The following is a 56,893-nucleotide window of genomic DNA, read 5'->3' as shown; positions in this document are numbered from 1 at the left end:
GCTGTTGATTGCGTTCAATTGTTTGTTTTAACCAAGGCATATCATCCCAACAATTTTTGCATACGCCAAAGTATTGTTTGGCTCCTATTTCACATAAATCACATGCAGTGAAATGATCTAAGAATCGTTGGGTTTGACTGCCAAGTAACTTAAACATAAGCATATCTTGGTGCTTCAGGTAACCAACGTTTTAATAGACCTTCTGCATGTTGCGGATAGTCTTTCAGAATTTGTTCTGCAACATAATGTGCTTGTGTCAGTAAATGATCATCTCGTTCTAGACGTGCCACACGGAAACCCATGTCTCCCGTTTGTTTAGTTCCAAGCAACTCACCTGGTCCACGAATTTCTAGATCTTTTTCTGCAATCACGAAGCCATCATTACTTTCTCGTAAGATGGAGAGTCGTTCCTGACCATTTTGCGATAATGGTGTTTTATAAAGAAGGGCACAGAAACTCGCAGTCGCGCCTCGTCCCACACGTCCTCGAAGTTGATGTAATTGGGAAAGGCCTAAACGTTCTGCATTTTCAATCACCATAATCGAAGCATTAGGAACATCCACACCTACTTCAATGACTGTGGTGGCAATCAACAGTTGTGATTGATTATCTTTAAAGGCTTGCATAACAGCTTGTTTCTCATCGGCTTTCATTTTGCCATGTACAAGTCCGACATTTAGATCAGGGAAACGTTCTTTAATTTCTTGATAGGTGGCTTCCGCAGCTTGAGCATCAAGTGTTTCAGATTGTTCAACCAAGGTACAGACCCAATAGGCTTGTTTACCTTCACGACAATTTTGGGCAATTCGCTGTAGTACTTCTTCGCGACGATCTAGCGGAATAGTTACGGTTTGAATGGGTGTACGTCCTGGTGGGAGTTCATCAATCACTGAGGTATCTAAATCACCGTACGCACTCATAGCTAAGGTGCGGGGGATGGGGGTCGCCGTCATGACGAGTTGGTGTGGTGTAAATTGATCCGCACCTTTATTGCGTAAGGCAAGGCGTTGGTCAACACCAAAACGATGTTGTTCATCAATAATGACCAAACCAAGCTTAGAAAATGCAACATTGTCTTGGAATAAAGCATGTGTACCGACGATCAGTTGCGAATGGCCTTCTCTAATGTGCTGTTCTGCTTGGGTGCGAGCTTTACCTTTTTGTTTACCAGACAACCATGCGACGTCGATGCCTAAGGGTTCAAACCAGCGTTTAAAATTCAAATAATGTTGTTCTGCTAAAATTTCAGTCGGTGCCATGAGTGCGACTTGCCACTCAGCTTCAAGTGCATGACATGCTGCGATGGCTGCGACAAGTGTTTTACCTGCACCAACATCACCTTGAACCAACCGCAACATGGGTTGCTGTTGTTTTAGATCTTGCAAGATTTCTTTTGATACACGCTTTTGGGCATTGGTCATCTGAAACGGCAATGATTCTAAGAGCTGTTTGGCTAAAACTTTACTGCTGGTAAATTGGGGGGCCGCAATTTGACGAATATAGGCACGACGGGTTAACAGGCTAATCTGATGCGCAACCAATTCTTCAAAAATCAAACGTTGTTGTGCGGGATGAGAACCTTGATTGAGTTGTAACATATTGGCATCAATCGGTGGCTCATGGATATAATGCAGCGCTTGTTTTAATTCATAACCATTGCTGTATTTACTGGGTAATAGCTCTGCTAAATCATCACTATGATGTGCCAAAGCCTGCCGCACATATTCGCGTAATTTGGGCTGCGTGAGCCCTTCAGTGCTCGGATAGATCGCTGTCAGTTGTGTTTTAGGCAAAGGCGTGTGCTGTAGAATCACTTGTATCTCGGGATGATAAAGTTCAAGCCCTCGTGCACCTACTCTAACTTCACCAAATATGCGTAATCGATTTCCTACTTGAATACGATCAGTTAAGCCTTTGTAGATATGATAGAAACGCAAAGTGACTTTACCAAAATCATCTTGTAGCAATGCTGCAAGAGATTTCTTTTTTCCAGGTGGAAAGTCGATAGAACGAACTTCGCCTTCTAGCAGGTAACTACGTCCGACCATGAGCTGATTCATCGGAATAATAGTGCTACGATCCTCATAGTCACGCGGCAGATGAAACAACAAATCATCCGTGCTAAAAATATGAAGCTTTTCTAATAAGGTCGCTGCGGCAGCACCAACGCCTTGTAACTGCTGGACTGAAGTCATTCTTGATCAAGGATATATATGCATATTTTATTTATTGGTTATGGTAAAACATCTCAGCGTGTTGCTAAACACTTATTTGAGCGTGGTCACCACATTAGCACAATTAGTCGTACACCGAAAACAGATTGTTACGCGACGCATTATACTCAAGATGTTCATTGCTTGGATGTGACTGACCTAGCACCGATTGATGTGGTTTATGTGATCTTAGCCCCGTCTCAAAGTGGTCTAGATGCGTACCAACACACTTATGTGGATAGCATTAAACCGATTGTACAAGCGCTAGCCTCGCATCCTGTAAAACGTATCGTGATTGTATCTTCAACACGTGTCTATGGTCAGAATGCAGGGGAGCGAGTTGATGATGATTCTGAAATCCAACCAGTTGATGAGCAAGGACATTTATTACGGAAGATGGAATTACTTTGGCAGTCCTATTATCCACTGCAGAGTATTATTGTTAGACCGACGGGGATCTATGGCATCTCGATTGCACGATTGAAGCGTTTGGCTGAGCAGACTTTAAGCTATCCAAACCTGCATTTTAGCAATCGTATTCATATCGATGATTTAGCGAAATTTTTAGCATTGTTGGTCGATCTGCCCCATGTAGAAGCCAGTTATATTGTGTCTAATAATCAGCCATTGCCAATGCATGAAATTTTGCAGTGGTTTCAACAGCAGTTAGGTTTACCTCTTTTAAAACTTCTCACTGAGCAGCAAACAGGCAAACGAATTTATGCAACCAGATTAATGCAGACAGGTTTTAAATTTGACCATTTGATTTGCTTTAATGACTACGCAGCAGCTTTATCGGCACATAGTAATGCTGAAAAATTAGATTAAACTAAAAACAATATTAAGGTGTTTTTGATATTTAAGCGCCCATAATACTTGGTATGGATTTTGGATTTTAAATACCAATAGATTCCGTAAAGGAACTGCCTGAATTGTGCACAGGGTTTGCAGCGAGGCATTGAAGGTCAATGATGAAAAAAATAATGTGTTCGATGTTACTTGGTCTGATGGCAACAATCAGTTGGGCTGGAGAGCAGACATGGTGTGTATTTGATCCTTTAAGTACTCAAGGTGATATAAGCCGTCGTTTGCAAGATGTACGTGTGCATGCAATGCAAAGCCAAGTACAGTTGAAATTTAAAACGTTTAAAAATGAACAAGAGGCGATTAAAGCATTTGATCAAAAAGAATGTTCAGGTTTGGTTGCCTCAAATTTTAATACCTATCGTTATAATCGATTTATGGGTAGTACTGCCGCCATTGGTTTAATTCCCAATAATCGAACCGCACGTGTATTTTTACAGTTATTTACCAATCCGAATGTTGAAAAGCGTATGCGAGAAGCTGAGTATGAAGCGGTTGGAATGATTCCTGTGGGTACGGTTTATATGATTATGAATACCCAAAGGATTAATAAAGTTTCACAGCTTAGGAATAAGAGTATCGGCATTTTGGTAGATAACCCTCCGCAGTTGGCATTAGCGCAAAGTGTTGGGGCAAAACCTACGTATGTGGACTTCTCAAATGCGATTGATTTATTTAAACAAAAGAAAATGGATATTTTGGCTTCGCCAGCCTATGGTATTTTGCCGTATAACCTGAAACAAGAATTTGGAGAATCGACTCAAGTAGTCAATTTTCCTATTGCATATTTCGCAGTCAATATTGTAATCAGACCACAAGCTTACCCTACAGGATTTGGTCATACGATTCGCGCATGGTTTGCAAAAAATAGCCATGTATTGGCTGCACAAGCGATGCAGTGGGAAAACCATTTGCCTGCCTATTATTGGGCAGATATTTCGAGTTACGAAAAGCAGGGCTATGATGCATTAGTCACCAGAATTCGCAATCGCTATGTTGCATCGGGATATTATGATGCTTATTTGGTTGAACTGATTCGGCGATTACGATGTCTGGATGACCCCAAATATATAGAATGTAGAAAGTAGGGATGAATAAAAACGGCAACTCAAAGTTGCCGTTTTATTTTTACTGCACCTATGCTTTTTTACGTTTTAAACGTCGTTTTGCTTGTTGTGATGCCATCGCTTCTAAAGCAGCGGCAAGCTCTTCATCACTAAATGTGGTGATATGTTGCAGCATTTGCAAAGTAGTCTCATCCAGTACCAGTTGAGCACCTGCCGCCATTTCACTAAAGTTATCATCGTATTCAATGAAGCCTTGTTCATTGTTGCGAATATAGTTTTGCTGAGTCAGTACCTTGATAAAACTTTGGAACAATGATTTATCGAAGAATTCAGGTGAGTTGAACTCATAAAGTACAGAGAGTCGTTGACCCAATAAATGACTCAGTTCTTCAACTTGTTTGGTCGAGATATTGCCAGAGCCACGTTGTGTAATGAGCGCAAGGGTCATGTAATAACGCTCTAAACTTTGTTTTACTGGCATCGCCAAAGTGAGAAGTTTTTGATGCTCTTCGCTATTTGGTGTTGGGCTGAATAGATTGCCATCATGATCTTGGAAAATTAACCCGATTTCTGACAAGGCATCGATATAGGCACCGATTTGTTGTTGTAACTCAGATGACTGCCATTTCATAAACAATTCAGCTTTTAAGAATGGATATAAGGTACGAATGACATTGCTTAAATCTGTTTTGTGAATTTTACCATTATGTTCAACCAAAGATGCAACCAACGAAGGTAGGACAAAGGCATGTAAAATGTTATTGCGGAAATACGTTAGTAATACGGCTTGATTGTCTTCGATCGCAATAATATCGCCTAAGACATGTTGAACGCGTTTGATGAGTTTAAGTTTTAAGCCATATTCGATAATCTCTTTACCCGATAACGACGTCACTTGGGTACGTTGATCATAAGGTTGTTTAGCAGCAAGGTCACGATAGATATCTAGTTGCTTTGCACAAATTTCTTCATCTAAAGTATGTTTTGGTGTCGCCAATAAAATTAAAGACAATAGCGATACAGGGTTGATCACCACTGCGCGGTTAATGTTTTCTAAGATACGGTTGGCTGAATCAGAGACAACACGAGAAATTTCAATTGGTGCTGGCGCATCATTCTTTTCAATTTGAATCTTGTCAGCATTGTGCTGTTTTAATACATCATCTAAGAATACAGGCTCACCGAAGTTCACATGTACTTTACCAAAGATACGTTCAATTTTTCGCAATGATTTGAGAATGCCAAAAATGGATTCAGCTTCTTTAGGTTTACCTTGCATTTCACCAACATAGGTTGAACCTTCCATTAAACGTTCATAACCAATATAGGTCGGAACAAAGGCAATCGGTTTGGCGCGACCACGTAAATGTCCGTGTACGGTCATTGCCAACATGCCTGTTTTTGGTGGTAATAAGCGACCTGTACGTGAACGTCCACCTTCAATAAAGTACTCGATTGGGGTGTTGCGAGATAAGATGCTGTATAAATATTCTTTAAACACAGAGGTATAGAGTGCGTTTCCACGGAATGAACGGCGAATAAAGAAAGCACCACCACCACGTAATAGCTGACCAACAAAAGGTAAATTGAGGTTATCACCGGCTGCAATATAAGGAATCATCAGACCACGTTTAAAAATCACGTAGGACAGTAATAAATAGTCAATATGGCTGCGATGACATGGGGTATAAATAATTTCGTAATCTTTGGCAAGTTCACGGACAGTACTAAAGTTATGTACGTCTACACCATCGTAAAGCTGTGTCCATAATCGTGTTAAGGCCATATCAGCAAAGCGAACTGCCGAGGCTGAATAGTCTGATACAATTTCATTTACATAACCAATCGCACGTCGCTCTGCTTCGAGCATACTAATTTTATGTTGAATACTTTCGCGGCGAATCGCATCTTGTACGTCAGGTGCTTTCACTACAGACTGCATTACATTACGACGATCTGATAAATCTGGGCCGAGTACCACTTCACGCTGTTGGTCGAGGTAGCTATCTAGTGAGCTTGCAATATACGTAGCTGGCGAAACATTTGGATGATTGGTTTTGGCATACTCAACCAATTCTCGTAAGGATTGTGGTTCATGGAATTCTAAATACGATTGGCGACCATGTAAGCCTATATTTACCAATTGTTTTACAGTGCTTGGAGTTGCCCACGTGTCTGAAAATAAAAGCTTAAACCAAGAATCTTCTTTATCAGGGGAGCGTCCCCATAGCACAGTAACAGGGATGAGTTGTACTTCGATTTCTGGATTTTTTTCGAGTGCTTCAATGAGTTGTAAAAGACGAGGTGGGAAGGTTTGTGTATTAAAAAGAATATTGTCATTTTGATGTAAAAAAAGAACAGAATTTTTTTCTTGATAATCGCCAAAACTCAAAGGATCCAAAGCGGGTTTGAGTTGTAGACGACGGGTTTCACCATCGACCACCAGTGCATTACTATGAGAGTAGTTTTGTAATACATAACACACGACTTTTTTTGCATCGTTTGTGCTTTGTTCTGTGGTGGACTCTACAGGAACTTCACCAAGAATATGTGGTGTAACCACAAGGTCAAGTAACTTACTCGAAAGTTGGCGATACATTTGACCAAATCCAGTCTTGGACATTACAAACTCCTAAATGATAACCCTAAGCAAATGCATAGCGCTGCAATCTAAACAGCACAAGGCCATGTCCAATACACAAACATGAACACGACATTCTGCGGTATTCTTACATAAAACGGTATGTTGTTTTCTGACAAAATATAGCGTATTTGGTAGATTTTATCGTTAAAAAACGTATTTTTAGCGGTTATAAATATAAAGTTATACTGAGAAAAACATTTATATTGAGTGCTAACTGTATTAATCGATAAATCTCGATTAATATAATTGTTCTTGTTTCGTGCTAGTCCTTATTCTCACTAGGACCTTGCTTTTGCTTGAATTATCTCTCCCTAATTGTTGTTAAAAAGGTGATTAAATGAATGCGTTAACGCAAGAACTCGTCGAGCTTTTGACGCTAGAAAGGCTGGAAGCCAATATCTTTCGGGGTAATAGTCGTAATTTGGTTGGCAAACGTGTGTTTGGTGGACAGGTTTTGGGGCAAGCATTAAGAGCAGCATCCTATACGACCAATCGTCCAGCGCATTCGCTTCATGCATATTTTCTCTATGGTGGAGATGTAGACGCACCGATTATTTATGAAGTTGATTCTCTTCGAGATGGAAAAAGTTTTGCCAGTCGTCAAGTGCGTGCTATTCAGCATGGACGTGTTATCTTTTCGGCGATGGTATCTTTTGCCAATCCAGAAGAAGGATTGAATTACCAACATAAAGAGCCTGAATATCCTGCACCAGAAAATTTAAAATCTGAAAATGAATTAAAAGAAAGTATGCTCAACTTCGTGCCAGAGAATGTTCGAGCAAGTTTCATGCGTGAACGTCATGTTGAGATTCGTCCAGTTCAGCCTGTCAATCCTTTTCAGCCACAGCCTGAAGCGCCATTTTATGCGCATTACATTCGTACACATGGTGATATTGCAAAAAATCTTGATGAGATATCTTTACATCAGGCGATTGTCGCATTTTATTCTGATTTTACGTTAATGACCACAGCATTACGTCCACATGGTTTATCTTGGATTTCTCCAAATCTTCAGTGTGCAAGTATTGACCATACGATTTATTTTCATCGTCCTTTGCGTGCAGATGAGTGGATGCTCTACGAAATGGAAGCAACCGTGAGTGCAAGTTCACGTGGACTGAATTTTGGTCGTATGTGGCAAAATGGTCAGCTGGTTTGTAGCACGGTTCAAGAAGGTTTGATTCGGCTCAGAGAAATTGAAACGCAGTAACGATTAAATTAGATTAAAGCCATCATTATGATGGCTTTTTTAAGATGCAAATGTGACAAAAAATTGCTCGATTGTTATGTTTGAGCATGCGATAGTACTGAAAAGTTAACATGCTTTCATACCGATAATGAATTTAAATACCCAGATCTTATTTGCAGCCATTTTAGGCGTAGTGTTTGGCTTCCTGTTAAACGCCTTCCCTGAAACAGCATTTGTAGAGCATAGCCTTTATGGCTTAGGAATTTTAAGCAGCATTTTCATTGGTCTTTTGAAAATGTTATTGATTCCTTTGATTTTTAGTTCAATTGTTGTGGGCGTATCTAATCTACAAGCAGGCGGACAATTTGGTCGTGTTTGGAAGATCACGGCATTATGTTCCATTACGACGACCACACTAGCGCTCATTTTAGGCATAGGATGTGCTCATCTCTTTGATGTGGGCAAAGGTGTTGATATTCAGCTTTTTCAAGCGGATATGCAGAGTCATCAAAGCCCTGATACTTTGACTCCTTCGAGTTTTCTAAGCAATTTTGTCCAAAACACCTTAATCAACCCATTCAAAGCATTTAGTGAAGGGAATGTATTGGCTGTTGTAGTATTTGCCTTATTTTTAGGTGTGGCCTTGGTACAAGGGGGAGAACGTTTCGCACTGGTACGGAATAGTTTTCAGCAGTTTTTTGAAATAATGATGATGCTGGTTGGGTGGGTGATGAAACTTGCTCCGATTGGTATTTTTGCTCTGTTGGCGAAGCTGATCGTGACAGAGGATCTTTCTGTCTTGAGCCGTTTAGCTGAGTTTGCTGCGGTGGTGACAGGGACGACGATTTTTCATGGTCTTGTGGTATTACCACTTTTGCTATGGGTTTTTGGGCGCATGGATCCGATCACGTTCTTTCGTGGGGCCAGAACGGCGTTAGTGACTGCTTTTGCCACCAGTTCTAGTTCGGCAACAATGCCATTAAGTTTAAAATGTGCGCAGGAAAATCTAGGTGTTCGGCCCCAAACCGCAGGCTTTGTAATCCCTTTGGGGACGCAGCTGAATATGGATGGAACTGCACTTTATGAGGCAGCAGCAGCCTTATTTATTGCGAACTTAATGGGGCTAGATTTATCTATTACGCAGCAAATTATTGTGTGCTTGGTGGCAATTATTGCATCTTTAGGTGCGCCAGGAATTCCGAGCGCGGGGATGGTCACCATGATTATGGTGCTTCAGTCTGTTGGCTTACCTGCGGAAGCGATTGCCATATTATTACCAATTGATCGTTTATTAGATACTGTACGTACTGTGGTCAATGTTCAGGGGGATATGATGATTAGTGTTGTTGTGGATCGACATGCATCGGAGTCCACAACAGATCAAGGGTAAGCTGATGCAAAATTTGCATTAGTTCTATTTCTTAACTAAAAAATTGGCACATCAATATAGTAGATACATTTATGTGAAATGGTTGAAAAGTAAATTAAAAAATAATGATTGAATTTTCTAATAGGCAGATTTAAAACAATAAAGTGTGTGAATATTAATTTAATAAAATAGGTTTAATTAAAATTAAATTAATGAAAATAAAGTGATTTATTTCTAAATTATTAATATTTTATGGATAATCGTTCTTATTTGCACTATCATTTGTCTGTTTTTGTTTGGTGTCTTTTTTAACCACTTACTAGTTTTTGGGTTGGAAAAGATGATCCATCTTTTTGCTGCTTCGGGGGAAGCTATGAAAAACCGTTCTTTTCTAAAAAATCCAATCGTGATGAGTGGCTTATTATTTGGTAGTTTCGCGCCTATGTTGCATGCTGCAACTGAGCAAGATCGAAAAACTGTAGTACTACCAACTATTCAGGTAATCGGCTCACAAGATGATGCAGTTTCAAAAATTCCTGGCGCGGCTGTGATTGTGGATCAAGAGCAGATTCAGCAGTTTGTTCCAACATCGACAGAGGACATCTTAAAGCGTGTTTCTGGCGTATATGTGAAACCTGAGGAAGAATCGGCTGTTGTCGCAAATATTGGTATGCGCGGTATTAGTTCACAGGATTATAAGACCTTAATTTTAGAAGATGGTGTACCTGTTGCACCGGGTTTGTTTGTTGGAAATGGCCGTTATTACAATCCACGTGTACAGCGCATGGATAGTATTGAAGTACTAAAAGGTTCTTCGGCATTACGTTATGGGCCATCGAATATCGGTGGTGTGATTAACTATCGTACTAAGCAACCTCAAGATGGTGCTTTAGTTGATGTATCGATTGGATCTTGGGAAACCTATAAAACAACGGTTGAACTCGGTGGTAGTTCTCCAAATAGAGACAGCAATTTTGGCGCAATTTTAAGTTGGGCGAAAAGCGATGGTTTCATGGACAAAGGCTATGAAATGAAAGACGCTGTGATCAAAGCAGGCACGGCGATTGGTGATAACCAATGGTTAGGTGTTAAATTTACCCATTATGAGAATGATGCCAATATTTCATATCGTGGACAGTTCTTGAATGAATATCACGCCAAGAAAAAGAATAATCCAGCACCAGATGATTGGTTTTTGACAGAGCGTAATTCCTTCGATATTAACCACCGTTGGAATATCAACGCCGATACAGAACTTCAGACTCTAGTGTATTGGAGTGAAATGAATCGTGATTACTGGCGTTATGGCATTAATGGAGCAGCTTCGCAAGCAGCTGGTCGTTGGATCTATACGGACAGTGTGAATGGTAATAACCGTACATTTGAACGTATTGGTGCTGAAACCCGTTTAGTTGCAAAGCATACTTTATTCAATATTCCAAGTGAGGCTGAAGTTGGTCTACGCTTGATGAATGAGAAGATGGATGATGTAACCATTAATGCAAAGCGTGCAACACCACGTACAGGCACGATTGCTAAAGACACTAAAGATTCAGCAAAAAGTGTTGCATTATATGCTCAGAATCGTTTGGATATAACGGATCAATTATCAGTCACACCAGGACTTCGTGTTGAACGCTATGAACAACAACGAGAAGATAAACAAAAGAGTGAATCGGTCAAAACTTCAAATACTGAAGTGATGCCTGGTCTGGGATTTACTTTCCAATTAGTTCCAGCAGTACAGCTCTATGGTAGTGTATACAAAGCATTTTCTCCTGCTTTGAATGGCGATTCCCTCAGTGGTATGAAAGATCAAAAACTGGACGCGGAAACTGCGGTTAGTTGGGAGTTCGGTTTAAGAGGACAGCAAGATATCTTTAAATATGAGTTGACTGCTTTCCGAATGGATTTTGACAATCAAATCATCCCTGCGAACAGTAATTCTGATTTCCAAACAACTAATGGTGGTAAGACTTTTAACCAAGGTCTTGAGGGTGCGATTAGTGTTGAGTTGGAAAACGGTTTTGATATGTTTGCTAACGTGACTTGGGTTGCCGATGCAGAATTTAAGGGTGATCGTTTTAATAAAAATGGCACGCTTAAATCAAAAGATGGTGATCGTGTACCATACACACCAGAATGGGTTGCAAATCTTGGTTTTGGTTATACTTATGCTGGTTTGCGTACTCAGCTGAGTGCAAATTACACGGGCTCTCAATTTACTGATGATTTGAATACTAAGCCAATTACAGAAAACACGTCAGGTTTCTTTACGGGTAAAATCAATGGTTATACGACTGTGGATTTAACCTCTCGCTATACACTCAATGATCAAATTGAGTTCTATGGTGCAGTAAAGAATTTAGAAGATAAGCGCTATATTGCGAGCTTACGCCAAGGTATCTACGTAGGTCCTGAACGTTCGTTTGAAGCTGGTGTTCGCTATCGTTTCTAATTATATTTGCTGATTGTGAAAAACCCCTCATCCTAGGATGAGGGGTTTTTGTATAAGTAAACAATAATTTGTTTTAAGCTGCTTGTTGTAAAGCGCGCTTCGCAGCAGGTGAGTTGTTTAAATAGTTGACCGCATCTTGGGTATTTCCTTCTTTGACAGGATCATACCACGGCATGAGGTAATCAATTTGTTGTGCAACGAGCCAAATTGGATTTGGGAGGATTTGGTCATCTTTGCGGCCTTGTTTATACCATTCAATCCAGATCCAAGGTTTAAATAAACTTGGTTTTTTATCCGCAAAGCGAGGATCTTGGCTCATGATATGCGCTGCGCCATCTACCCATAAACCCAGTACGCCGATAATCACCGCAACACTGAGATAATAACGAGCAATATAGCCACCGCCTAAATGGCGATAAAGATCAAATGCAACCGTGCGGTGTTCGATTTCTTCAGAGCCATGCCATTTGATGAGATCGATCATCTCAGGGTCTGCACCTAACTCTTCCCAACGCTTGTTGTAAAGTGCATATTTACCCAGTACACAGGTCATATGTTCAACAGTTGCAATGACACCTAAACGGAATAAATCCCATTGATGCTCTAGAAACTGTGGCACTTCTTTATCAAAAGGCTTGTCTGCAAGCGCTTTGGTGAAAAGGAAGTCCATAATATCTAAGTTACGTTGAATATCTATATTGCGCTGGCTTAGATATTCCTTGTTTGCAGAAGTGTGTGCCACAGCGTGCATTGCTTCTTGACGAATAAAAGCTTGGACATCTTGCTTTAATTTTTCATCAGTAATTTGCGGGAGTACTTTATTGTACAATCGGCAAAACCAAAATTCACCAGCAGGTAATATGTTATTAATTTCATTAATAAAATAACTTGCGAAAGGTTGGTTTGGAATCCAGTCTACTGGTGTTTTTTCCCAGTCAAATTTTACTTTGCGTGGGAGAATTTTATAGTCAATCGAAGAACCAAGAACTTTGTTCTTCACAAATGATAGTAATTTCATCGTTTAGTCCTAATCGATAGTGCAATGAACCAACACTAAGCAGTATATGAAAACTCCCTAGTGTTTGTGTTTAGCAATACAGGACAATTAAAAATTATTTTATGCATCAAGTTGCATGAAAAGCGCAATTTACTCTTCAGCGTCTGTTTCTGAGGCTTCAGGAATCTGATCAAGGTCAAATTCAGTGGGTTGATCGAGGGTGTAATTTAAGCGTCCTGCCATAACACTGGCGAGCTCTTCTAAACCAATACGATTCAGAGATGAAAACAGTTGAATCGAGAAATCTAATTTCATTTTCTTCAATTGCTGTTTTACATCAAGTAGGGTTTTATTGGCTGGACCACGATTCAGTTTGTCCGCTTTGGTTAAAAGAATATGCACAAATAAATGGCGAGAGTGAGCCCATTCCAGCATCATCAAATCAAAGTGCTGTAGAGGATGGCGAATATCCATCAATAAGACTAGACCTTGTAGGCTTTTGCGATGGATTAAATAGTTTTCGAGTTCTTTTTGCCACACAATTTTCATCGATTCAGGCACGGCCGCATAACCATAACCCGGTAAATCCACAAGGCGTTGATCTGGGTTGCCTAAACTAAAAAAGTTGATCATTTGTGTACGACCTGGTTTTTTAGAGGCGCGTGCTAATTGCTTTTTATTGGTCAGTGCGTTGATCGCGCTAGATTTACCTGCATTTGAGCGTCCTGCGAATGCAATTTCATATCCCGTATCTTCTACGCACAAAGCCAGTTTTGGCGCACTCATTAAAAACTCAGCTTGACGTAGCCAATTCAAAGACTGTACCGCATATTCAGTCAATGCAGGATCAGTCTTTTTTTCATAACTGATTTTTTGTTTGGGTGCGAGTTTGGCTTTGGTGTCTTTGGATTGTTGACGCTGACGCATAGAAGCTTACTTTTGAATTGAAATAGCAAAGCTATTATAAAGGATGTCAGTCAATCGTGCGAATGTGATGGTTATGCTTTTTGAATGAGTTCTAGAAATTCAATATTTGAATGCTTCGAAGAAGGGAGAATGCCGTGCTGTATCACCTCTCCAAGCGTATATTGATTTAGGCTTTGATAAAAACTTTCTAAAGCTTGGTCTAAAATTCCTTTGAGCCCGCAATGTGAGCGTAAAACACACGGTGGGGTATTGCATTCAACAATGTGTTGATGACCTTGCAGAGTGCGTACGATCTCACCTAGCTTGAGACTTTTTGCTTCAGGATTGAGGCGAAGACCGCCTCCTTTACCACGAATCGTGACAATCCACTGTTGCTTTCCCATAAAATGAACCACTTTAACCAAATGGTTTTGGGAGACATGTAAGTCTTTTGCAATATCTGCGATTGTATAAGGTACATCACTCGGACGAGCGACATACATTAAAATTCTAAGCGCATAATCAGTAAACTTATTGAGTTGCATTGGATTTCACTCAATCTATTGCTTTAAATACAAAGGGCTAGTCTATCATAGACTAGCCCCGTGCAAAATGCAGTGTCGATTAGCTGAGTTTGACCCCACCTGTACCAAAAGCTTCACTGTGAATGTTCTGGGCAGGAACACCGCGTGCGATTAAAGCTTTATGTTGTTCCGCCATAAATGGCATAGGGCCGCATAAGTAATAATCTGCATTAATAGGTAATAAAGCCACATCTACATTGCTGAGGTCTAAACGTCCAGCAATATCATAATCAATACCTAATACATCGCCGTCATGTGGAAATTCATAAGCTGTAAACGTACTAAGACGGGGATACTTATCTTTAAGATCATGAATATGTTTTTTCATTGCATGTACTTGGCTACTACGACATGCGTGAATAAAGCTCACAGGCTGTGGCATATCTAAGGTAACAAGTTGATTTAACATCGCAATCATTGGAGTTAAGCCGACACCCCCACTAATAAATACATTACGTTTTGTATGATCAATCAGATAGAAGTTGCCTGTAGGTGCTGACACCTCAATTTGTGAGCCTTCGGCTAAGCTGTGTAGTGTATTGGAAACCCAACCCGCAGCTAAATTTTCTTTTTCATCTTCACGTTTGACTGAAATTCTTAAATAGTCAGCTTGAGGTGAGGTTGATAGCGTATATTGACGTGGTTGTCTTAACCCTAGCTCAGGTACAAATACCCGCACAGAGATGTATTGACCTGCTTCATATTTGGGTAAATCACCTCCATCGACAGGAGCTAAATAGAACGAAGTAATTTCATCGCTTTCAATTACTTTTTTAGCGATTTTAAAATTACGCCAACCTAGCCAGCTCCCCTTTGTTTGCTGGTGTTGATCATAAATCGCTTTTTCTGTGCTGATAAATAAATCAGCCAATTGCCCGTATGCCGCAGCCCATGCATCAATGAGTGGATCATCCATAGAGATACTCAAGACCTCACTGATCGAGTGCAGCAGGTTTTCGCCCACAATGCTGTAATCAGGTGCTTGGATATTGAGGCTGACATGTTTATGCGCAATCAATTCAACTACTGGCAGCAATACTGATGGATCTTCAATATTTTCTGCATAAGCGAGAACGGCACCTGCAAGTGCTTGAGCTTGAGCACCACTACGTTGATGACCCATATTGAAGGTTTCTTTTAAGTCAGGATTGTTCCCTAACATGCGGTTATAAAAATAACCAGTGAGTGCCACGCCATTTTCACGAAGAACAGGGACGGTTGCTTTTACGAGTTCAATTTGCTGCGGAGTCATGTTTGATCTCTCTTGGCTATCATTTTATAAGATATATTTAAAATACATCTTATAAAATGTATTTGCAATACATCTTATGATAAAAGCCATAAAAAAATTAAGGGATAATTTATTATCCCTTAATTTATAAGCAGATGTGGTTGTTATTTACCAAATAAAGATCCAAGTAAACCTCTGACAATCTTTTGTCCTGAGCTTCCCCCTAGACTACGTGCAGCACTTTTCGCAAAAGTCCCTACAATGTCTTGTGTGAGTTTTTCTCGATCGCGTTGTGCTTTTTCAGCGGCTCGTTGTTGCTCACGTGCAAAACGTTCTTGTTCTCTGGCTTGTTGTTTGGCTAAAGCGTCTTGTTCTTTTTCCTGTTGTTTTGCCAAGGCATCGGCTTCTTTTTGTTGAGATAGTTGCAAGACTTTCTTTTGTAGCATTTCATACGCGCTGTCTCGGTCAACGGCTTGATCGTAAATACCTGCAACAATACTCTGTGCAATGATAACTTGACTTTCTTCCGGTGTAATTGGGCTAAAGGATGAGTAAGGTGGCATCACCCAGCCGCGCTCAACAATTTGTGGTGTTCCTTGCTCGTCGAGGCAACTCACGAGTGCTTCACCTACAGCAAGCTCGGTAATCGCTTGATCAACTTTAAACTCTGGATTGGCACGGAATGTATCTGCTGCTGTTTTGACCGCTTTTTGATCTTTTGGCGTGAATGCACGTAAAGCATGTTGAACGCGATTACCTAATTGCCCAAGTACACTCTCTGGTAGATCCAGTGGATTCTGAGTAATGAAATAAATTCCGACACCTTTAGAGCGGATCAAACGAACTACTTGTTCAATCTTTTGTTGCAAAGCTGGACTGGCATTATCAAAGAGTAAATGTGCTTCATCAAAGAAGAATACCAATTTGGGTTTGTCCATGTCACCCACTTCTGGGAGCTGTTCAAACAGTTCTGACATCATCCAAAGCAGGAATGTGGCATATAGCTTCGGGGTGTTCATTAACTTATCCGCAGCTAAAATGTTGATATAGCCGTGACCGTTGGTATCGGTCTGAATAAAGTCTAAAATGTTGAGACTCGGTTCGCCAAAGAATTGTTCGCCACCTTGATCACCTAGTGCTAGTAAATTGCGTTGAATGGCACCAAGACTTGCGGGAGAGAGGTTGCCATATTCAGCTTTGAGTGCCGACGCATTTTCACTGACATAGCTCAACATCGATTTTAAATCTTTAAAATCAATTAATAATAAACCTTGATCATCTGCGATTCGGAAAACTGCTGAAAGCACACCTTCTTGTGTGTCATTGAGATTGAGCATTCTGGCTAATAATAAGGGTCCAATCTCAGAAATGGTGGTACGAATAGGATGACCTTGCTCACCAAATAAATCCCAAAAAATGACAGGTGATGCTGCAAAAGGGATATCGCTGATTTTGAGTAGACTAAGGCGTTCTTCAAATTTGGGATTGCTCGAACCTGCCTTGGCGAGACTCGAGACATCACCTTTAGCATCAGCAAGAAATACAGGCACACCAAGGCGAGAAAAACTTTCTGCCAATACTTTTAAGGTAACGGTTTTACCTGTTCCTGTTGCACCTGCAATCAATCCGTGTCTGTTGGCAAATTTAGAATGTAGAACAATATCTTGTGTGGTATCTGTGGTTTTTTTAGCAATAACGATGGGTGTATTCATTCTTCACCTATTCTTGATTTCATTCCAGTTGTTTTAATGCATTTTGAATATCTTGAATTAAATCCTCAGCATGTTCTAGTCCAATACAGAATCGAACCAATAATCCTTGTTGTAAATGTGTATTCTTGAGTGAACGCATTGTTTTTAAGTCATATAGCATTACTAGACTCACAGGGCCTCCCCAACTAAATCCAAGTTTGAATAGTTGTAAGTGATCGCAAAATTTTCGAACTGCAGTGAGATCATGTTCAGGTTTAAAGATGACGCTGACGAGACCAGCACTTTTGCCTGTAGTGCAAATTTGTTTCCAAAACTCATGGCCAGCAGAGTCTGGAAGGCTTGGATGGAGTACTTGGGCGAATTGAGGTTGTTGCTTTAACCAGTTCATTAAAGTAAGCGCATTTTGTGCTTGTTGGTCATATCTAAAGGACATGTGTGCCAAACTACGTTGAATTTGAGCAGTGTCATCACCTGAAACAGAAATGCCTTGAATGGCATGCATACGGAACAATTTGTGATGTAAAGCTTGATCACGTGTCACCACTGAACCCATTAATATGTCGCCACCACCACTTGGATATTTGGTTAAAGCATGAATAGTGATATCAACTGAAAGGTGTTCATCTGAAAAATCAAAAGCATTAAATGCAAGGCCCGCACCCCAAGTATTATCCAGTGCAGTCAGCACATTGGCTTTTTGGGCTTTTTTAACTAATTTTTTTAGATCGGGAAATTCTAAGGTGACTGAACCTGCTGCTTCTAGCCAAATTAGCTTGGTTTTGTCTGTCGGTTGGAAACTGTCAGCATCAATTGGATTGTAAATGCTAACAATGATGCCGTAGCGGTCTTGCAGATTTCTTAAATGTTCTAAATTAGGGCCATAAATATTATCAGCGACCCAGACTTCATCTCCCTTGCTTAATATTGCACTATTCACGAGATTAATCGCGGATAGACCGCTTGGTGCAAGTAAGCAATATTGTCCCCCTTCAATCTGAGCAATATTATCGGCTAGAGTGAATGTTGTGGGGGTGCCATGTGTGCCATAACTATAGTCATAGGCATCGGTCCAGTGGCGATCAAAAAGGTGCGTTGTTGACTGGAAAATGATGGTGGATGCACGAAATAGGGGAGGTTGTATGGTTTCAATGTATTGAGGGGCTTGGCGTGGTGCATGAATAAGAAGCGTTTGTCTATTTTTATGTGTAGTCATGGGGCAAAATCAAAACGATATGATGATCTAGGTTAAGATAAAAGTGATCTATCTGCCAGTAATTTGCAGCTTTTGTACAGAATCGGTACGGGCATCATGCTTTGGAATAAAACTGGCGTTATTTTTGCTAAGAATTATTATCATTCTAACGATAATAGGTTTTAGCGCATGAAGTCGCATTTAAGAGTGCATTATTTTCAGCACATCGCCGGTGAGGGTTTTGGAAGTTGTTATGAATTTCTAAAGGCACATAAAGCAAAAATCACAGCCACTGAGTTTTTTGCTTTGCCTGTAGATTTACCGCTTGAGCTAGAGGCGTTGCCGCGTGTGGATGAGGTGGACTTGCTCATTATCATGGGGGGAACCATGAGTGTAAATGATGAAGCGAACTATCCATGGTTGAGGCTGGAAAAACGCTGGTTACGCCGCTATTTGGCAGCAGGAAAACCCGCCATTGGTTTATGCTTAGGTGGGCAGTTGATTGCAAATGCTTTAGGTGCTGCAGTAAGCCGTAATCCTCATCAGGAATTAGGTTGGATGGATGTTGGGCGTGCTTCACATATTCCAGAAACATGCTTCCAATTTCCTGAGCGGATCAATATCTTACAGTGGCATAGTGAAACTTTTGAAATCCCGAAGGGGGCAGTACATTTGGCAGAAAATAAAGTTTGTCGAAACCAAATGTATCAAATTGGACGCAATGTGCTTGGTTTTCAATTTCATCCAGAAATGACACCACATGCATTGGAGTTGTTGATTGAAAATGAAGAAGAAATGGCAATTTTTGATGGCGAGTACGTTCAACCCATATCGGAGCTAAAAAGGACACTAAAAAGTAGATTCGAACAAGGTAATCAGTTGTTGAATCGAGCGATAGAATATGTTGTAGGTGTTTAAAGAGGATAAAATTATAAAAAATAAAAAACAGGAATTGCATAAGACTTAAACAATCGCTATAATGGGCGACCCTCAAAAGGAGGGCGTTTTCTACGAAGAAAGTAGTTAACGCATTACAGTCGTGGCATCGATCACGACCATAGTGATTTTCACTGCCCTTGACACTTACCAAAAGGTGAGGTGCGTCATGGGTGATTCTTTATATATTTGGCTTGGAGTTTACTGGTATGTCTAACCAGAGAATTCGTATCCGTTTGAAGTCTTTTGATCATCGTCTGATTGATCAATCTGCTCAAGAGATCGTAGAAACCGCTAAGCGTACTGGCGCACAAGTGTGTGGTCCAATCCCGATGCCTACTCGCATCGAACGCTTCAACGTTCTTACTTCACCACACGTCAACAAAGACGCTCGTGATCAGTATGAAATCCGCACTTATAAACGTTTGATCGATATCGTTCAACCAACAGATAAAACTGTTGATGCATTGATGAAGTTAGATCTTGCTGCTGGTGTTGATGTTCAGATCGCTTTGGGTTAAGGCTTTCGGTTAATTAACTCTAAGTTAATTAGGCCGCTTTTTTAGAGGTTTATGCACATGGCTATTGGTTTAGTCGGTCGCAAATGTGGTATGACTCGCGTCTTTACAGATGCTGGTGTATCTGTACCTGTTACAGTTATCGAAGTCGATCCAAACCGCATTACGCAAATCAAAACACTTGAAACTGATGGTTATCAAGCAATTCAAGTAACTACTGGTGAACGTCGCGAATCGCGCGTAACGAACGCTCAGAAAGGTCACTTCGCTAAAGCGGGTGTTGCTGCTGGTCGTTTAGTTAAAGAGTTCCGTGTTACTGAAGCTGAGCTTGAAGGTCGTGAAGTTGGTGGTTCTATCGGTGTTGATTTGTTCACAGTTGGTCAAATTGTTGACGTAACTGGACAATCAAAAGGTAAGGGCTTCCAAGGTGGTGTTAAGCGTTGGAATTTCCGTACGCAAGATGCTACTCATGGTAACTCTGTATCTCACCGTGTATTAGGTTCTACAGGTCAAAACCAAACACCTGGTCGCGTGTTCAAAGGCAAGAAAATGGCTGGTCACTTAGGTGATGAACGCGTAACAGTTCAAGGTCTTGAAATTGTATCTATTGACGCTGAACGTTCTGTTTTAGTTGTTAAAGGTGCTATTCCTGGTTCAACTGGCGGCGACGTTATCGTGCGTCCTACCATCAAGGCCTGAGGGGAAATACTGTGAATTTAAAAACTGTTTCCGGCTCTGCTGTTGAATTGTCTGAAGTTGCTTTCGGACGTGAATTTAACGAAGCTCTTGTACACCAAGTTGTTACAGCTTATTTAGCTGGTGGTCGTCAAGGTACTCGTGCTCACAAATCACGTGCAGATGTTTCTGGCGGTGGTAAAAAACCATTCCGTCAAAAAGGTACTGGTCGCGCTCGTGCGGGTTCTATTCGTAGCCCGATCTGGGTTGGTGGTGGTAAAACTTTTGCTGCTCGTCCACAAGATTGGTCTCAAAAAGTAAACCGTAAGATGTATCGCGGTGCAATGCAATGTATCTTAGCTGAACTTGTTCGCCAAGATCGCCTTGTATTAGTTGAAGAGTTTGCTGTTGCGGCTCCAAAAACTAAAGAATTGCTTGCAAAACTTACCGACTTGAATGCAACTCGCGCATTGATCATTACAGATGCTGTAGATGAGAACTTGTATCTCGCAGCTCGCAACCTTCCACACGTTGATGTGGTTGATGCTACTGCTATTGATCCTGTTAGCTTGATCGCATTTGATAAAGTTGTAATGTCTGTAGCTGCTGCTAAGAAAATTGAGGTAGAACTCGGATGAACAACGAACGTATCTATCAAGTCCTATTAGGACCAGTATTCTCAGAAAAAGCACAAGTTTTAGGTGATACTGCTGGTGTTCAAGTGTTCAAAGTTGCATTAAATGCAAACAAACTTGAAATCAAAAAAGCAGTTGAACAGCTCTTCGGTGTTGAAGTTGTAAAAATTAATACAACGATCACTAAAGGTAAAACAAAACGCTTTGGTAAAACATTAGGACGTCGTTCTGATGTGAAAAAAGCATACGTCACCCTGAAAGCTGGCCAAGATGTAGAAATGGCTGACTTGGGCGATACCGCTGAAAACGCAGCGGAATAAGGACGAAAATTATGCCAATTCAAAAATGTAAGCCAACGTCTCCAGGACGTCGCTTTGTAGAGAAAGTGGTTCATAGCCATCTTCACAAAGGCGCACCTTATGCACCGTTGGTAGAAGCTAAAAAACGTACTGGTGGTCGTAATAACAATGGTCACATCACTACACGTCATGTAGGTGGTGGTCATAAACAACACTATCGTATTGTTGACTTTAAACGTAATAAAGATGGTATTCCAGCGACTGTAGAGCGCATTGAGTACGATCCTAACCGTACAGCTCATATTGCTTTATTGAAATATGCTGACGGTGAACGTCGTTATATCATTGCTCCTAAAGGTTTACGTGCGGGTGATAAAGTTCAATCTGGTAACGATGCTCCAATTCGTCCAGGTAACTGCTTACCACTTCGTAACATGCCTATTGGTTCTACACTTCATAACCTTGAACTCAAAATCGGTAAAGGTGCTCAATTAGCGCGTTCTGCTGGTACTTCAGTTCAGTTGTTAGGTCGTGATGGTTCTTACGCTATCGTTCGTTTACGTTCTGGTGAAATGCGTAAAGTCCATGTTGAATGTCGTGCTGTAATTGGTGAAGTTTCTAACCAAGAAAGCAACCTTCGTTCATTGGGTAAAGCTGGTGCTTCGCGCTGGCGCGGTGTTCGTCCTACCGTTCGTGGTATGGCGATGAACCCAGTTGACCATCCACACGGTGGTGGTGAAGGACGTAGTAAAGGTATTCAACCTGTAAGTCCATGGGGTCAAAAAGCTAAAGGGTACAAGACACGTACCAATAAGCGTACGACTAAGATGATTATTCGCGACCGTCGCGTCAAGTAAAGGAATCTGACTAATGCCTCGTTCATTAAAAAAAGGTCCATTCGTCGACGCGCACTTGTTCGCTAAGGTTGAAGCGGCTATTGCAGCAAACAACCGTAAGCCGATCAAGACTTGGTCTCGTCGTTCAATGATCCTTCCAGACTTTGTTGGTTTAACAATTTCTGTTCACAATGGTCGTAACCACGTTCCAGTAATTGTTACTGAACACATGGTTGGTCATAAACTAGGTGAATTCGCGCCAACTCGTACCTATCGTGGTCACGGTGTTGATAAGAAGTCTAAACGTTAATAGGTGCTATGATGGAAGTAACTGCTAAATTACGCGGTGCCGCTATCTCGGCACAGAAGGCACGTTTAGTTGCTGATTTGATTCGTGGTAAATCGGTTGCACGCGCGCTAGACATTTTAAACTTCAGCAACAAGAAAGCAGCTGTGCTCGTTAAAAAAGCACTTGAATCTGCGATCGCGAATGCTGAACACAATAACAGCTTAGATGTTGACGATCTTAAAGTAACTACGATTTACGTTGATGAAGGCATGAGCCTTAAACGTATCATGCCACGTGCTAAAGGCCGTGCAGATCGTATTACTAAGCGTACTTGTCACATCACCGTTAAGGTAGGGGTTTGATATGGGTCAGAAGGTTCATCCAATCGGTATCCGCCTGGGTGTTGTGAAACGCCATAACGCTAACTGGTATGCGAGTCCGAAACAATACGCTGAATACTTGCTTAAAGATCTTCAAGTTCGTGAGTTTTTAACTAAAAAACTTAAGAATGCGATGATCAGCAATATTCTTATTGAACGTCCTACTGGTGCTGCTAAAGTAACAATTAGCACTGCTCGTCCAGGTATCGTAATCGGTAAGAAAGGCGAAGACATTGAAAAATTACAGCGCGAACTCACCAACATTATGGGTGTTCCAGCGCAAGTTAGCATCAACGAAATCGATCGCCCAGACCTAGATGCTCGTTTAGTTGCTGAAGCAATTGCTTCACAATTAGAAAAGCGTGTTATGTTCCGTCGTGCTATGAAGCGTGCGGTACAAAACACAATGCGTGCTGGCGCGAAAGGTATCAAAGTTGAAGTTTCTGGCCGTTTAGGTGGTGCAGAGATTGCTCGTACTGAATGGTATCGTGAAGGTCGTGTACCTTTGCATACACTTCGTGCTGACATCGACTATGCAACTATGCGTGCAGAAACAACTTACGGTACGATCGGTGTTAAAGTTTGGATTTTCCGTGGCGAGATTTTAGGTGGCATGAAACAAGTCATGAACCCTGCTCCTGCTGAAGAGCGTCCAGCTAAACGTGGTCGTGGACGTGGTGAAGGTCAAGAGCGTCGTGGTCGTCGCGGTGACCGTGCTGCTGACAAGGGAGAATAATCCATGTTGCAACCTAAACGTACCAAATTCCGTAAAGTGCACAAAGGCCGTAACACTGGTCTAGCGCATCGTGGTAGTACAGTATCATTTGGTTCGATTGCAATTAAAGCAACTGAACGTGGTCGTATGACTGCGCGTCAGATTGAAGCTTGCCGTCGTACCATCAGCCGTCGTATTAAGCGTGGTGGTAAAATCTTCATCCGCGTATTCCCGGACAAGCCAATTACCGAAAAACCATTAGAAGTTCGTATGGGTAAAGGTAAAGGTAGCGTGGAATATTGGGTTTGTCAGATCCAACCAGGTAAGATCCTGTACGAAATTGAAGGTGTTAACGATGAGTTAGCGCGTGAAGCTTTTGCTTTAGCTGCTGCTAAACTTCCGTTTAAAACCACTATCGTGACTCGGACGGTAATGTAATGAAAACTAAAGATCTACGTGAAAAATCGGTAGAAGAGTTGAAAGCTTTGCTTGATGAGCAACAGCTTAACCAATTCCGTCTTCGTATGGCGAAAGCAACTGGTCAATTAGGCAAATCGCATGAAGTGCAAATTGCTCGTAAGACAATTGCTCGTATCAAGACACTCCTTACCGAAAAACAGGGGAACGGACAATGAGTGAAAAAACAGTCCGCACGTTAACCGGCAAAGTCGTAAGTGACAAAATGGACAAGTCTATTGTTGTACTTATTGAACGCCGTGTTCAACACCCGTTGTATGGCAAATCAATCCGCCGTTCAACTAAACTACACGCTCATGATGAGAACAATGTTGCTAAAACTGGCGACTTGGTAACCATCAAAGAAAGCCGCCCAATTTCTAAAACTAAAGCTTGGACTTTAGTGGAAGTCGTTGAAGCAGCTGCTGAGTAATTAGACGTTCTTGTTGCATCATCGGACAATTTCGAGTACTCTTTGAGCCTTTCGAAATTGTGACCGGTGATGCTCGGTTTTGGAGTAGGGCAATGATTCAAACCGAAAGTATGCTCGACGTAGCAGACAACAGTGGTGCACGCCGCGTACAATGTATTAAAGTACTTGGTGGTTCACACCGTCGTTATGCTTCAGTTGGCGACATTATTAAAGTTACTGTAAAAGAAGCAATCCCACGCGCACGTGTTAAAAAAGGTGACGTGATGAATGCTGTAGTTGTTCGTACAAAATTCGGCATCCGTCGTCCAGATGGTTCAGTTATTCGTTTCGACGATAACGCAGCTGTTATTTTGAATAACAACAAAGCTCCGATTGCTACTCGTATCTTCGGACCAGTGACTCGTGAACTTCGTACTGAACAGTTCATGAAAATCATTTCATTGGCTCCTGAAGTTCTATAAGAGGCAATCATGGCTAAGATTAAAAAAGGCGATCAAGTAATTGTGATCGCAGGTAAAGAAAAAGGCAAACAAGGTGTTGTTTTGTCTGTTTCTGAAGATCGAGTTAAGGTCGAAGGTCTTAACTTAGTGAAGAAGCATCAAAAGCCAAACCGTGTAACTGGCGCTGAAGGCGGTATCGTTACTCAAGAGGCAACGCTTCATATTTCAAACGTGGCAATTTTTAATGCTACAACCCAAAAGGCTGACCGTATTGGTTACCAAGTGATTGATGGCGCGAAAACTCGCGTTTACAAATCAAATGGTGAATCAGTGGCGGTAGCGAAGTAATAGGTTGAAAAGGCAATGGCCAGACTTAAAGCACGTTACAACGACGAACTTAAAGCGAAGTTACAAGAAGAACTTGGCGTTAAGAACGTGATGGATATTCCTCGCATCACGAAAATCACTCTTAACATGGGTGTAGGCGCAGCTGCAACTGATAAGAAATTATTAGATGGTGCTGTTGCTGATATGCAACTCATTGCTGGTCAAAAACCAGTTGTGACTCTTGCGCGTAAATCAATCGCTGGTTTCAAAATCCGTGACGGTTGGCCGATCGGTTGTAAAGTTACTTTACGCGGCGACCAAATGTACGAATTCTTGGATCGTTTGATCTCTATCGCAATCCCTCGTATTCGTGACTTCCGTGGTTTCTCTGCGAAATCATTTGATGGTCGCGGCAACTACTCTATGGGTTTAAAAGAGCAAATCGTTTTCCCTGAAATCGATTTTGACAAAATTGATCGTATCCGTGGTTTAGATATCACGATTACGACCACTGCTCGTAGCGATGACGAAGGCCGTGCGCTTATGCGTGCATTCGGCTTCCCGTTCAAATAAGAGGTCGATATGGCTAAGAAAGGTATGATTAATCGCGAATTGAAACGCGAAAAGACAGTTGCTAAATACGCTGCAAAACGTGCTGAATTAAAAGCAACGATTGCAAATGTAAATGCGAGTGACGAAGAACGTTTCGAAGCGACATTAAAGTTACAGGCATTGCCACGTAACGCATCTCCAGTACGTCTTCGTAACCGTTGTGGTTTAACTGGTCGTCCTCATGGTTACTTCCGTAAGTTCGGTTTAAGCCGTAACAAATTACGCGATACAGTAATGCAAGGTGATGTGCCGGGCGTTGTTAAGGCAAGCTGGTAAGGAGCGACTAAATGAGTATGCAAGATACCGTTGCCGACATGTTAACACGTGTTCGTAACGCACAAATGGCGAAGAAACAAACTGTTTCTATGCCGTCTTCTAAGTTGAAAGTTGCAATTGCAAATGTACTTCAACAAGAAGGTTATATTTCAAATGTAGAAGTGGCTCAAGAAGAGATCAAATCTACTTTGACTATTACGTTAAAATATTTCGAAGGCAAACCAGTTATCGAAACCGTTAAGCGTGTAAGCCGTCCAGGTCTTCGCCAATACCGCGGTAAAGATAAAATTCCTAGCGTTAAGCAAGGTTTAGGTATTGCAATTGTTTCTACAAGCAAAGGCATCATGACTGATCGCGCTGCACGTGCTGCGGGCATCGGTGGTGAAGTTATTGCTTTTGTTTCTTAATAGGTGATTCCTCATGTCTCGTGTGGCTAAAGCCCCAGTAACTGTACCGAATGGTGTAACAGTTACTCAGAACGGCCGGCAGGTCGAAGTGAAAGGCAGCAAAGGTACATTGTCTTTCAACCTGCATGCGCTGGTCGAGCTAAAACAGGAAGAAGGTAAACTTCAACTTGCTCCGGCTAAAGAGTCGAAAGACGCTTGGATGCAGGCTGGTACTGCTCGCGCTGTATTGAACAACCTTGTAAAAGGTGTTAGCGAAGGCTTCGAACGTAAGTTACAGCTTGTTGGTGTTGGTTATAAAGCTGCGGTTAAGGGTACTGTTGTAAACCTTAACCTTGGTTACTCACACCCGATTGACTACGCTTTACCGGAAGGTGTAACAGCGGAAACTCCAACTGCAACTGAAATCATTTTGAAATCAGCAAACAAGCAGTTGTTAGGTCAAGTGGCAGCGGAAATCCGTGCATACCGTGCTCCTGAACCATATAAAGGTAAAGGTGTTCGTTATTCGGATGAAGTTATTCTTCGTAAAGAAGCTAAGAAGAAATAAGGCGCGAGGTTCTTATGAACGAAAAGAAACAAACCCGTTTGCGTCGTGCGAAAAGCACACGCTTGCACATTCGTGCATTGGGTGCGACTCGTTTGTGTGTAAACCGCACTCCGCGTCACATCTATGCGCAAGTTATTTCAGCGGATGGTGGCAAAGTTTTAGCGCAAGCTTCAACTTTAGATGCATCTTTACGTAGTGGTACTACTGGTAATGTTGAAGCGGCTACGAAAGTTGGTGCTTTGATCGCAGAACGTGCTAAAGCAGCTGGCGTTACTAAAGTTGCATTTGACCGTTCTGGTTTTAAATATCATGGTCGTATCAAAGCCTTGGCTGATGCTGCTCGTGAAGGCGGCTTGGAGTTCTAATCATGGCGAAAGTTGAACAAAACGAAGGTCTCGTTGAAAAGCTGGTTGCCGTTGATCGTGTAGCCAAGGTAGTAAAGGGTGGTCGTATCTTCTCTTTCACAGCACTAACTGTTGTGGGCGATGGTAATGGTCGTGTAGGTTTTGGTCGTGGTAAAGCACGTGAAGTTCCAGCTGCTATTTCTAAAGCACTTGAAGCTGCTCGTCGCAACATGATTACTGTAGACCTTGCGGGGACTACTTTACAACACCCTGTGAATGCTCGTCATGGCGCAAGCCGTGTATACATGCAACCTGCTTCAGAAGGTACTGGCGTAATTGCTGGTGGCGCGATGCGTGCTGTTCTTGAAGCTGCAGGTGTACATAACGTACTTGCTAAATGTTATGGTTCTACTAACGCTGCTAACGTAGTAAACGCGACTTTTAAAGGTTTGCGTGATATGACTTCTCCTGAGAAAGTCGCTGCGAAACGTGGTAAGTCAGTAGAAGAAATTCAAGGGTAATCAATCATGAAAACGATTAAAGTTACCCAGACTAAGTCTTCTTCACATCGCTTGAAAAATCACAAGCTTTGCTTACAAGGTTTAGGTCTGCGTCGTATTGGTCATACTGTAGAAGTGCAAGATACGCCTTCTAACCGCGGCATGATCAACAAAGTTTACTATATGGTTAGTGTAGAGGAATAATGCCATGACTCTGCGTTTAAATGAGCTTGCACCTGCTGAAGGTGCAAAGCGTGAAAACCGTCGTTTAGGCCGTGGTATCGGTTCTGGCGTTGGTAAGACTGGTGGCCGTGGTGTCAAAGGTCAAAATTCACGTAAAAGTGGTGGTACTCGTCCAGGCTTTGAAGGCGGTCAAACTGCGTTATATCGTCGTTTACCAAAATTCGGTTTCACTAGCCAAATCGCTTTGAAAACTGCTGAAGTACGTTTGTCTGAGCTAAACAAAGTTGAAGGTGATGTTGTTTCACTAGAAACTTTGAAGGCTGCGAATGTTGTTCGTCGTGACCAAGTTCGTGCTCGCATCGTGCTTTCAGGTGAAATCACTCGCGCGTTCACTGTACAAGGTGTAGCGTTGACTAAAGGTGCTAAAGCTGCTGTTGAAGCTGCTGGCGGTAAAGTCGAGGAGTAATCTCGAGTGTCTATGACTCCTAGTTCTTCTGGTCATGTAAACATGATGAAAGGCCAACCGTTTCATGTGAAATACCGTGAAATTATTCGTCGATTAATGTTTTTAATTGGCGCGTTATTGGTCTTTCGACTAGGAGCGCATATTCCGTTGCCGGGCATTGATAGTGTGGCACTAGCAAGCTTTTTTAAGGCCAATGAAGGTACCTTCTTGGGCTTATTTAATATGTTTTCTGGTGGTGCATTAGAACGCATGTCAATTCTAGCGTTAGGGATCATGCCATACATCTCTGCATCGATTATCGTGCAGTTGATGTCAACCGTGGTTCCTTCGTTAGAAGCTTTGAAAAAAGAAGGCGAGCAAGGCAAACGTAAACTGAATCAATATACGCGTTACGGCACTCTATTTCTTGCACTCGTGCAGGGTATAGGGATGTGTGCTGGTCTGATTAGTCAGGGTATTACTTTGACTTCAGGCTTGGCATTCTATGTTCCAGCAGTGACTTCGCTTGTTGCAGGAACAATGTTTTTGATGTGGTTGGGTGAACAGATTACCGAACGTGGTGTTGGTAATGGTATCTCAATGATTATTTTTGCTGGTATTGTAGCTGGCTTGCCAAATCTTGTAATTCAGTCGTTCACGTCTGTACAAAATGGTCAAGGTAGCTTAATTGGTTTAGCAGTATTCGGTTTATTATCGTTAGCTGTCTTAGCCGCGATTGTGTTTATTGAAAAAGCACAACGTCGTATTCCAGTAAATTATGCTCAAAAACAACAGGGCCGTCGTGTATTTACTGCACAGCAAACACATTTGCCATTAAAAATTAATATGGCAGGTGTTATTCCAGCGATTTTCGCTAGCTCACTGTTATTATTTCCAGCGAGCTTGGGGCAATGGTTAGGAAGTGCTGATCCAAATGCAGGATTTGTTAAGCGTAGCCTGCAAGATCTGGCATTGGTGTTATCACCTGGACAGCCGTTATATTTAATGCTCTTTGGTGCGTTAATTATCTTCTTCTGTTATTTTTATACGGCGCTTGTTTTTAGCCCGAAAGAAGTTTCAGAGAATTTGAAACGTAGCGGAGCATATGTGCCTGGTATCCGCCCAGGTGAGCAAACGGCTCGTTATTTAGATCATATTCTTAACCGTTTGACATTTATTGGTGCTATCTACATTACCGTAGTGTGTTTAATGCCTATGGTGCTACAAAGTTCGTTTGGTATTCCATTCCATTTGGGTGGGACATCTTTACTGATTGTAGTTGTAGTTGTGATGGACTTTATGGCGCAACTTCAGGCGCACTTGACCTCGCATCAATATGATAATCAAACGTTAATGAGAAAAACGACTGCTCATCCGCAGGGATAAGCGCACTTAGAGGTTTTCATCATGAAAGTACAAGCTTCTGTAAAGAAAATTTGTGGTAGCTGTAAAGTTATCCGTCGTAATGGGGTTATTCGCGTAATTTGTAGCGCAGAACCTCGTCATAAGCAGCGTCAAGGTTAATTTAATTAAGACCTGTTGATTTCAGTAGGCTAATTAGGTTATTATCCGCCCCTCAAGATTTTTGTGGGGCGGTTGATTATCTTGACTGCCTTTTTGGAGAAAATTGAATGGCTCGTATTGCCGGTGTAAACATTCCGGATAACAAGCACGCTGTTATCTCTCTCACGTATATTTTTGGTATCGGTCGCCACACTGCTAAGAATATCTTAGCTGCTGTAGGTATTGCTGGAACTACGAAAATTCGTGAATTAGATGATGCTCAGCTTGATGCGATTCGTGCAGAAGTTGCTAAGGTTCCGACCGAAGGTGATTTACGTCGCGAAATTTCCATGAACATTAAACGTTTAATGGATTTAGGCTGCTACCGCGGTCTTCGTCATCGTCGCAGCTTGCCTGTTCGCGGACAACGCACCAAAACTAACGCACGTACCCGTAAAGGTCCGCGCAAACCGATTAAAAAGTAAGATTTCTGGAAGCTAAAAGATGGCTAAAGATACTCGCACACGCAAGAAGGTCTCTCGTACCGTCTCTGAAGGTGTTGCACACATTCACGCGTCTTTTAATAACACCATTGTTACGATTACCGATCGTCAAGGTAATGCATTGGCTTGGGCCACCTCAGGTGGACAAGGCTTCCGTGGTTCACGTAAATCAACTCCGTTCGCTGCTCAGGTAGCTGCTGAAGTTGCTGGTAAAGCAGCTTTAGATTACGGTTTGAAAAACCTAGACGTCCTTGTAAAAGGTCCTGGTCCAGGTCGTGAGTCTGCGGTTCGTGCATTAGGCGCAGTGGGTTATAAGATTAACAGCATTACCGATGTGACTCCAATTCCTCACAACGGTTGCCGTCCACCTAAAAAACGTCGCGTGTAAGGAGAAACATTCATGGCTCGTTATATTGGTCCAAAATGCAAACTCTCTCGTCGCGAAGGGACAGACCTGCAACTTAAATCAGGCGTTAAACCGTTTGATGTAAAAACCAAAAAACACAATAAAGCACCTGGTCAACATGGTCAGGCTCGTGGTGGTAAGCAATCTGAGTATTCACTACAATTACGTGAAAAACAAAAAGTCCGTCGTATGTACGGTGTGTTAGAGCGTCAATTTAGTAACTACTATAAAGAAGCAGCTCGTGTGAAAGGCGCAACAGGTGAAAACTTGTTGAAATTGCTTGAAAGCCGTCTTGATAACGTAGTTTATCGCATGGGTTTTGGTTCTACACGTTCAGAAGCTCGTCAGTTAGTTTCTCACCGTTCTATTACTTTAAATGGTCGTCGTGTCAACATTGCGTCTATTCAAGTAAAAGCGGGCGATGTAATTGCGGTTCACGAAGGCGCTAAACAACAATTGCGTATTAAAAATGCAATTGAATTGGCTGCTCAACGTGGTATCCCTGCTTGGATGGAAGTTGACCATTCTAAGCTAGAAGGTACGTTCAAAGCTGCACCTGATCGTTCTGATTTACCTGCTGAAATCAACGAAAGCTTGATTGTAGAATTGTATTCTAAATAATCCTTGAGGTAGCAATAAATGACGCGTACTGCAAACGAGTTTCTAACTCCGCAAGCGATCAAGGTCGAAGCGGTGAGCGGGACCTCGGCAAAAGTGATTCTGGAACCTTTAGAGCGTGGCTTTGGTCATACTCTAGGTAATGCTTTACGTCGCATTCTATTGTCTTCTTTGCCTGGCGCTGCTGTGGTTGAAGTTGAGATAGAAGGCGTCGAGCACGAGTACAGTACTTTAGAAGGCTTGCAGCAGGACATCGTCGAGCTCTTGCTGAACCTAAAAGGATTGTCTATTAAGCTGTTCGATCAAAATGAAGCATATTTAACATTAGAGAAACAAGGTGCAGGTGACGTAACAGCAGCTGACCTTCGTTTACCTCATAATGTTGAAGTGGTTAACCCTGATCATTTAATTGGTACTTTGAGTGCTAGTGGTTCATTGAAAATGCGCCTTAAAGTTGCTCAAGGTCGTGGTTATGAAACATCTGACTCTCGTTTCCCAGAAGGCGAAACTCGCCCAGTGGGTCGTTTACAGTTAGATGCTTCTTATAGCCCGATTAAACGTGTTTCTTATACCGTTGAAAATGCGCGTGTAGAACAACGTACCGATCTTGATAAGCTAGTGATCGATCTTGAAACAAATGGAACTGTTGATCCAGAAGAAGCTATCCGCAAAGCGGCAACAATCTTGCAACAACAAATTGCAATTTTTGTTGATCTTCAGAAAGATCAAACTCCTGTTGCTCAAGAACCTCGCGAAGAAGTTGACCCAATTTTGCTTCGTCCAGTAGATGATCTCGAGCTAACTGTTCGTTCTGCTAACTGTTTGAAGGCAGAAAATATTTACTACATTGGTGATCTTGTTCAACGTACTGAAGTTGAGTTATTAAAAACTCCTAACTTAGGTAAAAAATCGTTAACTGAGATCAAAGATGTTTTGGCATCGAAAGGTTTACAACTCGGCATGCGTTTAGAGAACTGGCCACCAGCTAGTCTCCGTATGGATGACCGTTTTGCCTATCGTAGCCGTTAATTAAGTAGGACTATCACCATGCGTCATCGTAATAGTGGTGTGAAATTAGGCCGTACAAGCAGCCACCGTAAGGCGTTGTTCCAAAACTTAACAAATGCTTTAGTTGAGCATGAGTTAATTAAAACAACTTTGCCTAAGGCGAAAGAACTTCGTCGTGTTGCTGAGCCTTTAATCACTTTGGCAAAAAACGATACAGTAGCAAACCGTCGTTTAGCGTTTGCTCGTACTCGTTCTGCAGCAACTGTTGGTAAATTATTTACCGTTCTTGGCCCTCGTTACAAAGAACGTAACGGCGGTTATCTACGTGTTCTTAAAGCGGGCTTCCGTGCAGGTGATGCTGCACCGATGGCTTACGTTGAACTTGTAGATCGTGAAGTAAAATAATACTTCTATACAAGAGCAGCTCAGTTGTTCCAAAAAAGGTCGGTGTAATAACCGACCTTTTTTATTAATTTTGATTATTGATAGGGAAATCTTATTTCAAGTATGTATGTTTTTGCGTGTAAATTCAAAATATTAATAAGGGAGCGAATGATTGTTATCACAAATATAAACCGCTTGGGCGCAGTTCTTGAGATCATCAGTTAATGTTTCATTGGCTCTTTTTTTGTGAAAAGTTAGTGATGCATTGCTTCCGAACTCGCTTTCTAAATCAGATGATAAAATGATAATACATTCATCATCTCTTAACTTATTCCATAAATTTTGAACTAATTGAACTGATGAGAAACCGATGTTTATTATCTCATTTGTAGTAAAATTTTCATTATGAATGTAATCATCTATGTGAATTCTATTAGTGGATGCTTCAAATCCCGTTAGATCTCCATATCTACTAATGACGGTATCATAGTCCAAGTGTTCTAATCGGTCTTTGTAAAAAGCAAAGACAATAGTATCAGCATGTTCATAAAAGCCTTCTAATATCTTAAGTTCTAAAGTCTCGGGAATAGGAGTATTACCCCTTGATAACAAGAATTCACTCATTTGGTGGTTTAAAACTATCATTCCTAGACTCGAAGATTATGGCTGCTATTAAGCTTCTAAAACTAACATAATACAGCTTACACGGAGTGCTTAAAATTTTACCTTTATGCACTGTTTTGTTGTAAGCCGCTCTATATTTCAGTGTACTAAGCTTCTCTGCGAGATATTGTTTAACACTTAACATTTCATTCCTATTCATTTGTATTAAAGATATTCTGCTAAAGTATTTACGGCAAATATATATAAGTGAGGCTAACAATTTTTTTAAAAAATTCAAATTCAATCGTAAATCTCAAAAATGTTTTAACCTCAGTTTTTCTGCAAAATGTCCCGAACTGATATAAAAAAACCGATGAATGACTAAACTTGACATTGTGTATTGTCAAATTTGTGCTTTAATAAAGACATGGTTTATACAGGGTATAAAAAAAATGGAAAAGCAAGTTGATGTTCTAATTATTGGTGCAGGTATCTCTGGGATTGGGCTCGCTGTACACCTTTCTAAAAACTGTCCACAACGCCAATTTGAAATTTTAGAGCGTCGTGACAGCTTTGGTGGGACTTGGGATTTATTCCGTTATCCTGGTATTCGTTCTGACTCAGATATGTCTACTTTTGGTTTTAACTTTAAGCCTTGGGCGAAAGACAAAGTCCTTGCAAGTGGCCCAGAGATTAAAGGCTATCTTTCTGAAGTTATTGATGAGTTTAAGTTAAAAGAAAAAATTCATTTCGGTCATCGCGTCCTTTCTGCAAACTATGATTCTGCTAAGAAAAAGTGGCTTGTTGAAATTGAAGATAGCAACAACAAAAAACAAACTTGGTCAGCAAATTTTGTAATGGGATGTACGGGTTACTATAACTATGATCAAGGTTATGCACCACAATTCCCAGAGCAAGATAAATTTAAAGGGCAATTTATCCACCCACAACACTGGCCTGAAAACCTAGATTATACAGGTAAGAAAGTGGTGATTGTAGGTAGTGGTGCAACAGCGATTACTCTTGTTCCTTCAATGGTGAAAGGTGGAGCAGGTCATGTAACTATGTTACAGCGTTCTCCAACGTACATCGCAACAGTTCCTTCAATTGACTTCATCTATGAAAAAACACGTAGATTTATGTCAGAAGAAACAGCATATAAATTTACCCGTGCTCGTAACATTGGGATGCAGCGTGCGATCTACGCCTTAGCTCAAAAGCATCCAAAAACTGTGCGTCGTCTATTATTAAAAGGCATTGAGTTGCAGCTCAAAGGCAAAGTGGATATGAAACACTTTACGCCAAGCTATAATCCTTGGGATCAACGTTTGTGTGTTGTGCCTGATGGTGATTTATTCAAAGCATTGCGCCAAGGTCAAGCAAGTATTGAAACTGATCAGATTGAGAAGTTCACTGCAAATGGTATCCAGTTGAAATCTGGAAAACATTTGGAAGCTGATATTGTAATTTCAGCGACTGGCTTGGAAATTCAAATCTTAGGTGGCGTAAAAGGCTCAATTGATGGTAAGCCGATGAATACCTCACATCATATGTTGTACCAAGGTGTGATGGTGAGTGATGTACCGAATATGGCAATGATTATTGGTTATATCAATGCATCTTGGACATTGAAAGTTGATATTGCTGCTGACTATATTTGTCGTTTGCTTAATCATATGGACAAAAACGGCTTTGATGAAGTGATCGCACATGCTGACCCTGCTCAGTTTGAGCAAGATACGATTATGGGTAAACTATCTTCAGGTTATATCGCCCGTGCAGCGGATATTATGCCAAAACAAGGCAAGCAAGCACCATGGAAGATTTCTAACAACTATCTTGCTGATCGTAAAGAATTGAAAGATGCAAAATTTAACGATGGTGTCTTACAATTCCGTAAGCGTGATGAACAAGTAGATCGTAAACCAAAATTAGTTTCTTAATTTATTTTAAGCTAAGCAAGAACCCTGTGTAGACACAGGGTTCTTTTGTTTTAAATAATGATTGTTGTTAAAATATCGCGTATACGTGTTGATTATAAAATTTATATATTTAGGACAATTCAATGAAAAAATTATGGTTTTTGGGGATATTACTGTTTAGTAATGCCACGTTTGCGGATGATCTGAAGCAAAAAGAAAAATTAGCTCAACAATTGGTTTCTATTGACGGTACTGAGCAAGGTTTACTAAGCACGGACAAAATGATCCTAGAGCAGATTCGGATGCGTTTACCCAAAGATCTACCAGAGAGTTTTTATACGGATTTGACTAAGAATCTAAATAGTGAGCAACGTAAACAGTTTATTGTGCAACGCTATGTTGAGACTTTTAACCAAAAAGAGTTACAAGCGGCATTAAATTTTTATCAATTACCTGAAGGTAAAGCATGGGCAAATAAAGCCAGTGAAGTTGGAAGCGAGGTTGCACATTTCACGACACAACATGCGCGCATTGCATTAAATGAAACGATGCAACAACATATTGATCATCCGAAGGTTAAGCAGTTGATGGTTCGGATGAATCCACCATCTCAACCATCGGAATCGCCGCAGTCAAAGTAAATAAAAGGGATAGTACATTTAGTACTATCCCTGATTTTTTAAATCTAACAATTAAAGAGTACGTGAAATTAATTCTTTCATAATTTCATTGGTCCCTGCATAAATGCGGTTTGCACGATTGTCGATATAGGCGCGTGCAATTGGGTATTCAAGCATATAGCCATAGCCACCATGTAATTGTAAGCACTCATCTACAACTTTTGAGAACATATCTGAAATTTTATATTTAGCTGCTGCTGCTGCATCTACACCTAAACTTTCTTCAAGCTGTAACTCCATACAACGGTCTAAATACGTACGGCAAAAATCGATTTCTGTGCGTAATTCTGCCAATTTAAATCGTGTATTTTGGAATGTTCCAATCGGTTTACCAAACGCTTTACGGTCTTTGGTGTACTGTACTGTATGAGCAAATGCAGCTTCAGCACCTGCTTGGCAAATGATTGCAACGAGCATACGTTCCCATGCGAGCTCTTTCATTAGCATCATAAAGCCCATGCCTTCCATACCAAGAAGGTTTTCTTTCGGTACACGTACATTGTCAAAGAACAGTTCACAGGTATCTTGACCTTTCATCCCAATTTTATTCAAAGGCTTGCCTTTGCTAAAACCAGCACGATCTGCTTCTACAATAATTAATGATAAATTCGCAGATCCTTTTTCTGTATTACCCGTCTTACATACCACAATGGCCATATCACAGAGATAGCCATTGGTAATAAAGATTTTAGAGCCATTGATGACATATTCATCACCCTCAAGTACAGCTGTTGTACGAACTGCTTGTAGATCTGAACCTGTACCCGGTTCTGTCATGGCGATTGCTGTTACGGTTTCACCGGTCGCCATTTTAGGCAACCATTTTTGCTTTTGCTCATCGTTACCGAAGTTGTTGATATAATTGGCAACAATATCTGAATGCAACGAAAATCCAGTACTAGAATCCATCGCATAAGCTTGTTCTTCAATGAGAATCATACTGTATAAACGATCTACACCTGAACCCCCGTATTCTTCTGGCATAGTGGTACAAAGTAAACCTAACTCACCAGCTTTATTCCATAGATCACGGTCAACATGTTGTTGTTTTTCATATTTTTCAATATTTGGAACAACTTCTTTTTCATAGAATTTGCGCACAGTTTCGCGAAATGCTTCATGATCTGAAGTAAATAATTTTCGCGCTAACATATTTGGAATTGGACGAATTGCACCTGATTGCATTTGTTATTTTTTCCCTAAATTGTTGAAGTTACAGACTCATCATCACGATACAAGAAATCGAAAATATTGGACAATGTGATCAATGCTCAATTTAATTGATGTATTTGGTCACTTCATAAAAATCGCTGCGAACTTTAGTGGGTTCGAGTACACTATGGGGCAAATTGTTGCATAGTGGAACAAAGAATGTCTGAAGAATTGACACTAGAAGAACGTAAAGTGATTTATCGTGCGCGTCGTGGTTTGAAAGAAATCGATGTGTATTTTGATCCTTATGTCAAAAATTGTTATCTCACAGCAGATGCGGCTGAGAAAGCATTGTTTGCAGAGTTGGTAGATCAAGAAGATCCTGATTTACTGGATTGGTTCATGGAGGTGGGTGAACCTCCTCGTCCAGAGTTAAAAGCGTTTATTTCAAAATTAAAACAGTATGTCCACGGCTGATCGTGTTTTTGTGTTGAAACGCAGTCGTTTTGCATTTGCGTTTCAACTTTTTATTTTTATCGTACTGATCAGTTTATTGTATTACTTACTTCCTTGGTTTTTATGGCTTGTTAGCTTTCCTTTGATGCTAATTGCTTGGGTATTATTACTCAAACAACCTCAGCTTAAACACTTTGAATATTTAGATGATCAGCTTTGCTCCTTGTGTTTTAGTGATGAGATGCAGAGGATCGAGCAAAGGAAAATTCGAAAAATGATCGATCATCAATGTTATATCGTCATCTATTTTTATGACTCTCAATGTCGACCTTGTGTGATTTGGTGGGATCAATTGTCGATTTTACAGTGGAAAAAGCTCAAAACATGGGTCAAACTTGCATAATTGTTAGACAATTGTATGAGTGTATATTATTAATAAATAATTATAATTCAAAAGCTTAAGCTATTTTGCTTGTGAAATAATCAAAATTGTTAGATTAAATACTCTAAAAAAATGTGAAAATGATGATTGTCAGACAATCTGGCGATCAAGTCTGATTTATTTTCGTTAAAGTACAAACACCAACGTAAAGTATGGTGGAGGTCCAAAATGATGGAAATTCCAACATGGTCGTTTCTGGTGATTGCAATCGTTTTTGCAATTGTAGTAGGAAGAGCAGGAACTTTACTCAGGGAACTTCTTGAATCACGTCGATCTAAGGTTGAAGTGAACAAGAGAAAGAGATTGAAAGTGTCATCAATATATCATTCTCCCATGAATACTGATGATGAACATCAATCGAGTATCTATCAAAAGTAGATACGTGAAGTGTAGGAGGTCTCTATGGAGATTTCAATGTGGATGTTTCTAGTAATTGCAATCGTTATGGCGATTGTTGTAGGAAGAGCTGGAACGTTACTCAAGGATTATTTTCAACAAAACTAAAATATAAAGAGTTTCACGATTTTACCAGTTAATAAGTAGCATGTGCTGAACCGTCGCAATGCTACTTTTTTTTGCCTGAAATTTCTGTATTCCCAAATATCTGTCAATTCTTTGTTCTGTGAAGTGTGTCAAAATAACCCTATCAAAATTAGAGCAATTACTCTTTAACTCGGGTATGGCATCTGATAAGGTACAACTAAAAGGAAAAACAAATTAATTAGAGGACAGGAAGCATGTCTAAATTCCAAAAAATTGGACAAGGTGTGGCGGTCGCATTATTCACAACATCAATGTTAACGGGATGTTCTTACGTCATTAAAACAGGGGCCAATGTTGCATTAGGTTTTAGTGAACGGCATATCGTACCACCAATTCTTGCAATGGATGATGCAGATATGGTGTGTAATACGGGTAATGCTTTAACTCCAGCAATTATGTCCACCAAAGATATGGGGGCTGATCCGACGCGTATGGCTGTTCTGATGTACTCTGCGGCGGGGATGTGTGCAGAAAATAAAGCATTAGAAGCTGAATTGCGTTATTTACGTGCTGCAAAATCAGGACAAGTTTCTGAAGCACAGGATGCCCGTATTGAGCAAAAGCGCTGGGCTGCACTAGCAGCAGAGCGTCAATATGCAGGTTATCAATTATTCGCAAATCGTTGGGAAAGCAAATATAAATATAAATTAGGTGATTCGTGTCCGACGATGCGAAATGATCTAGATCAAACCGTTTACCTACTAGGGATGGTCAGTGGTTTGCAAGCAATGACCAATGATATTAACTCTGGTGGTGCGGTTCACGTGCCTAAAGATATTGCAGGTATCGTTGAACGTGGTATGGCATGTTTAGACAATGAAAAGTATTGGGGTGCGCCAATGGCAACCCGTGCTGTGATTTGGACACTCTTACCTGGTGCTGGTGATGGCAAGCCTGAACCTTATGCAACCATCAAACAGTCTATGCAAATCGGTGAAAAGAAAGGCGTTCGTTTAGCCCATGCGTTATATGCTGTGGCAGCGCAGGCAAGTGGCGATGATGTAAAAATGCGTGATGCTCTGCGCTCTTATGCTGCTGCAACAGGTGAAGATAAACCCGCAAATCCTCAGTTCAAATTGATTGACCAAATGGCGGGTGCCATGGTGAAAGGTATTGCGGATCGTTATTGGACTGAAAATACGGGCGTAAGAGCGAGTGATGAAGGTTTGTCTTCATTCTGGGATGAAACCAAAGAAAGTTCATCTGAGCTAGATGATTTATTTGATGGTGGTGAGTAAGCATCTGTTCTACAGACGCAATATGATGAAGTAACCTGAATTAAACGACCTTTTACAATATGGATTAAACAAGTTATCTATGCTTTGTAAATCGTAAAAGGTCTGTTTTCTCCAGAGAGGTGCATAAATGAAAGATCAAATATGGATACGGAAAGTCATTTTGATCGCTGTCTGTGTGTCAGTGGCAGCATGTTTGCAAGTATTTGCTGATCATTTCATTTATTGGAAATCCAGTTTATTAACCGAGTTTTGGCGGTTGTGGACTGCACACTGGGTGCATGTTGGTTGGATGCATTTCTTGTTGAATATGTTGGCTTTTGCATGTTTACCTTTCATTTTTCCACATGTGCGTAATTGGCATTTGGTTGCTTTATTATTGCTTCTCCCTCCATTTATTAGTCTGGTTTTTTATTATTATTTACCTTATATCGATGCCTATGCTGGATTATCAGGTGTTTTACATGGTCTCTATACTGCGGTCAGTATTGTTTATCTGCAATATCAAAATGAGCGCAAGTTTGCGGTGTTGGTGTTAGTTCTGATCGCTGCAAAATTGATTTGGGAAAATACTTTTGGGCAATCAGGAACAGCACAGTTAATTGGTAGCCCTGTTTTAACCGAAGCACATTTGATTGGTGCAATTGGAGGTGTGTTGTGTGGATCAGGTTATTTGCTTTTAGTTGGGAAAGATAAAGAACAGACACATTGATAATAAAGTCCATAAAAAAATAATTGTAGCCATTTTTTTTAGCGAAAGATTGCTGCAAATTTAGGCGGTTTAAAAGGGATTGGTGTTAAGAGGGTAAATTCATTTATCTATCAACCATAGACATCGCATGATTCAACATCTTTGGATGGATGTTGATAACAATAAATTGGAATAGACATGCAAAATGATCAAGAGAAAAAGTCTGGATTAGGTCTACTGAGTTATATCTGGACAGAGTGGATATCAGCCTTTGTTATTCTCATCTTACTCTTAGTAACACTCGTGATTGGTACGGGTGAGATGATCCATGGGCAGTTATTACGTATGGGTGAACGTCTGTACGGCGATCCGAATATTGGGATGCAATATTCGTTTCTACGGGCTGAACCGAGTAAGCCAACCTGTGATCGTAACCCAAATATCGATGCACAAGTTCAAGAGCAAATGAAGATCAACGCTGCGGATGAGTTTGCAAGCATGTTCGGTGTTGCTTCAGAATCTGATGTTCGTTCTTCATTACTGGCTGCACAACAACAGTGTGAAGAAAAATATGTCTTCTATGATAAAGCAATGGCGCATATTGAAGCGAATCCGAGTGTTCGTACCTATCGTACGATAGAGACGTCCTTTTTCGGCATCTTTAAATTTGGCTCTGAAAATCGTGCATTATTGTTAGTCATTATGGTGGTATTTGCTGCTATTAGCGCCACGATTAAATCACATCATATTGGTTTACGTAGTCCAGCCACTAGAATCGATTTCCGTATTTATAATACGGCAATGGTATTAGGTAATGGTTTACTTACTTCTTCTGTGATTAGCCAATACAACTCGGTACTTAATTCTGGTGTACCTTTTGCCTCTGGCATGAATGTGATTTATTGGTTATGGATGATTTTATTTGGATCATTGACCTTAATCAGTCTATTCCATTTGATTAAATCACCACCGCCAACGCGTGAAGGAGGTAATGTTGGTTTAGCCTTCTTGAGTATCCCGTTATATGCTTATATGGCGATTATTACAGGGGTGGCATTTACCTTCTTCATGGATTATCCAATGGGGCAAGGGATCTATCTTGGTCAGTTGGTTGAGTTCTCAAATATCTTCTTAAATCTTGCCTTGTTTATTTGGGCAGGTATGTTGCTTAAGCAGACACGTATTGTTGATTTATTCTTAAATATTTTACGTCCGTGGAACTTAGCGCCAGAAACCTTAACATGGTTAATTTTGATTGCAGCTGCATTACCAACCGCCTATACAGGGGCATCTGGTATCTTCGTTATTGCAGCCGGTGCGATTATTTATAAAGAAGTGTGGAATGCTGGTGGTCGTCGTCAGTTTGCATTGGCAGCAACAGCACTCTCTGGTTCATTGGGTGTGGTCTTACGTCCATGTTTATTAATCGTTGTCGTAGCCTCTTTAAATAAAGAAGTGACAACTGATTTACTTTATACACATGGTATGTATGTCTTCTTATTGACTTCAACCTTGTTCTTAATCATTTCTTTGTTCTTTGCAGAGCAAAAATTCCGCATTTCACCGCCGAAAATTGCTTTGCCTAAATCATTGCGTGCGTTTGTGCCTGTAGCACCATATATCGTAATCTTTATTCTGATTTGGTTATTCTACAAGCATGCATTGTCAACGGATCTAAATGAATTTACAGCACCAGTGATGATGCCAGTAATTCTATTGCTGATGGTGTTGTTTGATAAATTACGTAAAGAACCTGCACCACTAGCGCCAGTTGGGCATTGGGACAGTACTTTAAACACGTATACTGCGCCGCCAGATGGTTCACAACCTACACCGAAAGTGAATCCTGCAGATGATCCTCGCAACCCAGAGCGTAAAGTTCCATTTGGAAAAGCTTTACATCTCTCAACAACTGAAACAGTCGGTCATATTGGTGCCTTGATTATCCTTATGGCATTGTCTGTCAGCGTAGGTGGTTTCTTAGAACATATTGAAGTGATGGAAGCATTCCCGCGTGACATCAGTAGTATGTTTATTGTGATCAGTTTAGTGGTTGTGTTCATGGTTCTCGTCGGGATGATCATGGATCCATTTGGTGCGGTAATTTTGATTTCCGCAACGGTTGCACCAGTGGCTTATCAATATGGTATAGATCCTGTTCACTTCTGGATGATTGCATTGATTGGCTTCGAGCTAGGTTATGTCACACCACCTGTTGCCTTGAATCACTTATTGGCACGACAAGCAATTGGTGATGATGAAGTACGAGCAGCCGACGAAGAAGTGAAGCATTTGTCCTTCTACTATCGTTTCGAACGTTGGATATTGCCATTATTGGTAATGGTCCCAGCAATCCTGATTGTTGCGTATATTCCTTATTACTTTAAGTTGTTTGGTTGGTACCAATAAGCAGTGAATAAAAAAGCACCTTCGGGTGCTTTTTTATGGCATGTGTAAATCTGAGTGGGATAGAAAATCGGTTTTATGTTGTTGTCATCAATTGTATAAGAGGAGATTATTTGGCTTTTTGCATGATTGGACTACATAAAAAGATCGCAATCAAAATAAAGCCAAAACCAATTAGACTGTAGGTATCAGGTAATTCGTGCCAAAGTAAAAAGCCCCAGATACCTGCAAAGATAATCGCGACATAGTTGATTGGAGCGATCTGACCTGCTGGCGCTAGACGATACGCATGTGACATAAATAGTTGACTAACATTGGCGAGTACACCAGCCGCAATCAGAAAGAATAATTCTTCAAGTTGATAGGGGCGCCAAACCCAAAACATCGGGATGCCTGAGAGTAGAGCACCGATAAAGCAAAAATAAAATACGATGCGCTCTGGGGGCTCGGTCTGGGTAAGCGCGCGGACAGTCACAAATGCCATGGCTGCACATAAACTCGATGTAATCCCGATGATTGACAGCCAGTTCAATAGCCCTTGATCAGGCTTTGCCACAAAAAATACCCCAATAAAACCGAGTGCTGCCGCGCAAAGCATTAGCGTGCTGATACGTTCTTTAAGAAAGAGCCATGCAATAAAAGGAATAAAGATTGGGGAAGAGTAGGTAAAGACCATCGCATTGGATAATTCAAGATGAGCAATTGCATAAAAGAAACCGTACATTGCAGCTAATCCAATAATACTTCGCCAAGTATGCATCCAGATTTTTTCTGTTTTGACAAAATCGGTGCCTTGTCTATAAATGAAAGGTAAGAACAGTATCAATCCAACTAAGTTTCTGAAAAAGACAATGGTGTAGTTATCGACGGTATGTGATGCAAAACGGATGCATATGCCCATAAGTGAGAATAAAAAAGCTGAAAACGTCAGGCATGCGATTGCAAGAACGACGGGGTGACGTTGACTGACGATAGGCATAAAATAAAAATGCTAGAAGGGATGATCACATTCTAGCAAATTGAATAGCCTAAAAACTGTTTTACGATGCTTGTGTTTGGAGCAGTTGTGCTTCTAATAGTTTGATTTGTTCTTCTTTGAGTTTTATTAAAGTATCAGCATCGTGGTGTTGGGCTTGTAACTCTTGTTTCTGATCTTTGAGCTGGTGTTGAATATCATCTAATTTAGCAATTTCTTCTTTTGCTAGGCTTTCATTGTTTGGCACAGCTGCTTTGAGTATTGATTCTTCAACCAGTTGAATCGGAGCTGGGTCACTTTCCTCATTTACATGACTCATCATCGCAGCGCTAGCGGCTTCGACATTTTCTAATGAAGTCGTTACAGGATGGGGTTGGCTTACAGCTGTTTCAGTTTCTGCTGTATGGTTAGATAACAGCCACTGTGCAGTAAAAAATATCAGCACAACGAGGCTAATCCCACCAATGATCATCCATAATAATTTGGAGTTGCTTGTTTGGGCTGGTGACGTCATTTTTTTAACCTTCTAGTCAAAATGACGAGGTTTGAACTGTATCACCCCAATTTCATCTGGCTCAGCGGGTTGCGACTCTTCCACATGGGTCGGACGTTTTTCGCTATAAGCACATTCGATACATTCAATCCACTCGTCATCCACAGTAATGATTTTAACGACACGATCCAAAGCCCCACATTTTGGGCATTTAGCGCCCGCGATGAATTGTCTTTTCATGTCAGTTAATACCATCCTGTGAACAATAATGACGTAGTTTAAGCGGTTTTATCTGTCTTCGTCCAACCTTGATGACGCAATAATGCATCTATTTTTGGTTCTCTTTTTCTGAAATTGCGAAACGCATCAAGTGCTGTATCTTTTCCGCCAACTGCTAGAATAAACTTTCGAAATTCTTTTCCAGTCTCTGTGTTAAAAATACCTTCATTTTCGAATCGGTCAAAGGCATCACTGGCTAAAACTTCTGCCCATTTATATGAGTAATAACCTGCAGCATAGCCACCTGCAAAAATATGACTAAAACTGTGTTGGAAACGGTTATAAGCAACAGCAGGAACAACTGAAAATTTATTGCGAATATCATCCAATGTGGCTTGGATTTGCTCGCTATTTAAAGCTGGCGATTGACGGTGAATAGTGAGGTCAAATAGTGCAAATTCGATTTGACGTAGTGTTTGCATACCTGACTGGAAGAAACGTGCATTCAACAATGCAGTTAACAATTCTTGCGGCAAGGTTTGCTTGGTTTCAATATGCTCGCTAAGTACATCTAAACTTTCATTGTCCCATGCCCAAAACTCCATGAACTGGCTTGGTAACTCCACTGCATCCCATGCAACGCCGTGTGTGCCTGCAACCGAGATATTATCCACTTCGGTGAGCATGTGATGTAAGCCATGACCAAATTCATGGAATAGTGTAATCACTTCATCATGCGTCAGCAGGGCGGGCTGATCGCCAATCGGTGGTGTAAAGTTACACACCATATAGCAAATTGGTTTTTGCAGTCCATTTGTGGTTTGTACGAGGGAACGGAAGCCGCTCATCCATGCGCCACCACGTTTGCCATTGCGGGCATATAAATCGAAGTAGAAACCACCCACTACTTGGCCTTGATCTTCAATTTCAAAATAACGCACATCGTTTTGCCAAACAGGTGCCTGACGTTCAACGATCTGGATACCATAAAGACGTTGTACGATTTGGAATAAACCAGTCACCACTTTGGGAGCTGGGAAGTAAGGTTTAAGTGCTTCTTGAGAAAGATTGAATTGCTGCTGTTTTAACTTCTCAGAGTAGTAAGTTGCATCCCACGGTTTGAGTTCTTCGATACCATCCTGTTGTGCAATTGCTTTGAGTTCGGCGATTTCAGCAAGAGCTGGTGTGCGTGCATGTTCTGCCAAATCCACTAGGAATTTATCGACGGTATCAACATCAGGCGCCATTTTGCTGGCCAAGGAGTATTCAGCAAAATTGTTAAAGCCAAGTAGTTGTGCCATTTCTTGACGTAAGCTCAGAATTTCTTCCATCACAGGAGTATTATCAAATTCAGTCTTGTCAGATTGCTCTGAGGCACGAGTCACGTAGGCTTTATACAGCTCCTCTCTAAGTTCGCGATCATCAGCATAGGTCATAATCGCAAAATAAGCAGGGAAGTCGAGTGTGGCAACGGCTTGATCAAGCTCACGCTGTTGTCCATATTGCTTTAATAGTTCAATACTGCTTTGTGGTAAGCCTTTGAGTTGTTCTTCTGTTAATGGTTTGAAATAAGCTTGCGTTGCATCGAGTACATGGTTAGAGAAATCTGAAGATAGTTGTGATAAACGTGCTGAGATTTCCGCATAACGTTTTTTGGCTTCGCCTTCAAGTGCAACGCCTGAAAGTTTGAAATCACGTAACGCGAGTTTAATGGCACTTTGTTGAGCTTCGCTCAGACTTTGGAATGCAGCGCTGTCATGTATCTGTTGATAGGTTTGATACAACGCTGTGTGCTGTCCAAGCTGAGTGTAGTATTCGCTTAAACTCGGTAAAAGTGATTGATACACTTCACGGGTTTCGGCATTGTTCATGACCGCATTGAGGTGTGACAAAATGCCCCAAGACTCACTCATGTTATTTTCAAGCTGATCAACTTCTGCCAATGTTGCAAGTTGTGCTTCGGTGTCTTGAGGAGCTTCATTGAGTTGATTTAAGAAATTTTGACCATTTTGAATGGTGCTCTCAATCTGTTGTTTTAAGTCGGCAAGTTGGATTTGATCAAACTGGGGAGTGGGAAGTGTTGCTTGCTGTAGTGTCATTGTATTTTTGCCATATCATCTTTAAACATAGTTATAGATGTAGGGCTTACAAGCACGGAAATCAAGGTTGATTCATGATTTATTAGATGATTGTTTTGTTGTTAATTCAATTTTGTTTATTGGTATAGATAGCGAGCACATGCTTCAAATCGAAAAAATAAGAGAGCCGAAGCTCCCTTATCTTTTATTAATTACTCAGCCTTTGCTTTCGCATTCGACTTTTTCTTTTTCACTTTCTTTTTGGCTTTTTCTTTACCTTCAGGCTTAGTCGAAGCCTTTTTAGCTGGCTTTTTGCTATAAGAACTTGGTTTGTTCTTATCTTTTTTCTTACGCACAGGCTTTTCGCCATCCTCACTCACTTTAGTTGCCGTGTTTGGCTTGCTGAATACCTCTTCAGTAGTTTGGGCGCGATTCGTGGTGGTTGTACGTGGTGCTTTTTGACGAATCACACGACCTAAATGAGTTAGTTGTTGTACCAATTGGAAGTCGATTTTACGTTCTTCCAAATTCACGCCTGCAACCTGAATCTTGACTTCATCACCAAGGCTAAATGATTGACCACGATTCTGACCAATGAGACTTTGGCTGGCCTGATCATAAAGGAAGAAGTCTTCACCGAGCTGACTCACATGAATCATGCCATCGACATACAGATCTTTCAGGGTCACGAATAGACCAAACTCGGTTACTGCACTAATCACACCGACAAACTCATCGCCCAAATGCTGTTGCATATAGTGACATTTCAACCATGTGGTTACACTGCGTGAAGCTTCGTCAGCACGACGCTCAGTTTGTGAGAAATGCTCACCTGCATTATCGAGCGCCGCACCTGACAATGGATAAGGTTTTTGTTGTAAATAAGCCTTGATCGCACGGTGTAAGAGCAAGTCAGGATAACGACGGATGGGGGAAGTGAAGTGCGTATACGCCTCATAAGCAAGACCGTAGTGTCCTGAGTTCTTCGCACCATAATAAGCTTGCATCATCGAGCGTAACAAAACGGCATGAATACTTGGCGCATCTAAACGATCTTTAGTTGCTTCAATAACACGTTGATAATCCGCCTGTGTTGGCTGTTCAGGGAAAGGTAAACCAAGCAATTTCACAAAATCACGAACTTTTTGAATACGTGAAAATTCTGGGGCTTCATGTACACGATAAAGCATCGGAATATCGTGTTCTAAGCAATATTCTGCAGCGGCAACGTTGGCGAGCAACATACATTCTTCAATGAGTTTATGCGCATCATTACGCGTACGTGGCAAAATTTCTTTGATTCCACCTAACTCGTCAAAGGTCATGTAGGTTTCAATGGTTTCAAATTCCATTGCATGACGTTCAGCTCGGAGGCCTTTAAGCGTTTGATAGAGTTGGAATAGTGTGTTTAGTGATTTATGAATGGTTTTATCTTCAGGAATCGCATCTGTTGCACCTTCAAAATATTGACCAACTTGGGTGTAGGTCAAACGTGCTTTGGAATGCATCACCGCAGGATAGAACTCATAACCTGTCACTTTACCTGCACGTGATAGTTTTAAATCACAAACCATACATAAACGGTCTACATGCGGATTTAGAGAACACAATCCATTCGACAAGGCTTCTGGTAACATTGGCAGGACGAAGTGCGGGAAATAAACCGATGTGCCACGATCTTCCGCTTCTTCGTTTAAAGGCGACTCTAAACGAACATAATGGCTTACATCTGCGATTGCCACCACAACACGGTAACCGCCTCCTGGGCGCTTCTCCGCATACACAGCATCATCAAAGTCACGGGCATCTTCACCATCAATGGTGACGAGTGGTAGATCTCGTAAATCAACGCGATTTTTTATGTCTTGTGCAGAAGGTTCTTTAAAGCTTTCAGCTTCTTTAATTACTGCTTCTGGAAACTCATAAGGCAAACCAAATTCTAAAATCGTTTGCGGGATAATAATTTCAGTATCCGCTTTGTCTGCCATGGATTGAACCACGTGACCAGTTGCAAGCTCTTCACGAGTTGGATAATCATCAATCGCAACACGTAACATATCACCAACTTTGGCATTGGCATGTTCAATCAGTTCTTTTTCTAGTGTAATCGGTTGATGCTGATTTGGATTACTTGGTTGAATAAAGTATTCACCTTGATGTTCAGCAACTTTACCAATGATTTGTTTCACGCGGCGCTGTACCACTTCAGTAATGAAGCCCCAAGCTTTACCTTTGCGATCAACTGAAGTCTGACGTACTTTAACGCGGTCACCATTAAAAACGAGACGCAACTCACGTTCAGGTAAGAGGACATCATCTTGTCCCGCGATATTTGCAGTACCTAAACCTTTACTATTGATATAAACCGTTGCTTCGTAGCTAGGCGCATCTGTTGCGGGCTGATATTTAAAACCATCCTTCATCAGTTGACCATCACGAACCATCGCACTTAAACGATGGTTCAAGGCATCAATACTTTTTTGGTCTTGAATATTAAAATGCTCAACGAGTTCTGCGTGAGATTGCGCAGTTTTTAATTGTTCTAATGTAGTAAGAATAAGAGTTCGGCTCGGAATAGGATTATCGTAACGTTCAGCTTCTGCTTTTGCTTCGGGATCAACCCAATTTGTAGTCATATCGTTTCATTTCACATCTGGCAGATCACTTTAGCATAAGACATTCAAACTTAGACTGCACGTCAAAGATTGCAAGATTGTGTTTATGTCATGGATCTGTATAAAAGAGATGCCTATATTAACAAGTGAAAAGCAAAAAAATGCTGAAAAAATACCAAAATTGTTTAAAAAATATTTGATTGATTTAAAAAAACAGAAAAAATAGGGTTCTTCCCTTGTGTAATGGGGATTTAGTTTGTATTATTGCGCTCGTGTTACGGTGAGATGGGTGAGTGGCTGAAACCACATCCCTGCTAAGGATGCATACGGGTAACTGTATCGAGGGTTCGAATCCCTCTCTCACCGCCACTTTACTTAAGGCGCTCATAGCTCAGCTGGATAGAGCACTTGGCTACGAACTAAGGGGTCGGGAGTTCGAATCTCTCTGAGCGCACCAAGTAAAGATTTAAAAGTAACACACGCCTGCATAGGCACATAAGTAATGCGCTCATAGCTCAGCTGGATAGAGCACTTGGCTACGAACTAAGGGGTCGGGAGTTCGAATCTCTCTGAGCGCACCAACTTAATGAAATAAACCGCTTAATTGCGGTTTTTTTGTGTCTGAATTTTCTTTTGCAGTATTTTATCGAAGAAAAGATATAAATATCCGACTGTTCCCAAGACACCTACCATACGAACCACATGAAATGCAGTCACGATTGGAACACCGAGTTGCAGAACCTTGGCTGTGATCGTCATTTCAGCGACACCACCGGGCGCAAGTCCTAAACCAAGGGTGGCGATAGGAAGATCCGTCCATTGCATCAGTGTATAAGCTAGCAGCCCAGTTAAGAGTAATGCGCCTAGATTACAAAGTGCCACAATGCTTAAATAACGCGGGGCGGTTTTAAAAAATCCAGGTTTAAATTTATTACCTAATGACCAGCCGAGTAAGACTTGCCCTAGATGAATAATCGGTGTCGGAATTGCGGATAGATGAATATCTTGTGCTGTAAAGAAGATAGCAACCAATAATGCACCAAAGGTCCATGGATTAGGGAGTTTAAACTGAATAAAAATACGACTGGCAATATAAGAGATCAAGACCAAGCCGAAAAAACCAAACCAGTTCACTTCGAGATGTTTTGCGATTTGATCCGTATCAAAACCATGCCAGCCCATAAATTGGTAAAAGAAAGGCACAATCACCACCACCATTAATACGCGTAATGTATGAGCTGATGCAACTTGATCAACGCGTGCCTGATAGTGTTCTGCGAGATGAGACATCTCATTTGCCCCACCAGTTGCAGAAGCAAACCATGCGGTTTTAAAGTCGATTTTTGCCCAGCGTTGCAATATAAAGGCACCGATTGCACCGAGTAATAATGCAAACAACAGGCCGATCAGTAATACCAGCCAATGTGATGCGATTAGGTGAATCATCTCTGGTGTGAAATATAAACCGAGCGTGAGTCCAATGATGGATAATCCAATACTACGTGCAGAATTATGACATTCGATGGGGGCGTGATTTATTTTAAGGAGAGCGGTGATGAATAATGGCCCGAGCAGCCATGGAATAGGTAAGTGTAGCCACTGTGCAACAAGTGCACCTAAAAATGCAAGGCTTAGACTCAAAGCATACTTTAGATACAATTGCATAAATCAAATCGCATAAATAAAAGATAAATGACCGATAGATTTTATTCTCTATCGGTCAACATTATTTAAATCGCTCTGTGACGGTTACGTAACCAGCGGATCAAAGGAAGTACGATCATGATACCTGCTAAAATCCATAATACTTTGGTGATGTAGCCATCGAACAAGATTGACAATTCACCTTGAGAAATAGATAGTGCACGACGTAAGCTTGATTCCATAAGCTCACCTAATACAAAGCCTAAGATCAGGGCGGATAAAGGGAAGTTGAGTTTACGTAAAATATAACCAAAAATACCCAATCCAACCATCAGAACCAAGTCGAATACTGTGCTATGTATTGCATACACACCAACGAAGCTGACTGCTGCGATTGCAGGAAGAAGAATAAAGTTTGGAACGCTCAACAACTTGGCAAAGAAACGTACCAATGAAATATTCATGATCAATAATAAAATACTGGCAATGAATAATGATGCAATTAGTCCCCAAACAATCGTTGGTTGTTCAGTGAATAACTGTGGACCAGGCGTAATATTGTAAAGCGTTAATGCACCTAACATCACGGCTGTGGTACCTGAACCTGGTACACCTAGAGTTAACATTGGAATAAATGAACCGCATGCCGAAGCATTATTGGCTGCTTCAGGTGCTGCAATACCACGTAAATCGCCGTCACCAAATTTTCCATCTTTTCCCGCAAGTTTTCGTTCGCTGGTATAAGACATTGCACTGGCAATTGTTGCGCCTGCGCCCGGTAAAATGCCGACAATGAAGCCCAGTAGTGAACTACGAATCGTGGTTTTTAGGGTGAACAAAAATTCTTTTAGGTTGAAAAGACTGCGTTTACCTTGTCCAAGTGCTTTCTGTCCAATCGCTGTTTTTTCTAACATAATCAGAATTTCACTGATACTGAAAAAACCGATCACGATGGTAGTGAACTGAACGCCATCACTGAGGTTTACTGAGTCAAATGTAAAGCGATAAACACCTGTCACTGCATCGACACCAACGGTAGCAAACAGTAATCCGATCAAGGCTGCTACGGCTGTTTTAATCGGTTGATCACCCACGAGGCCACTTAAACAGGTCAGAGCAAATACCATTAAAACGAAATATTCAGCTGGTCCGAAAACAATTGCCCATTTTGCTAAAAGGGGAGCAAATAATACGATCCCGATAATTGCAATTAAACTGCCAATAAATGAGCTCATCGCCGAGAGTGATAGCGCAATCCCTGCTTTTCCTTGTTTAGCAAGTGGGTAACCGTCCATGGTGGACATAATTGCTGCCGCATCTCCGGGGACATTGATTAAAATGGCGGAAATTCGTCCACCATATTCACATCCGAGATAAACGGCTGCCAATAAGATCAATGCACTTTCAGGAGGAAGACCTAAGGCATAAGCAAAAGGAAGGAGTAACGCAACACCGTTAATTGGACCGAGACCAGGCAATAAGCCGACAATCGTACCAATGAATGCACCAATCAGTGCAATGAATAGGTTTTGTGGGGTTAATGCGACTTGAAAGCCGTACATTAAATATTCAAAAACGTCCATTAATTCTTCCTTGATTAACTAAAAAATCCTAATGGCAGTGGTACATCTAATATGTAGTCAAATAACCCATATAAGAGGCAGCCAAAAACAATGCCTGTGATTAGTGATGCTTTTAAACTTCCTCCGAAGAGGGTGCCGACAAGGAAAAACATGATGGCTGTTGCAATAGGGAAACCTAAGAACTCAAAAGTAATGGCATAAATCAGCATAAACAGCATCAACAAACCGATTTTTTTTAAGACGGATGGGGTGTATCCCAGATCAATAAATTCAGCGAGTTTTTGAGGTCTAAAGGTAAGATATAAACAACATGAAATTAAAAGTAATAACAGGAGTACAGGATAAGGACGTGGTCCTAACGGGTCATATGCAATGGGTGCGACATAGCCCCAAGCCAAGTAGAGTAGGCCAAGACTGACGAGTCCTAAGGTCCCTGAAAAAATCCTTTCTGCGGACATAGATCATTCCTTTTTCATTAAAATTCAGGAACACTTCAACCCTGAGTTTCATTCTATGAAAGATCAGCGATTGAAATGTTTTCTGGGTTTTAAGTGCTATTTTGTAACGAGGTCGAACTCTTTAGATAACGCTCTTAATTGATTGGTTTGTTGGATTACAAACTGATCTAATTCTTCACCTGTCATGGAGAGCGGGAGTAGCTCAAACTGTTGACGTGATTGCTCAAATTTTGGATCTTGCATCATTTTTTCAAATGAAGTTTTCCACCATTGATAAGCTTCGTCACTGACTTTTGGACCAACGTAATATCCACGTACAACTGGCCATTGAATGTCATAACCCTGTTCTTTTGCAGTCGGAATGTTTGCTAATTCATTTGGTAGGCGTTCAGGAGCAAACACGGCTAGAGCACGTACTTTTCCTGATTTAATATGAGGGATGACTTCAGCAATTCCAGCGCTGACCACTTGGATGTGATTACCCAGAACAGATGTTACCGCCTCACCGCCGCCTTCTAGGGCAATGTAAGTCATATCTTTTGGATTTACACCTGCAGCTTTTGCAAGCATCGCAGTTTGCATCCAGTCCTGACCGCCAACACTACCACCTGCGCCGAAGCTCACGGATTTTGGATTTTTCTTGAGTGCAGCGACTAAGTCGTTAAGATTTTTATATGGAGATTCTGCATTGACCGCAACCACGCCATAATCTGTCCCGACAATCGCTAACCAGCGAACATCTTTTTCCGTATATTGGCCAAATTTTCCTTGGGCAAGGTTGAGTAATGAGCCGGTAGAGAATGCAACAATTGCATTGTCATTCGCAGGGTCGTTAGCAACAATTTTATTGTATGCTACAGCGCCTACACCACCGGGCATATAGGTTACACGCATAGGAGAATTTAAGAGTTTGGTTTCTTTGAAAGCATTTTGTGCCAGTTTACATGTGAGATCGAAACCACCGCCTGGTTTTGCTGGGGCGATACATTCTGGGCGTTTGGGTTCTCCAACTTCACCTTTATTTTTTCCACATGCTGTTAAACCGAATCCTAAGGTCACTAAAGTGCTGGTTAATATAATTCCTCTTAACATCTTAAATGTTTCTCCATAAACGATTATATTTATACGCACAATAATAGTGCATATTTATATTGGCTTCTTTGCCATAATTAAATAAAGTTACATGCATAAAATTGAGCATTATTCTTTTGGAATCTGGGGTGCTCTTTATCACATTTTGATAACTTTAAATCAGGGTGTTCATCATAAAATTAAACAGAAAAAGCATAGCATCAACTTATATCTTGTGATGATTCATTTTAGAAATGTCAAATTACATGCAATTTATTTTAAAAATGTTTGAGTTTAACTATATAAAATAAAAAAATATTTTATTAAAGGTTGTTGTTTTAAATTTAACTTTCAAAGCACGAATTAGGTGTTTTAATTTATCTTACTGGGGTGTTTGAATTGTTTTTTATTTTGTTTTTTGAAATTTTGCTCTAGGGTTTAATTGTTTATTTAAGTTTTTTATTCTAAATATGGCTTGTAAAAAAGCCAGAATATTAATCATTCTGGCTTAAGATATTTTATCGGGATTCGATATGTTTAAAACTTAAACTCAAGCCCCGTTCCGACGACAGGTTGTTTGTCTTTCGCATCCGCTTGTTTAAATGTTGCATAACCTGTGTAACCATAAGCTCTAACTTGTTTGTTAAATGCATAATCGACACCTGCCATGATTTGCTGTGCATCATAGTCTGCGTCATTGTTCTTAAAGCTTGTTGTATTTTGGCTGTATTGCGCCTTTATGTTCCATTTATCATGGTTTGGTATTCGATACTCTGCACCAATTAACCAGCCAACCGAATCGTCAATGTTAGCTGCGCTTGCTGGATTGCCTTTTGCTTCCTCTATTTCAGATTTTTGAATTAATGCTTTGAGTGAAAGTGTTTCGATTGGTTTAATGCGTGCAGTTAATCGTAGTGTATTGGCGGCAGCAAAAACTTTGTCGATATCGATATGAGTGTCTGATGCGTTAAGAAAGCCTTGACCAAGGAGATTGCTTGGAATGGCTTTGTCATAAGCAATTGCGGCAAGAAATATTGGATCTGAATACGTAAGCGAAGTTGACCAAGCATCACCTAAGCCACCACCATCAACAGTTACGCCACCCTGATTGTTCCGGATACCTTGTGCTTCGCCTGTTGCCAACAGTGCACTAAATTCAAGATTTCCTTGTTCTCCGATCGAGAATTTAGGTGAATCATATACAACGGAGTTATTAATGCGGTTTTCACCAGGCATGATGCTGGTAATGTCTGCAGTATTGCGAACATAGTTATTAAAGCTATCAACTGCAGTCGATAATTTTTTTAATGGTGAGTTGTTTTTACCGATCTTTAGAGTCCCTAATTTTTGATCTTTTAATCCTACAAAGCGATCTCGTTGTGACCAATCGGTGCCATCGCCGTCAGCATTAAATGACCATTCGATTTGGTAAATAGCGCTTAGGCGCTCTGTTAGTTTTTCTTCACCTTTAATGCCGAGAAATGAGCTGTTGCTGTTGACCTTCCATACATCGCGATCAGATTTGGCTGCATTGTTTTCAGGTAAATAGTCGAGACTTGCGTCAATCTCACCATAAATCTTTGGAGCAGCGATTGCTGAACTGGTAATAACCGTTAATATGCTGGCAATTAAAAAATTAACTTTCATTTATGTCATCCTAACAATTTAAAATTATGAATAAGCAACCGTCATTTCATTTAAATAAACAAAATATAAAATAGGCCATGCATCTGAGTGAAATATATGTCTTAAAAATAGAGATATAAACTAATTAAGCATAAGCCTTAAGCTGTATTTTCATAATTAAACACTTAAACGTAGGTTTCGTACTTTAAGTGTTTAAGCAATCCTTCGCTAAAGAATAGATTAATGCACGAGGCATGGCCTGTGAACTTATTCAATGCTGATTTTATGGTATTTAAATTGTTTAGGGCATTTAATTTGATTATGGGTGTGTTTAGGGTATTTAATTTGATTATGCATCTTGTTGATTATATTGTTTTTGAAGTGTATGCAATTAGACTTTGGTCTTAATTAAATTGTGATTAGATATAAAGTTTTATTATTAAAGAGATGTAAGTGTGAGTAAGGGAAGGGATTGTATTTAAAATAGATTATTCAGCTTCAAAAAAACCGCTGACGATTGTCAGCGGTTTTTTATCCTGCGAGAGGATTAATTAGAACAGATTTGTGCTTTCAAATAATTGTTCAGATAAGTTCAAGCTTGGAATCGATAGATTGTCTGTGAAGTTGGTTGTTGATCCACTCGCCGACAAGATTTGAGATGAAGACGCAGCACCTAGAACAGAGTCTAAAATACTATCTACACCGCCATTTGAGCTGGTGCAACCACAGCTATCGCCAACATTGATTGATAATAGGCCACCAAGGTTGCCAAGAATATCACCACCAAGGATACCTGTGATTGGACTTAATAAACCGCCATCACCGCCAATTCCACCACCGATGCTTCCGAGGATGCCTCCGCCAAGAAGATCATCACCCACGATATGTTGAATGATATC

The 56,893-nt window shown here is 40.9% G+C and carries 63 protein-coding genes, 3 tRNA genes and 1 pseudogene (1 of these 67 only partly in view); 45 read left to right on the top strand and 22 right to left on the bottom strand.

The genetic code is table 11. The features are described from left to right. Positions 1 to 157, bottom strand: partial view of a ComF family protein gene (locus F927_RS14735; RefSeq protein ID WP_004641105.1) — the 5' end (the start) only. Its footprint begins 503 nt before the window's first position; only the first 157 of its 660 coding nucleotides appear in the window; the start codon lies at positions 155 to 157; the stop codon falls past the left edge of the window. Then, positions 150 to 2,195, bottom strand: coding sequence for an ATP-dependent DNA helicase RecG (gene recG, locus F927_RS14730; RefSeq protein ID WP_005086859.1), 2,046 nt, complete (start codon positions 2,193 to 2,195; stop codon positions 150 to 152). Before recG ends, F927_RS14735 begins: the two co-directional genes overlap by 8 nt. A gap of 18 nt (positions 2,196 to 2,213) precedes the next feature. Here recG and F927_RS14725 point away from each other — a divergent pair, with 18 nt between their 5' ends. Both F927_RS14725 and F927_RS14720 read left to right on the top strand, forming a co-directional pair. Next, on the top strand, positions 2,214 to 3,041 hold the full coding sequence (locus F927_RS14725; RefSeq protein ID WP_005086857.1) for an NAD-dependent epimerase/dehydratase family protein: 828 nt from the start codon (positions 2,214 to 2,216) through the stop codon (positions 3,039 to 3,041). A gap of 143 nt (positions 3,042 to 3,184) precedes the next feature. After that, positions 3,185 to 4,165, top strand: a complete 981-nt coding sequence (locus F927_RS14720) for a putative solute-binding protein (protein ID WP_005086855.1) — start codon at positions 3,185 to 3,187, stop codon at positions 4,163 to 4,165. 49 nt (positions 4,166 to 4,214) lie between these two features. Here the strand turns inward: F927_RS14720 and plsB are convergent, their stop codons facing one another. After that, positions 4,215 to 6,767, bottom strand: coding sequence for a glycerol-3-phosphate 1-O-acyltransferase PlsB (gene plsB, locus F927_RS14715; protein WP_004641098.1), 2,553 nt, complete (start codon positions 6,765 to 6,767; stop codon positions 4,215 to 4,217). A gap of 358 nt (positions 6,768 to 7,125) precedes the next feature. Between plsB and F927_RS14710 the strand changes: the two genes are divergently transcribed. From F927_RS14710 to F927_RS14700, 3 genes are all read left to right on the top strand, one after another. Then, positions 7,126 to 7,998, top strand: a complete 873-nt coding sequence (locus F927_RS14710) for an acyl-CoA thioesterase (protein ID WP_004641096.1) — start codon at positions 7,126 to 7,128, stop codon at positions 7,996 to 7,998. 127 nt (positions 7,999 to 8,125) lie between these two features. Next, positions 8,126 to 9,367, top strand: a complete 1,242-nt coding sequence (locus F927_RS14705) for a dicarboxylate/amino acid:cation symporter (protein ID WP_005086853.1) — start codon at positions 8,126 to 8,128, stop codon at positions 9,365 to 9,367. 319 nt (positions 9,368 to 9,686) lie between these two features. Further along, the gene (locus tag F927_RS14700) at positions 9,687 to 11,804 is read left to right on the top strand and encodes a TonB-dependent receptor family protein (protein ID WP_005086851.1); all 2,118 of its coding nucleotides are present in this window, start codon (positions 9,687 to 9,689) and stop codon (positions 11,802 to 11,804) included. 73 nt (positions 11,805 to 11,877) lie between these two features. On the opposite strand, the gene F927_RS14695 is transcribed toward F927_RS14700, so the two are convergent. The 6 genes from F927_RS14695 to F927_RS14670 form a co-directional block, all read right to left on the bottom strand. After that, complete coding sequence (locus F927_RS14695) at positions 11,878 to 12,822, bottom strand: metal-dependent hydrolase (protein WP_005086849.1); 945 nt, start codon at positions 12,820 to 12,822, stop codon at positions 11,878 to 11,880. 129 nt (positions 12,823 to 12,951) lie between these two features. Next, entirely contained in the window at positions 12,952 to 13,728 is a 777-nt protein-coding gene (yihA, locus tag F927_RS14690; RefSeq protein WP_004641084.1) for a ribosome biogenesis GTP-binding protein YihA/YsxC, read from the bottom strand. Between the two features lie 71 nt (positions 13,729 to 13,799). Continuing rightward, positions 13,800 to 14,252 carry an RrF2 family transcriptional regulator gene (locus F927_RS14685; RefSeq protein ID WP_004641082.1) on the bottom strand — a complete coding sequence of 151 codons (453 nt, stop codon included), beginning with the start codon at positions 14,250 to 14,252 and terminating at the stop codon, positions 13,800 to 13,802. 79 nt (positions 14,253 to 14,331) lie between these two features. Then, a complete protein-coding gene (hmpA, locus tag F927_RS14680) occupies positions 14,332 to 15,543 on the bottom strand; it encodes an NO-inducible flavohemoprotein (RefSeq protein ID WP_005086846.1) in 1,212 nt (403 codons plus the stop codon). Between the two features lie 143 nt (positions 15,544 to 15,686). Then, complete coding sequence (locus tag F927_RS14675; protein ID WP_005086844.1) at positions 15,687 to 17,234, bottom strand: helicase HerA-like domain-containing protein; 1,548 nt, start codon at positions 17,232 to 17,234, stop codon at positions 15,687 to 15,689. 19 nt (positions 17,235 to 17,253) lie between these two features. Next, complete coding sequence (locus F927_RS14670) at positions 17,254 to 18,447, bottom strand: PLP-dependent transferase (RefSeq protein ID WP_005086842.1); 1,194 nt, start codon at positions 18,445 to 18,447, stop codon at positions 17,254 to 17,256. Positions 18,448 to 18,615: 168 nt separating this feature from the next. On the opposite strand from F927_RS14670, the gene F927_RS14665 reads away from it, so the two are divergent. The 29 genes and pseudogenes from F927_RS14665 (at position 18,616) to rplQ (ending at position 33,122) form a co-directional block, all read left to right on the top strand. Continuing rightward, positions 18,616 to 19,344 carry a type 1 glutamine amidotransferase gene (locus F927_RS14665; RefSeq protein WP_004641076.1) on the top strand — a complete coding sequence of 243 codons (729 nt, stop codon included), beginning with the start codon at positions 18,616 to 18,618 and terminating at the stop codon, positions 19,342 to 19,344. 227 nt (positions 19,345 to 19,571) lie between these two features. Further along, positions 19,572 to 19,883, top strand: a complete 312-nt coding sequence (gene rpsJ, locus F927_RS14660) for a 30S ribosomal protein S10 (RefSeq protein WP_000070912.1) — start codon at positions 19,572 to 19,574, stop codon at positions 19,881 to 19,883. A gap of 57 nt (positions 19,884 to 19,940) precedes the next feature. Continuing rightward, positions 19,941 to 20,579, top strand: coding sequence for a 50S ribosomal protein L3 (gene rplC, locus F927_RS14655; RefSeq protein WP_005086841.1), 639 nt, complete (start codon positions 19,941 to 19,943; stop codon positions 20,577 to 20,579). An 11-nt stretch (positions 20,580 to 20,590) separates the two neighbouring features. Continuing rightward, a complete protein-coding gene (gene rplD, locus F927_RS14650) occupies positions 20,591 to 21,193 on the top strand; it encodes a 50S ribosomal protein L4 (protein ID WP_004641072.1) in 603 nt (200 codons plus the stop codon). Beyond that, the gene (gene rplW / locus F927_RS14645; RefSeq protein WP_004641070.1) at positions 21,190 to 21,510 is read left to right on the top strand and encodes a 50S ribosomal protein L23; all 321 of its coding nucleotides are present in this window, start codon (positions 21,190 to 21,192) and stop codon (positions 21,508 to 21,510) included. The genes rplD and rplW overlap by 4 nt, the downstream gene beginning before the upstream one ends. Before the next feature lie 11 nt (positions 21,511 to 21,521). Beyond that, positions 21,522 to 22,346: a 50S ribosomal protein L2 gene (rplB, locus tag F927_RS14640; RefSeq protein ID WP_004641068.1), complete on the top strand. Its 825-nt coding sequence runs from the start codon at positions 21,522 to 21,524 to the stop codon at positions 22,344 to 22,346. Positions 22,347 to 22,359: 13 nt separating this feature from the next. Next, positions 22,360 to 22,635, top strand: a complete 276-nt coding sequence (rpsS, locus tag F927_RS14635) for a 30S ribosomal protein S19 (protein WP_004641066.1) — start codon at positions 22,360 to 22,362, stop codon at positions 22,633 to 22,635. Positions 22,636 to 22,646: 11 nt separating this feature from the next. Further along, the gene (gene rplV / locus F927_RS14630; RefSeq protein WP_005086837.1) at positions 22,647 to 22,976 is read left to right on the top strand and encodes a 50S ribosomal protein L22; all 330 of its coding nucleotides are present in this window, start codon (positions 22,647 to 22,649) and stop codon (positions 22,974 to 22,976) included. A 1-nt stretch (position 22,977) separates the two neighbouring features. Then, positions 22,978 to 23,794 (top strand): annotated as a pseudogene (gene rpsC, locus F927_RS14625) (30S ribosomal protein S3). Continuing rightward, positions 23,734 to 24,147 (top strand): 50S ribosomal protein L16, encoded by a 414-nt coding sequence (gene rplP, locus F927_RS14620; RefSeq protein ID WP_004641059.1) that lies wholly within the window; start codon positions 23,734 to 23,736, stop codon positions 24,145 to 24,147. The pseudogene rpsC and the gene rplP overlap by 61 nt, the downstream one beginning before the upstream one ends. After that, positions 24,147 to 24,344, top strand: a complete 198-nt coding sequence (gene rpmC / locus F927_RS14615; RefSeq protein WP_000849927.1) for a 50S ribosomal protein L29 — start codon at positions 24,147 to 24,149, stop codon at positions 24,342 to 24,344. Before rplP ends, rpmC begins: the two co-directional genes overlap by 1 nt. Then, positions 24,341 to 24,598 carry a 30S ribosomal protein S17 gene (gene rpsQ / locus F927_RS14610; protein ID WP_004641057.1) on the top strand — a complete coding sequence of 86 codons (258 nt, stop codon included), beginning with the start codon at positions 24,341 to 24,343 and terminating at the stop codon, positions 24,596 to 24,598. The genes rpmC and rpsQ overlap by 4 nt, the downstream gene beginning before the upstream one ends. Positions 24,599 to 24,690: 92 nt before the next feature. Next, a complete protein-coding gene (gene rplN, locus F927_RS14605; protein WP_004657680.1) occupies positions 24,691 to 25,059 on the top strand; it encodes a 50S ribosomal protein L14 in 369 nt (122 codons plus the stop codon). Between the two features lie 9 nt (positions 25,060 to 25,068). Continuing rightward, on the top strand, positions 25,069 to 25,386 hold the full coding sequence (gene rplX / locus F927_RS14600; protein WP_004641054.1) for a 50S ribosomal protein L24: 318 nt from the start codon (positions 25,069 to 25,071) through the stop codon (positions 25,384 to 25,386). Positions 25,387 to 25,401: 15 nt separating this feature from the next. Beyond that, positions 25,402 to 25,938: a 50S ribosomal protein L5 gene (gene rplE, locus F927_RS14595; RefSeq protein WP_004641052.1), complete on the top strand. Its 537-nt coding sequence runs from the start codon at positions 25,402 to 25,404 to the stop codon at positions 25,936 to 25,938. A 9-nt stretch (positions 25,939 to 25,947) separates the two neighbouring features. Then, on the top strand, positions 25,948 to 26,253 hold the full coding sequence (gene rpsN / locus F927_RS14590; RefSeq protein WP_004641050.1) for a 30S ribosomal protein S14: 306 nt from the start codon (positions 25,948 to 25,950) through the stop codon (positions 26,251 to 26,253). Between the two features lie 11 nt (positions 26,254 to 26,264). Further along, positions 26,265 to 26,660 (top strand): 30S ribosomal protein S8, encoded by a 396-nt coding sequence (gene rpsH / locus F927_RS14585; protein WP_004641048.1) that lies wholly within the window; start codon positions 26,265 to 26,267, stop codon positions 26,658 to 26,660. Positions 26,661 to 26,673: 13 nt separating this feature from the next. Beyond that, the gene (rplF, locus tag F927_RS14580; RefSeq protein ID WP_004641046.1) at positions 26,674 to 27,207 is read left to right on the top strand and encodes a 50S ribosomal protein L6; all 534 of its coding nucleotides are present in this window, start codon (positions 26,674 to 26,676) and stop codon (positions 27,205 to 27,207) included. Positions 27,208 to 27,221: 14 nt separating this feature from the next. Beyond that, a complete protein-coding gene (gene rplR / locus F927_RS14575; RefSeq protein ID WP_004641044.1) occupies positions 27,222 to 27,572 on the top strand; it encodes a 50S ribosomal protein L18 in 351 nt (116 codons plus the stop codon). Between the two features lie 2 nt (positions 27,573 to 27,574). Then, entirely contained in the window at positions 27,575 to 28,072 is a 498-nt protein-coding gene (rpsE, locus tag F927_RS14570) for a 30S ribosomal protein S5 (protein WP_001141025.1), read from the top strand. Positions 28,073 to 28,078: 6 nt separating this feature from the next. Continuing rightward, a complete protein-coding gene (gene rpmD / locus F927_RS14565) occupies positions 28,079 to 28,255 on the top strand; it encodes a 50S ribosomal protein L30 (protein ID WP_000849088.1) in 177 nt (58 codons plus the stop codon). 4 nt (positions 28,256 to 28,259) lie between these two features. After that, the gene (gene rplO / locus F927_RS14560) at positions 28,260 to 28,700 is read left to right on the top strand and encodes a 50S ribosomal protein L15 (RefSeq protein WP_004641042.1); all 441 of its coding nucleotides are present in this window, start codon (positions 28,260 to 28,262) and stop codon (positions 28,698 to 28,700) included. A gap of 45 nt (positions 28,701 to 28,745) precedes the next feature. After that, on the top strand, positions 28,746 to 30,065 hold the full coding sequence (gene secY, locus F927_RS14555; RefSeq protein WP_171055818.1) for a preprotein translocase subunit SecY: 1,320 nt from the start codon (positions 28,746 to 28,748) through the stop codon (positions 30,063 to 30,065). A 21-nt stretch (positions 30,066 to 30,086) separates the two neighbouring features. Beyond that, the gene (gene rpmJ, locus F927_RS14550; RefSeq protein WP_000867907.1) at positions 30,087 to 30,203 is read left to right on the top strand and encodes a 50S ribosomal protein L36; all 117 of its coding nucleotides are present in this window, start codon (positions 30,087 to 30,089) and stop codon (positions 30,201 to 30,203) included. Between the two features lie 107 nt (positions 30,204 to 30,310). Beyond that, entirely contained in the window at positions 30,311 to 30,667 is a 357-nt protein-coding gene (gene rpsM / locus F927_RS14545) for a 30S ribosomal protein S13 (protein ID WP_004641038.1), read from the top strand. A gap of 19 nt (positions 30,668 to 30,686) precedes the next feature. Beyond that, complete coding sequence (rpsK, locus tag F927_RS14540; RefSeq protein ID WP_004641037.1) at positions 30,687 to 31,073, top strand: 30S ribosomal protein S11; 387 nt, start codon at positions 30,687 to 30,689, stop codon at positions 31,071 to 31,073. A 12-nt stretch (positions 31,074 to 31,085) separates the two neighbouring features. Then, the gene (gene rpsD / locus F927_RS14535; protein ID WP_004641035.1) at positions 31,086 to 31,712 is read left to right on the top strand and encodes a 30S ribosomal protein S4; all 627 of its coding nucleotides are present in this window, start codon (positions 31,086 to 31,088) and stop codon (positions 31,710 to 31,712) included. A gap of 18 nt (positions 31,713 to 31,730) precedes the next feature. Continuing rightward, complete coding sequence (locus F927_RS14530; RefSeq protein ID WP_004641033.1) at positions 31,731 to 32,738, top strand: DNA-directed RNA polymerase subunit alpha; 1,008 nt, start codon at positions 31,731 to 31,733, stop codon at positions 32,736 to 32,738. An 18-nt stretch (positions 32,739 to 32,756) separates the two neighbouring features. After that, a complete protein-coding gene (rplQ, locus tag F927_RS14525) occupies positions 32,757 to 33,122 on the top strand; it encodes a 50S ribosomal protein L17 (RefSeq protein WP_004641032.1) in 366 nt (121 codons plus the stop codon). A gap of 132 nt (positions 33,123 to 33,254) precedes the next feature. Here rplQ and F927_RS14520 read toward each other — a convergent pair whose 3' ends face one another. Next, the gene (locus tag F927_RS14520; RefSeq protein WP_005086829.1) at positions 33,255 to 33,746 is read right to left on the bottom strand and encodes a hypothetical protein; all 492 of its coding nucleotides are present in this window, start codon (positions 33,744 to 33,746) and stop codon (positions 33,255 to 33,257) included. Between the two features lie 410 nt (positions 33,747 to 34,156). Here F927_RS14520 and F927_RS14510 point away from each other — a divergent pair, with 410 nt between their 5' ends. Beyond that, entirely contained in the window at positions 34,157 to 35,647 is a 1,491-nt protein-coding gene (locus F927_RS14510; RefSeq protein WP_005086827.1) for a flavin-containing monooxygenase, read from the top strand. Positions 35,648 to 35,769: 122 nt separating this feature from the next. Further along, positions 35,770 to 36,267, top strand: coding sequence for a DUF2059 domain-containing protein (locus F927_RS14505; RefSeq protein ID WP_005086826.1), 498 nt, complete (start codon positions 35,770 to 35,772; stop codon positions 36,265 to 36,267). Between the two features lie 51 nt (positions 36,268 to 36,318). Here F927_RS14505 and F927_RS14500 read toward each other — a convergent pair whose 3' ends face one another. After that, complete coding sequence (locus F927_RS14500; RefSeq protein ID WP_005086825.1) at positions 36,319 to 37,491, bottom strand: acyl-CoA dehydrogenase family protein; 1,173 nt, start codon at positions 37,489 to 37,491, stop codon at positions 36,319 to 36,321. 186 nt (positions 37,492 to 37,677) lie between these two features. On the opposite strand from F927_RS14500, the gene F927_RS14495 reads away from it, so the two are divergent. From F927_RS14495 to F927_RS14470, 6 genes are all read left to right on the top strand, one after another. After that, on the top strand, positions 37,678 to 37,935 hold the full coding sequence (locus tag F927_RS14495) for an FAD assembly factor SdhE (protein WP_004641025.1): 258 nt from the start codon (positions 37,678 to 37,680) through the stop codon (positions 37,933 to 37,935). Then, complete coding sequence (locus F927_RS14490) at positions 37,922 to 38,317, top strand: hypothetical protein (RefSeq protein ID WP_005086824.1); 396 nt, start codon at positions 37,922 to 37,924, stop codon at positions 38,315 to 38,317. Before F927_RS14495 ends, F927_RS14490 begins: the two co-directional genes overlap by 14 nt. A 210-nt stretch (positions 38,318 to 38,527) precedes the next feature. Then, on the top strand, positions 38,528 to 38,734 hold the full coding sequence (locus F927_RS14485) for a hypothetical protein (RefSeq protein ID WP_026056364.1): 207 nt from the start codon (positions 38,528 to 38,530) through the stop codon (positions 38,732 to 38,734). 359 nt (positions 38,735 to 39,093) lie between these two features. Beyond that, the gene (locus F927_RS14480; RefSeq protein WP_004641019.1) at positions 39,094 to 40,137 is read left to right on the top strand and encodes a hypothetical protein; all 1,044 of its coding nucleotides are present in this window, start codon (positions 39,094 to 39,096) and stop codon (positions 40,135 to 40,137) included. Positions 40,138 to 40,264: 127 nt separating this feature from the next. Beyond that, the gene (gene rrtA / locus F927_RS14475; protein WP_004641018.1) at positions 40,265 to 40,846 is read left to right on the top strand and encodes a rhombosortase; all 582 of its coding nucleotides are present in this window, start codon (positions 40,265 to 40,267) and stop codon (positions 40,844 to 40,846) included. Between the two features lie 177 nt (positions 40,847 to 41,023). Further along, positions 41,024 to 43,234: a TRAP transporter large permease subunit gene (locus F927_RS14470; protein ID WP_004641016.1), complete on the top strand. Its 2,211-nt coding sequence runs from the start codon at positions 41,024 to 41,026 to the stop codon at positions 43,232 to 43,234. A 106-nt stretch (positions 43,235 to 43,340) separates the two neighbouring features. Here the strand turns inward: F927_RS14470 and F927_RS14465 are convergent, their stop codons facing one another. The 5 genes from F927_RS14465 to rnr all read right to left on the bottom strand — a co-directional run bounded on the left by F927_RS14465 (position 43,341) and on the right by rnr (position 49,633). Beyond that, positions 43,341 to 44,210: a DMT family transporter gene (locus tag F927_RS14465; protein WP_005086823.1), complete on the bottom strand. Its 870-nt coding sequence runs from the start codon at positions 44,208 to 44,210 to the stop codon at positions 43,341 to 43,343. Between the two features lie 61 nt (positions 44,211 to 44,271). Next, positions 44,272 to 44,721: a hypothetical protein gene (locus F927_RS14460; protein WP_005086822.1), complete on the bottom strand. Its 450-nt coding sequence runs from the start codon at positions 44,719 to 44,721 to the stop codon at positions 44,272 to 44,274. A gap of 12 nt (positions 44,722 to 44,733) precedes the next feature. Further along, a complete protein-coding gene (locus tag F927_RS14455; protein WP_005086820.1) occupies positions 44,734 to 44,940 on the bottom strand; it encodes a YheV family putative metal-binding protein in 207 nt (68 codons plus the stop codon). Between the two features lie 38 nt (positions 44,941 to 44,978). Then, a complete protein-coding gene (locus F927_RS14450) occupies positions 44,979 to 47,018 on the bottom strand; it encodes a M3 family metallopeptidase (RefSeq protein ID WP_005086818.1) in 2,040 nt (679 codons plus the stop codon). Between the two features lie 191 nt (positions 47,019 to 47,209). Then, on the bottom strand, positions 47,210 to 49,633 hold the full coding sequence (rnr, locus tag F927_RS14445) for a ribonuclease R (protein ID WP_005086816.1): 2,424 nt from the start codon (positions 49,631 to 49,633) through the stop codon (positions 47,210 to 47,212). Between the two features lie 258 nt (positions 49,634 to 49,891). On the opposite strand from rnr, the gene F927_RS14440 reads away from it, so the two are divergent. The 3 genes from F927_RS14440 to F927_RS14430 all read left to right on the top strand — a co-directional run bounded on the left by F927_RS14440 (position 49,892) and on the right by F927_RS14430 (position 50,193). Further along, a tRNA-Ser gene (locus F927_RS14440) sits at positions 49,892 to 49,981 on the top strand. Positions 49,982 to 49,992: 11 nt separating this feature from the next. Further along, a tRNA-Arg gene (locus tag F927_RS14435) sits at positions 49,993 to 50,069 on the top strand. A 47-nt stretch (positions 50,070 to 50,116) separates the two neighbouring features. Continuing rightward, positions 50,117 to 50,193, top strand: a tRNA-Arg gene (locus F927_RS14430). Between the two features lie 19 nt (positions 50,194 to 50,212). Here F927_RS14430 and F927_RS14425 read toward each other — a convergent pair. The 6 genes from F927_RS14425 to F927_RS14395 all read right to left on the bottom strand — a co-directional run. Further along, positions 50,213 to 51,277, bottom strand: coding sequence for an AbrB family transcriptional regulator (locus F927_RS14425; RefSeq protein ID WP_005086814.1), 1,065 nt, complete (start codon positions 51,275 to 51,277; stop codon positions 50,213 to 50,215). A 65-nt stretch (positions 51,278 to 51,342) separates the two neighbouring features. Beyond that, positions 51,343 to 52,839, bottom strand: coding sequence for a tripartite tricarboxylate transporter permease (locus F927_RS14420; protein ID WP_005086812.1), 1,497 nt, complete (start codon positions 52,837 to 52,839; stop codon positions 51,343 to 51,345). Between the two features lie 14 nt (positions 52,840 to 52,853). Further along, positions 52,854 to 53,297 carry a tripartite tricarboxylate transporter TctB family protein gene (locus F927_RS14415; protein ID WP_005086811.1) on the bottom strand — a complete coding sequence of 148 codons (444 nt, stop codon included), beginning with the start codon at positions 53,295 to 53,297 and terminating at the stop codon, positions 52,854 to 52,856. A 96-nt stretch (positions 53,298 to 53,393) separates the two neighbouring features. Beyond that, positions 53,394 to 54,389, bottom strand: coding sequence for a tripartite tricarboxylate transporter substrate binding protein (locus tag F927_RS14410; RefSeq protein WP_005086808.1), 996 nt, complete (start codon positions 54,387 to 54,389; stop codon positions 53,394 to 53,396). 516 nt (positions 54,390 to 54,905) lie between these two features. Continuing rightward, positions 54,906 to 56,015, bottom strand: a complete 1,110-nt coding sequence (locus tag F927_RS14400; RefSeq protein ID WP_004640990.1) for a porin — start codon at positions 56,013 to 56,015, stop codon at positions 54,906 to 54,908. 530 nt (positions 56,016 to 56,545) lie between these two features. Then, a partial coding sequence (locus tag F927_RS14395) for a hypothetical protein (protein ID WP_005086806.1) occupies positions 56,546 to 56,893 on the bottom strand: 348 nt, incomplete at its 5' end.

This window comes from Acinetobacter haemolyticus CIP 64.3 = MTCC 9819 (genome assembly GCF_000369065.1).
In the GTDB taxonomy this organism is placed as follows: Bacteria; Pseudomonadota; Gammaproteobacteria; order Pseudomonadales; family Moraxellaceae; genus Acinetobacter; species Acinetobacter haemolyticus.
Note: the sequence above shows the minus strand (reverse complement) of the source record. Positions and strands in the feature narration are given on the sequence as shown.

Coding starts and splice junctions, on each gene's coding strand:
- recG (WP_005086859.1), bottom strand. CDS start 2,195: ATGACTTCAGTCCAGCAGTTACAAGGCGTTGGTGCTGCCGCAGCGACC.
- F927_RS14725 (WP_005086857.1), top strand. CDS start 2,214: ATGCATATTTTATTTATTGGTTATGGTAAAACATCTCAGCGTGTTGCT.
- F927_RS14720 (WP_005086855.1), top strand. CDS start 3,185: ATGAAAAAAATAATGTGTTCGATGTTACTTGGTCTGATGGCAACAATC.
- plsB (WP_004641098.1), bottom strand. CDS start 6,767: ATGTCCAAGACTGGATTTGGTCAAATGTATCGCCAACTTTCGAGTAAG.
- F927_RS14710 (WP_004641096.1), top strand. CDS start 7,126: ATGAATGCGTTAACGCAAGAACTCGTCGAGCTTTTGACGCTAGAAAGG.
- F927_RS14705 (WP_005086853.1), top strand. CDS start 8,126: ATGAATTTAAATACCCAGATCTTATTTGCAGCCATTTTAGGCGTAGTG.
- F927_RS14700 (WP_005086851.1), top strand. CDS start 9,687: ATGATCCATCTTTTTGCTGCTTCGGGGGAAGCTATGAAAAACCGTTCT.
- F927_RS14695 (WP_005086849.1), bottom strand. CDS start 12,822: ATGAAATTACTATCATTTGTGAAGAACAAAGTTCTTGGTTCTTCGATT.
- yihA (WP_004641084.1), bottom strand. CDS start 13,728: ATGCGTCAGCGTCAACAATCCAAAGACACCAAAGCCAAACTCGCACCC.
- F927_RS14685 (WP_004641082.1), bottom strand. CDS start 14,252: ATGCAACTCAATAAGTTTACTGATTATGCGCTTAGAATTTTAATGTAT.
- hmpA (WP_005086846.1), bottom strand. CDS start 15,543: ATGACTCCGCAGCAAATTGAACTCGTAAAAGCAACCGTCCCTGTTCTT.
- F927_RS14675 (WP_005086844.1), bottom strand. CDS start 17,234: ATGAATACACCCATCGTTATTGCTAAAAAAACCACAGATACCACACAA.
- F927_RS14670 (WP_005086842.1), bottom strand. CDS start 18,447: ATGACTACACATAAAAATAGACAAACGCTTCTTATTCATGCACCACGC.
- F927_RS14665 (WP_004641076.1), top strand. CDS start 18,616: ATGAAGTCGCATTTAAGAGTGCATTATTTTCAGCACATCGCCGGTGAG.
- rpsJ (WP_000070912.1), top strand. CDS start 19,572: ATGTCTAACCAGAGAATTCGTATCCGTTTGAAGTCTTTTGATCATCGT.
- rplC (WP_005086841.1), top strand. CDS start 19,941: ATGGCTATTGGTTTAGTCGGTCGCAAATGTGGTATGACTCGCGTCTTT.
- rplW (WP_004641070.1), top strand. CDS start 21,190: ATGAACAACGAACGTATCTATCAAGTCCTATTAGGACCAGTATTCTCA.
- rplB (WP_004641068.1), top strand. CDS start 21,522: ATGCCAATTCAAAAATGTAAGCCAACGTCTCCAGGACGTCGCTTTGTA.
- rpsS (WP_004641066.1), top strand. CDS start 22,360: ATGCCTCGTTCATTAAAAAAAGGTCCATTCGTCGACGCGCACTTGTTC.
- rplV (WP_005086837.1), top strand. CDS start 22,647: ATGGAAGTAACTGCTAAATTACGCGGTGCCGCTATCTCGGCACAGAAG.
- rplP (WP_004641059.1), top strand. CDS start 23,734: ATGTTGCAACCTAAACGTACCAAATTCCGTAAAGTGCACAAAGGCCGT.
- rpmC (WP_000849927.1), top strand. CDS start 24,147: ATGAAAACTAAAGATCTACGTGAAAAATCGGTAGAAGAGTTGAAAGCT.
- rpsQ (WP_004641057.1), top strand. CDS start 24,341: ATGAGTGAAAAAACAGTCCGCACGTTAACCGGCAAAGTCGTAAGTGAC.
- rplN (WP_004657680.1), top strand. CDS start 24,691: ATGATTCAAACCGAAAGTATGCTCGACGTAGCAGACAACAGTGGTGCA.
- rplX (WP_004641054.1), top strand. CDS start 25,069: ATGGCTAAGATTAAAAAAGGCGATCAAGTAATTGTGATCGCAGGTAAA.
- rplE (WP_004641052.1), top strand. CDS start 25,402: ATGGCCAGACTTAAAGCACGTTACAACGACGAACTTAAAGCGAAGTTA.
- rpsN (WP_004641050.1), top strand. CDS start 25,948: ATGGCTAAGAAAGGTATGATTAATCGCGAATTGAAACGCGAAAAGACA.
- rpsH (WP_004641048.1), top strand. CDS start 26,265: ATGAGTATGCAAGATACCGTTGCCGACATGTTAACACGTGTTCGTAAC.
- rplF (WP_004641046.1), top strand. CDS start 26,674: ATGTCTCGTGTGGCTAAAGCCCCAGTAACTGTACCGAATGGTGTAACA.
- rplR (WP_004641044.1), top strand. CDS start 27,222: ATGAACGAAAAGAAACAAACCCGTTTGCGTCGTGCGAAAAGCACACGC.
- rpsE (WP_001141025.1), top strand. CDS start 27,575: ATGGCGAAAGTTGAACAAAACGAAGGTCTCGTTGAAAAGCTGGTTGCC.
- rpmD (WP_000849088.1), top strand. CDS start 28,079: ATGAAAACGATTAAAGTTACCCAGACTAAGTCTTCTTCACATCGCTTG.
- rplO (WP_004641042.1), top strand. CDS start 28,260: ATGACTCTGCGTTTAAATGAGCTTGCACCTGCTGAAGGTGCAAAGCGT.
- secY (WP_171055818.1), top strand. CDS start 28,746: ATGAAAGGCCAACCGTTTCATGTGAAATACCGTGAAATTATTCGTCGA.
- rpmJ (WP_000867907.1), top strand. CDS start 30,087: ATGAAAGTACAAGCTTCTGTAAAGAAAATTTGTGGTAGCTGTAAAGTT.
- rpsM (WP_004641038.1), top strand. CDS start 30,311: ATGGCTCGTATTGCCGGTGTAAACATTCCGGATAACAAGCACGCTGTT.
- rpsK (WP_004641037.1), top strand. CDS start 30,687: ATGGCTAAAGATACTCGCACACGCAAGAAGGTCTCTCGTACCGTCTCT.
- rpsD (WP_004641035.1), top strand. CDS start 31,086: ATGGCTCGTTATATTGGTCCAAAATGCAAACTCTCTCGTCGCGAAGGG.
- F927_RS14530 (WP_004641033.1), top strand. CDS start 31,731: ATGACGCGTACTGCAAACGAGTTTCTAACTCCGCAAGCGATCAAGGTC.
- rplQ (WP_004641032.1), top strand. CDS start 32,757: ATGCGTCATCGTAATAGTGGTGTGAAATTAGGCCGTACAAGCAGCCAC.
- F927_RS14520 (WP_005086829.1), bottom strand. CDS start 33,746: ATGATAGTTTTAAACCACCAAATGAGTGAATTCTTGTTATCAAGGGGT.
- F927_RS14510 (WP_005086827.1), top strand. CDS start 34,157: ATGGAAAAGCAAGTTGATGTTCTAATTATTGGTGCAGGTATCTCTGGG.
- F927_RS14505 (WP_005086826.1), top strand. CDS start 35,770: ATGAAAAAATTATGGTTTTTGGGGATATTACTGTTTAGTAATGCCACG.
- F927_RS14500 (WP_005086825.1), bottom strand. CDS start 37,491: ATGCAATCAGGTGCAATTCGTCCAATTCCAAATATGTTAGCGCGAAAA.
- F927_RS14495 (WP_004641025.1), top strand. CDS start 37,678: ATGTCTGAAGAATTGACACTAGAAGAACGTAAAGTGATTTATCGTGCG.
- F927_RS14490 (WP_005086824.1), top strand. CDS start 37,922: ATGTCCACGGCTGATCGTGTTTTTGTGTTGAAACGCAGTCGTTTTGCA.
- F927_RS14485 (WP_026056364.1), top strand. CDS start 38,528: ATGGAAATTCCAACATGGTCGTTTCTGGTGATTGCAATCGTTTTTGCA.
- F927_RS14480 (WP_004641019.1), top strand. CDS start 39,094: ATGTCTAAATTCCAAAAAATTGGACAAGGTGTGGCGGTCGCATTATTC.
- rrtA (WP_004641018.1), top strand. CDS start 40,265: ATGAAAGATCAAATATGGATACGGAAAGTCATTTTGATCGCTGTCTGT.
- F927_RS14470 (WP_004641016.1), top strand. CDS start 41,024: ATGCAAAATGATCAAGAGAAAAAGTCTGGATTAGGTCTACTGAGTTAT.
- F927_RS14465 (WP_005086823.1), bottom strand. CDS start 44,210: ATGCCTATCGTCAGTCAACGTCACCCCGTCGTTCTTGCAATCGCATGC.
- F927_RS14460 (WP_005086822.1), bottom strand. CDS start 44,721: ATGACGTCACCAGCCCAAACAAGCAACTCCAAATTATTATGGATGATC.
- F927_RS14455 (WP_005086820.1), bottom strand. CDS start 44,940: ATGAAAAGACAATTCATCGCGGGCGCTAAATGCCCAAAATGTGGGGCT.
- F927_RS14450 (WP_005086818.1), bottom strand. CDS start 47,018: ATGACACTACAGCAAGCAACACTTCCCACTCCCCAGTTTGATCAAATC.
- rnr (WP_005086816.1), bottom strand. CDS start 49,633: ATGACTACAAATTGGGTTGATCCCGAAGCAAAAGCAGAAGCTGAACGT.
- F927_RS14425 (WP_005086814.1), bottom strand. CDS start 51,277: ATGCAATTGTATCTAAAGTATGCTTTGAGTCTAAGCCTTGCATTTTTA.
- F927_RS14420 (WP_005086812.1), bottom strand. CDS start 52,839: ATGGACGTTTTTGAATATTTAATGTACGGCTTTCAAGTCGCATTAACC.
- F927_RS14415 (WP_005086811.1), bottom strand. CDS start 53,297: ATGTCCGCAGAAAGGATTTTTTCAGGGACCTTAGGACTCGTCAGTCTT.
- F927_RS14410 (WP_005086808.1), bottom strand. CDS start 54,389: ATGTTAAGAGGAATTATATTAACCAGCACTTTAGTGACCTTAGGATTC.
- F927_RS14400 (WP_004640990.1), bottom strand. CDS start 56,015: ATGAAAGTTAATTTTTTAATTGCCAGCATATTAACGGTTATTACCAGT.